The sequence below is a fragment of the Winslowiella iniecta genome (assembly GCF_001267535.1).
Classification (GTDB): Bacteria; Pseudomonadota; Gammaproteobacteria; order Enterobacterales; family Enterobacteriaceae; genus Erwinia; species Erwinia iniecta.
In genome coordinates this window covers 1-57,671 of sequence record NZ_JRXE01000016.1, presented here as the reverse complement: position 1 = coordinate 57,671, position 57,671 = coordinate 1, and the positions used below count along the sequence as shown (strand labels likewise).

Genomic DNA, 57,671 nt, shown 5'->3' with positions numbered 1-57,671 from the left:
AATTTTCGCCTGTGGCAACATCTGATGGCAGGCAATCATTGCTTTGGCCTGCGCCAGCATCATATGGTGATTCTGCTGATATAGCGTTTTTTGCGGATCCGGCGTACCCGGCGGCAGCGTGCCAATGACATCCCCTTTCAGGATCATCATGTTCTGTTCGTTAATCGTCAGCCAGTAATTGACGCGATCGCCATAGAGTTCAAAGGCGGTTTTGGCGAAATGTTCAAACGCATCGATGGTGGCCGGATCGGACCAGCCGCCCTTCTCCTGCAATGCCCACGGCAGATCAAAGTGATACAGGGTGACCAGCGGTTCGATCTCGTGCTTACGCAGCTCATCAATCAGACGCTGGTAGAATGCCGCGCCTTCCGCATTCAACTCTCCGCTGCCTTGCGGGAACAGGCGGCTCCAGGCAATTGAGAAGCGATAGGTTTTCAGCCCCAGTTCGGCAAACAGCGCCACATCCTGCTGAAAACGGTGATAGTGATCGCTGGTGACGGTAAAATCGGTAATGCTGTCGCTAAAGCTGGCCTTGTCGATAACCGATGGCCCTTTGCCGTCTTCATTCCATGCCCCTTCAACCTGATAAGCAGAGGTCGAGGCTCCCCATAAAAATCCTTCAGGAAACGGCGTTAACTGCTGATGTTTCATCCTTTCACTCTCCTGAAATTAGGCGGATTTAAGTGCGGCAATTTCGCGGTGCAGTACGATGATCTCTTCTGCCAGCTCACGACACAGCATGGCGTTCATCAGATGATCCTGCGCATGGACCAGAATTAAATTCACCGGGATCTTGCCGCAGCCTTCATCGGCACCGATCAGCGCGGTCTGGATCTTATGCGCTTCCCGCGCCGCCGCTGAGGCGGCCGTCAGGTGTTGATCGGCGGTGGCCCAGTCGTGTTTACGTGCCGCACGCAGCGCTTCCATCGATAACGAGCGCGCCTCACCGGCATGGATAATCAGCTCCATGACCGTGGTCTCATCAAGTTCCATTAGTGGCTCTCCACAGTTTGCAAATTCTGTTTTTCTTTCTCTTCGGCTTCGGCTTGCGCCAGCAGCTGGCGCTCATACATTTTGAAGAACGGGTAATAAATCAGGGTGGAGACACCAATCAGCACCGCCACCAGAATAATCGCCCGATAATCCCAGCCGGTTGACCAGGCGGCACCAATCGGCCCCGGCGTGGTCCAGGGTGCCAGCGAAATCACATGGTTAACCAAATCGGTACGCGTAGCGGCCCAGGCAATGATGGCGTTAACCAGCGGCGCGGTGACAAACGGAATAAACAGCAGCGGATTCATCACCACCGGCGAACCAAAAATAATCGGCTCATTGATATTAAACATGCTCGGCACCAGCCCCAGCTTACCGATGGAGCGCAGGTGCGGTGCGCGACTGCGCAGATAGAGGAACACCAGCCCCATAGTCGAACCGGAACCGCCGACCACAATAAAGAACTGCCAGAACGGCTCAATAAAAATTTGGGTAATCGGTGCACCGGCATTCAGCGCCTGCTGGTTAATGCCAAGGTTAGTCAGCCAGAACGCCTGCAGAATACCGCCGACAATTACCGCGCCGTGAATGCCGGCAAACCACAGTAAATGACAGAGCAGCACCGCAATCAGAATGGCGGGCAGCGAGTCCGATGCCGAGATAATCGGCGCAAAGATCGCCATAATCGCCTGCGGCAGCAGCATGCCAAACTGATGCTGAATAAACAGACTGAGCGGGAACAGCGTCAGGAAGATCGCCAGGATCGGAATCAGCAGATCAAACGACTGGCGGATCTTGGGTGGCACCTGCTCGGGTAATTTAATCCCGATATGGTGTTTTTGCAGAAAGTGCATTAATTCAGTGCTGTAGAGCGCCACCAGAATGGCGGTAAAAATCCCTTCACCACCGAGCGATCCCACCGGCAGTGCGCCATGACTTTGCGGTGCGGCCACCACCAGAAATGACATCAGCGACAGACAGGCGGCCATAAAACCGTTCATTTTGTAGCTTTGCGCGAGGTTATAGGAGATAGCCGCCGCGATATACACTGCCATAATTCCCATGGTCATATTGTAGGGCATCATGATCTGTTCAGAATAACGGGCCACCATCCCCAGCCACCATTTAGCTATCGCCCACTGGCTGTCGGCGCTAAACGGCGGATGAGCAAACAACAGCATAAAAGAGCCAACAATCAGAAACGGCATTGACGAGATAAATCCGTCCTTAATTGCCGTGACATGTCGCTGATTCGACAGCCGTGCGGCTATCGGGCTGATACGGTTTTCGATAATGCCAAATAATGACTCACTGAATGCGCCCATTATTATTCTCCGCGTGAGGTGATCAACGCCAGTGCATCATTGAGGACTTTTTTACCGTTCATCATACCGTAATCCATGGTATTAATTACCGCCACCGGCTTGTGCTTCTCAGCAGCAATCGCCTGAAATTCGGCTAATTTGTATTTAATTTGCGGCCCGAGAAGACAGCAATCCCAGGCATCAATCTGACTGACGAAGTCATCGAACCCCACCGCCAGCATCTCTACGGCAATCCCTTGTTCTTTCGCTTCTTTTTCCATTCTTTGCACCAGCATACTGGTAGACATCCCGCCGGCACAGCATAGTAATATTTTTTTCATCCCAATCTCCCGCCTGTTGTTTATCCTGATTTAGACAAATCAACCAACAATCTGCAACCGGTTTCATATTACTTTTCACAATTTGTGATTCGGATCGCATCAGGATAAAAAGCCCTATTAAAATGGCAAGAAAAAATTAATTGAATATATTTCAAATCCGCACTATTACTTATTTCATCTATTATTAATTACTAAACTTAACCAGCAGCCAAATTAAGTACGTAAGCTCACTGCAGACGTAAGCTGCTGCACATAAAATCGCAATACGGTAAACTCAACCCGGAGTTTTCATCTTCAGGAATCCAGTATGACGACAATGCTAGACGTGGCCAAAAAGGCCGGTGTCTCCAAAGCCACGGTTTCTCGCGTGCTTGCCGGCAACAGCTATGTCAGCAAAACCACCAAAGATCGGGTATTTCAGGCGATTGAAGAGACGGGGTATCGGCCAAATTTACTGGCGCGTAATCTGGCGACGCGGAAATCGCAAAGTATCGGTCTGGTGGTGACGAATACGCTGTATCACGGCCCCTATTTCAGCGAACTGCTGTTTCAGACTGCCACCCTGACCGAGCAGCATGGTCGTCAGCTGATTCTGGCCGATGGCAAGCACAGCGCGGAAGAAGAACGCCAGGCGATCCAGTTTTTACTCGATCTACGCTGTGACGCGATCATTATCTATCCACGCTTTCTTAACCCGGCGGAACTGGATGAGATTATTGAACAGCATCAGCAGCCGATTATGGTGGTGAATCGCCAGCTCAGCCGCCATCCGGATCATTGCGTCTTCGCCGCGCATCAGCTGGATAGTCAGGAGGCAGTCAGCCACCTGATTGCCCAGGGCCACCGTCAGATCGCCTTTATTCGCGGCGTCGCCGGTTCACCGACCAGTGAAAGCCGCTATGCCGGCTATCAGCAGGCGCTGGCTGCTCATCATATAGAGCTTGACACGGCACGGGTGATTGAGGGCGCGTGGACGCCTGAGAGCGGACGGCTGGCCGCACAACAGTTGCTGGCGCGCGGCGTCGACTTCTCAGCCTTAGTGGCGAGTAATGATGATATGGCGATCGGTGCCGCCCGAGCCTTTCACCAGGCTGGTATTGCGGTGCCGCAGCAGATATCGCTGCTGAGTTTTGACGATACGCCAACCGCCTCGTTCTTTATTCCGACCTTAACCACCGTGCATGTGCCGGTGGCGGAAATGATTAAAGAGACGCTGAACCGGCTGGTCAACTTACTGGACGGCAATCAAAATGCGCCGCAAACGCCGTTCAGAGGCCAGCTAATGATCCGTGAGTCGGTTATTCCGTTTTCCGATCGCGTGCTGGCCAGCAAATAACCAGCAGTCCGCTGACAATTAACACCACGCCGCCGAGTGTGCCCCAGTAAAAGGTTTCGTTCAGCCCAGGAACAAACAGCGCGGCGAGCCACACTAAAATATAACTCAGGCTGAGCAGCGGATAGGCGCGGCTCAGAGTGATATGGTGCAGCGCCATCACCCAGCACAGCATCGAAAAGCCATAGGCGCTTAGTCCGGCAAACAGCGCCAGTGCGCCAGGGGTAAAGGCGAATAAAGCGTGGAAAAAAACCGCCAGATCCTGCGCTGGCGGCAAATTCAGCATCGCCCATTTCATACTGAGCTGTGCTGCGCTGACCAGCAAAATACTGAGTGCTGCCCACAGATAGCCAGTCATGCATAAACTCCCAGCACCACCACCCCGGCGACAATCAGCATAATGCCGAGGCTGTGACGCAGGCTGATGCGCTCCTGCCATAACCATCGTGCGGCAAAGGCGATAATAATAAAGTTCAGACTAAGCATCGGATAGGCAACGCTGACCGGCACCTGCTGTAACACCCACAGCCATACCAGCATCGCGCCAGCCAGCAGCAGCACGCTGAAACTCAGCCATAACAGCATATGCCGTTTACGCCGCTGCGCATCGCCACAGTGAGTAGCCTGTTTCTGGCACAGCTGACCTGCGCAACTCAGCAGGCTGGCAATCACAATCAGCAGAATATTCATGGTAGCTGATTATATTGATACAGAATGAAGCGCCCTTGCTGATAAATAAAGTCAGCAGCCGGCAGCTGATGACTGGTTTCGTCTTCACCACGCGACAACAGCAATATTAGCGAGACTTTCCCCTCGCGGCGATGCGTCTCCAGCCAGTCAGCAAAATCACGTCCATCGAGTAGCCGGTGGCGGGAATCAGCATATTCCAGACCATATTTCAGTTCCCCGGCTTCCTCATAGAAGCCGATATCACTGCGTTTCAGCTCCCAGGCGATGCCCGCCGCCACGCCTGGGCTGTCGGCGAGAATATAGCGGCTGTCGCTGATATCCTGACGTATCGCATTAATAAATGCCTGCGGCAGCTTCGAATCCTCCACCTGTTGCGGGATCACTGCGCCGATAACCAGCGCAATGCCCAGCGGACAAAGCACCGCCGCTGGCCAGCGCCGCGTGGCGTCTTTCAGTGTAAAAGCCCCCACCAGCGCCCAGAACAGAAAGCCACTTGCGGCCAGCAGCACTTTCAGCAGTTCATGGTGAGCATACAGCGGATGCCGCGTGACGCTCCACGGTGCCAGCACCAGAAGTACCACCAGCGCGCAGATCAGGCCAAACAGCATATTGATCCAGCTATTGGCGCGCAGTACCGCACCACCACTGGCAACCAGCTGCACCGCATGCCGCGCCATTAATATCGCCAGTGGCGCAAAACAGGGCAGGATATAAGTCGGTAACTTGCCTTTTGCCACGCTAAAAAACAGCAGCGGCATCACAAACCAGCCCAACAGATAGAGGCTGCCGCTGTCTTGTCCGCGTTGTTGCCAGCCGCGCCGCAGTGCACCAGGCAGCAGCGCCAGCCACGGTAAGGCTCCGCCCAGCAGTACCGGTAAGTAATACCAGAATGGCGCTTTATGCTGCGCATTCTCCTCGGCAAAGCGCTGAATATGTTCCACCCAGAAAAAATAGTGCCAGAAATCGGGCTCGCGCCGGGCAATTGCCAGCGCCCACGGCAGGCTAATCAGCACCGCGCCAAGAATGGCCAGCGGACCAAACAGCAGCAGCTCTTTCCAGCGCTTTTGCTGAATCACCCACGGCAAAACGCCTACAACCGGCACCGCCAGCGCCAGAAAACCTTTGGTCATAAAGCCCATGCCGCAGGCCAGTCCCAGCAACAGCCAGGCCAGCACTTTATTGCGCCGGGTTTTCGCCTCCACCGCCAGCCAGAAACTGCACATGGCCGCAGCCAGCCACAGGGTGATCATCGGATCCAGCACCGCATAGCTGCCAATGGCGTAGACTAAAAAACAGCTGAGGAAAATCACAGCCGCCATCAGCGCGGTTCTACTGTCACGCCACATTTTCCAGCTCAGCCAGTAAACCATTAATGCCGTCAGGGTAATCGACAATACTGAGCCAAAACGCACGCCAAAATTACTGGCGCCAAACAGCCACTGACCAAGGTTATTGATCCAGTAACCCGCGACCGGCTTTTCGAAATAACGCAGGTCAAAAAAGTGCGGCACCACCCAGTCGCCACTGGCTAACATTTCGCGGCTGATTTCCGCATAACGCGTTTCATCAGGCTGCCACAGACTACGAAACTCAAGAGGAATCAGGTAATACAATGAAAAAAGTACCAGCAGAAGCCAGCCATTTTTGAGCATTTTCATGTTGTCTTCACTCTGATAGTTGCTCGCATCCCAGCCACCCTTCCCTGCCATGCAGTGAACCGCGCACCACCTTACCGACCGGTAACGTGGCGATATCCTCCGGTAATAACTCGCTGAGTGGACAAAACTGAACCCCCTGCTGCTCAGCCATCGTCAGCAGATCGGCAAACAGCTGGCGCATCGCGATGCCTTCAACTTCAGCATGGATGGTGTAAACCGGCGTTCCGCGATGCTGCTGAATTTTTTCAAGAATGAAGGCGTTGTAGTGCTCAGCCGTCACCTCACGGCCAATCACTTCATCCCAGGTCGGCAAGGTAACCGGGATCTGCACCGTGCCGAGCGTTCCATCGCGCAAGCGCGGTCGGAAAGGCGCGTTGCCACGGCAGTCGCTGTTATAACGAAAAGCGAAGGCTTGTTTGGCCTGGACGACCCGCTGATCGGCACGCCAGCCCGCCACCGCTGAGCAGCTGACGGCATCGCCGATAATCCGGCTTAACGCGTCATGCCCACGGCGTATCTGCTGGCTAAGTTCTTCCTCTGACCAGACGCCAGCCCAGGTTTGCCAGGCGAAATGATCCCAGGCGTGCAGACCCATTTCATGATGCTGAGCGGCCGCGCGAATCACCTCCGGCAGCCCCTCACCGATATTGCGTCCGGGCCACGCGGTGCCCGCCAGCAAGATATCCCAGCCATACAGCGAGGCCGCATTAGAGCGCAGCATCTTCCAGAAAAACTTCGGTTTCAACAGCCGCCAGAGATGACGTCCCATATTGTCTGGCCCGACACTAAAGAAAAACGTTGCGCTGGTCTGGTGCGCACTAAGCAGTTTCACTAAGGCGGGAACGCCATCGCGCGTGCCACGCCAGGTATCAACATCAATCCGCAAACCGACCTTTTTCATCTGCTCCCTTCCACCGGTTCAACGGTCTTCAGGAAGAAATCCAGCGTGTCATCAATGGTTTTGTCCATCCCCACTTCCGGCGTCCAGTTCAGCAGGCGACGCGCATTACGAATGCTCGGCTTGCGGTGCTCGACATCCTGATAGCCTTTGCCGTAGTAACTGCTGCTTTCCACTTCACGGAAACCGGCGAAAGGCGGGAACTGGTCGCGCAGTGGATGGCGCTCGAAGCTCGCCAACAGCTGTTCTGCCAGCTGTTTGATACTGGCTTCATTGTCCGGGTTACCAATATTGATAATCTGCCCGTCGCAGTTATTGTTTTTATTTTCAATAATACGGAACAGTGCTTCAACGCCGTCGGCGATATCGGTGAAACAGCGCTTCTGCTGACCGCCGTCGATCAGTTTAATCGGCGAGCCTTCTACCAGATTAAGAATCAGCTGAGTAATCGCCCTTGAGCTGCCGATACGCGCCGCATTCAGGTTATCCAGGCGCGGCCCCATCCAGTTAAAAGGCCGGAACAGGGTAAAACGCAGCCCCTCTTTTTCACCGTAGGCCCACAGCACGCGATCCAGCAGCTGTTTCGACACCGAATAGATCCAGCGCTGTTTGTTGATCGGCCCGACGATCAGATTGGAGTGGTCCTCATCGAATACCGGATCGCTGCACATGCCGTACACTTCCGAGGTTGACGGGAAAATGATGCGTTTTTTATATTTCACGCAGTCACGAATAATCTTCAGGTTCTCTTCGAAATCCAGTTCAAATACGCGCAGCGGATTGCGGGTATATTCAATCGGCGTGGCAATGGCCACCAGCGGCAGAATCACATCACATTTTTTGATGTGATATTCAATCCACTCGGAGTGAATGCTGATATCCCCTTCGACAAAATGGAAACGCGGATTGGCGATAAAGCGGCTGATGGCATCCGAGCTGATATCGAGGCCGAATATCTCAAAATTATCATCACGCAGTAAACGCTCGGTCAGATGGTTACCAATAAAGCCATTGACGCCGAGGATTAACACCCGGGTGCGGCGTTTTACTGCGGCATTTGGCAGACTATTCAGTAACGCACCGGGGACCAGACCCAGCGTCTGCGCCAGCTGCGAACCCTGCATATATACGCCGTTTTCACTCTGCCCAGTCAGCACCTCCAGTGCTTCACTGCCACAGGCGATAATCAGCGGCTGCGTCGACAGAACCGTTCCGGCTTTTGCCGCTGGCCTGTCGCTGTGCACGCGGGTTTTCCAGACGGTAAATTTACTGGCACCGACATAGCTGAAGGCTCCCGGCCAGGGATCGGTCACCGCACGCACCAGATTATGAATCACCGCCGCGGGCTGATCCCAGTGAATACGGCCATCTTCCGGCGTTCTGCGACCAAAATAGCGGGCTTTGCTGTGATCCTGCGGCAACTCGGTGAATTCACCGGTTTTAATCTCTGGCAGAATGCCGCTCAGCAGACCGGCAGCGGTCTCGTTAAGTTTGCCATGTAAGCTGCGCGCATTATCTTCCGCAGTAATTGTCACCCGCTGCTGGGCAATAATTGCGCCAGCATCCGCACGTGCAACCATGCGGTGCAGCGTCACACCGGTCTCTGTTTCGCCGTTTACCAGCGCCCAGTTAAGCGGTGCGCGCCCGCGATAGTCAGGTAGCAATGAACCGTGAAGATTAAACGCGCCCTGCTTCGCGCAATGAATAATCTCGTCACACAGCATATTGCGATAATAAAAAGAGAAGATGGCATCAGGCTCGCTGCTTTTAATCCGGTCAATCCACAATGGATGATTAATCTCCTCCGGGGCAAATACCGGAATACCCAGCTCGGCGGCAGTGCGCGCTACCGAGGCAAAGAACTGATTCTCACCCGCCGCATCAGCATGCGTATAGATAGCGGCAATGTCATAACCCGCGTTGACCAGCGCATTGATACCAACGCACCCCATATCGTGATAAGCAAAGACGACGACTTTCATTATTGATTGTCCTGTGCGGAAGAAGATGATGAGTGTTTAACTACGCGCTGGATGAAATAACGCGGGCGGGCGCGGACATCGTTATAAATACGTCCAATATACTCACCTAATAAGCCCATGCCGACGAACTGCGCACCAATAAAAATAAACAGAATAGCGAACAGCATAAAAACCCCTTCCGCCGCCCACTGCGGACCAAAAAACAGCCGCAACAAAATCAACAACAGCGAAATGGCAAAGCCAAACAGCGCAATCACGCTGCCAAATACACTCAGCATGCGCAGTGGCGTGGTGGTCAGACAGGTAATCAGGTCGTACATCAAATTAATCAGCTTCATAAAGCTGTATTTTGAATCGCCAAACTCGCGCTCGGCATGTTTAACCGGTATTTCAATGGCGCGACGGGCAAACGTGTTCGCCAGAATCGGAATAAAGGTGCTGCGCTCGTGGCAATGCAGCATCGCCTCAATAATATGGCGACGGTAGGCGCGCAGCATGCAGCCGTAATCGCCCATGGCTTTACCGGTGGTGCGTTGAATCAGGTGATTAATCAGTCGCGATGCACGTTTTCGAAACCAGCTGTCCTGGCGGTTTTGCCGTACGGTGCCGACCACGTCATACCCTTCTGCCGCCACGCTAACTAAACGCGGGATCTCTTCCGGCGGATTTTGCAGATCGGCATCCAGCGTGATAATCAAATCCCCGCTGACGTGGCTGAAACCGGCCATAATCGCCGAATGCTGACCATAATTACGGTTCAGTAATACCGCGACAATATGACTGCCCGGTTGTTCTGCCGCCGCCGCCATTATCTCCGCCGAATCATCACTACTGCCGTCATCCACCAGCAAAATTTCATAGTCCATTGGCAGTAAGGCGCAGGCAGCACAGGTGCGCCGGATCAATTCAGGCAGGCACTCCTGCTCGTTAAATACCGGGATTACGACCGAGACCTTATTAATCTCTTGCTCATTCATGATGTTATTTTCCGGCAATCTCGTTTAGCGCGCGAATAACGCGCGTGGTGTCTTCATCGGTCATGGCCGGAAACAGGGGGATTGAACAAATACGCTCAGAGTTCCACTCGGTATCCGGTAATGAGAGCTTAGGAAAGCGTTCGCGATAATATTTTTGCGTATGCGCCGCGCGGAAATGGAGCCCGCTGCCAATGCCACGATTTTTTAACTGCTGCATCAGATCGTCGCGACGGATACCGGCTTTCTGCTCATCAACCCGGATAATAAACAGGTGCCAGGCGTGATGATGTTGCCAGTCAGGCAGCGCCAGTGGCGTAAAAGGGCCATCGGACAGCGCCTGTAAATAACGCCCGGCAATCGCCGCGCGGCGCGCATTAAGCTGGGGTAGCTTCTCCAGCTGCACCAGCGCAATCGCGGCGTTAATATCGGCCAGATTGTATTTATAGCCAGGGCTAATCACCTCAGCTTGCGGTGCGCGACCGAGCGTCTGACGGTCATATGCATCAACGCCCAGACCATGAAATTTGAGACTACGAATACGGTTCGCCAGTTGTTCGTCATCAGTCACCACCAGCCCGCCTTCCGCGCAGGTGATATTTTTAATTGCATGGAATGAGAAGATGGCGGTGCCGGATGCCCCCACATGCGCGCCCTTATAACCCGTCCCCACCGCGTGCGCTGCATCCTCAATCACCGGGATGCCATAGCGTTCGCCGAGGACGCGAATCGCATCGATATCCGCCGGAGCACCGGCATAGTGAACCGGCACAATCGCCCGGGTGCGCGGGGTGATAGCGGCTTCAATCAGCTCCGGTGTCACCATCAACGTTTCGCGGTCGACATCAATCATCACCGGCTCAGCGCCCAGCAAAGCGATCATATTCAGCGTCGAAACCCAGGTCAGCGAAGGGGTAATCACTTCATCTCCGGCCTTAATCCCCAGCGCCATCAATGTGACGTGCATCCCGGCAGTTGCCGAACTGAGCGCAATGGCATGCTGATTACCGGTTAACTGACAAAATGCCTGTTCCAGCTGCTGATTCTTGGGGCCAGTGGTGATCCAACCTGATGCAAAAACCTCGCGAACGGCAGCCAATTCGCTTTCACCCATTTCGGGTCGGGAAAAAGGCAGGAACTCAGACATCGTTAAATTTCCTTAAGCCATTAGCAGTTGCAATATTAGCAATTCGTGCTACCAGTCAGCCGCAAATTGACAAATCTGACTGTGATGCACTACGCAAAAATCATAACTGCCGATTATTAAATGAATATTTAACAGTAATTATATTGTTATTATTTCCAGACGATGAGGGTAAATTAAGATTAAAATATATAAAACAATGGGTTATACGATAAGCACCTGGCGCATAATGGCTGATTGAAAATTAGCCAGTTTCAAAAAGTGACTTCAGTCACAAATTTATAAAAATTTTGGAGCGACACTCAGCCAGCAGAGTTCAATACCAGAGATGATTAAAATAACTCATGTTTATAGCGGTGAGTTTCGCGCCAAATGCACGCCGGGACACAGCACAGACTGAGGTTATGGCAGGCCATCTCACGGGTTTCAGGAGAGGTAAGAAACGGCTGGCGACCACTGCGCCAGCTCAGGCAGTGGGAAATTAAAATTCTCTGTCGACGCTTAAAAATACATTCAGCGTGTCATAACGGTAAAAATCAATATTGCTGTCGATTCGTTTATAAATAACATTAATCTTCGGCATCAGATTAAAGAAATAGAGATCCCGATGCCACAATGACAGCGCATAAAGCTGCTCTTTATCCTGACGTTTCTGCTGAAAAATATCATTTTCCGCCTGATAGCGGCGTTGCGCAAAACTGGCCATCGCGCCCATTGATATGCCATACGGCAATGCCGTCTGTAATCCGAAGCGTCCGCCAACGCGCTGGTGAGTTTCTGAGGCTAATTGCGTTTTTTGTTCACCGATATCAATACCGCCAAACAGCGACAGTCGTGAATTAATCGCATGTGCCAGCGTGGTAGAGAGTAGCCGGTTGTCACCCCGCAGGTAACGATAATCCTGGGAATCATAACTAAGCTGTTGATACTCAACCGCCTGACTCAGTTGCCAGTCAGCCGCAATCAGGTAACTGAACTCCCCGCGCACACCAGCACCGTAAGAGTAAGCTGCGGTGCCATACCAGCGTTTTTCATAAAAGGGCAATAACGCCAGCTGCTGGCGTGCATCCTGATAAACATAGCCGAGATAAGCACGCGAAATAATGTCGTCATATGCATGATTATTCCAGTATGACTTTCCGCTCAGTGTGGTTCTGAAGCGAATATTATGATGGTCAGCCTGATTAAAATCGCGCTGCAACGTGCCACCATAATAAATGCCTTCGCCGCGCTTCGGGTACGAATCGGGATCGCGTTCAAACAGCCGGTCACCAATACGGATGGTTTTACCGTCCGAAGCATTATTCACATTACTGTCATTCAGATAACTCAAACTGAGGTTTCCCACCCAGCCGCGGTGGTTCTGAATATAACTCAGGTAGTGATTAATATTTTCCTGCACGGCTGGCGGAGGATTCCCGGCGCGCGCCTGCTGAAAATTCCATGCCGCCGCTTCATACTGGCGATCCTCAAACAGCGTCCGCGCCAGATCGAGACGCACCGGCACCAGATCAGGATGCTGAGAGAGCATTTCGCGATACAGCACCGCCGCTTCCGTCAGTTTTCCTTCATTGCGCGCCAAGCCGGCCTGCGCATACATCACCAGCAGCGGATCGGCCTGCGGACTGGACTGATATACCGGCAGAATGCCTTTTACCACCGGCCACTGCTGTTGCTCCACCGCCTGATTCAGTAGCGCCCCGGCCATCGCCGGCTGGTTTTGCAGCGTCTGGTTAGTGACGGTTTGCCGCTTTTCTTCAGCCGACGTGCTGCCGCGTTGCGACGGTGTCAGCGCATTCAGGTCAGGAGCCGCAGGAATCACCACGGTATCGGGCTGGACAGCTTGCGAAGTCATGGCCGGAAATAAACAACACAACAGCAGAAAACGGCGGGCGGGAAATTCCATGGGTATACAGCTTCATATCATTAACACTAAGCGGGTTTTCCCGGCCCTGCTGAACAGCAGAGCCGGATACAGTTTATTTCTGTGCAGTCGCGCCAAATGCGGCGTCCATCTTCGCGTCAGCAAACTGCGCGATACCACCCAGCTCCTCGGCCTGAGGCCCATTAAAATGACCAACAAAGGTGCCGGTCTGGCTACCCGTCTGCGCGCTGCCTTTAAAGCCTCCGCCTTCAATGTTGCCCTGCATGGCAATCGCTGAGCCGAAGGCGCTGTCGCCGCTCACGTTACCTTTAATTGTTTTCGCGGCAAAATCGACGTTAAAGGTGGCGTCTGCCACACTGCTGCCACGGATCCCGCTACCGGTATAGGTTGCACTGCCCTGAGTTGGCACGGCACTGGCCGCGGTGCCTTCGCCGGTGTAAAACACTGCGGAAGTCTGACCGTCAGCGGCGGACCAGCTGCCGTAGTTGGTGTAGCTCATACGGCCGCAGCAGTAAGTGATCGCTTCACCGCCGATAGTTAACTGCGTCAGACCACCAGCAGAAATACCGCCGTTGCGCAGAACATACTGTTTGCCGTTCGGCGCAACGTAGGTGTAAGCGGTGATCGAACCCGCAGTTGCTTTACTGGCCGGAATGGAAGCGCTGTTTTCGCCCGCGCCGTTGTTATCAGAATTCCCGTTATCCGTGCCGCTACCGCCAGAGGCTGGCGTTTCATTGGTGACTGCCGGGCCGTCGTCACCGCCACCGCCACCGCCAGAACATGCGGTCAATAATATTGCAGAAATAAGGGTAGCAAGCAGCGGGGCAACCTGAGTGTTCTTCATGGTATGACGTCCTGTGTTGTCAGTTTTTCGCTAAGAGGTATTAATAAATTGAAATAGTTGTTAATAAGCGCGATGAGTATATTTTAAGAAATTATTAAAATACAATCGGATAAATCGTTGAATTAATCCGGTGATGTTGAAATTCACTCAAGTAAAATTAATTGATAAGATTTGTGAATGTTAAATTTATTGCGATATTGAGCAGATTTAGCCAGAAAGGCCGGAAGGAATTTTCAGCAGCTTGTGAACAGCAACGACATGAACGCCGGGCGATGTTTCCACCGCCCGGATTTATCACCGATTATCAGTGTTTCAGGTTTTCACGGATCTTTTTCACCTGATCTGCACTGACCGCAGCAGCGTTATTGCTCCATCCCTGACGGATAAAGGTCGCCAGCTGCGCCACTTCATCATCATTCAGACGCCCGGCAAAACCAGGCATCACCAACGTTGAAGGTGCACGCGCAGTAGAGGGCTGCTGTGCGCCCGCAAGAATGGTATGGATCAAACCACCGGGCTCCTGCGCATTCACGATCGTCGCCTGATCCAGCTCCGGGAAAATGCCCGGAGAACCTTTGCCGGTAACAAAGTGGCAGGCACCGCAGTTATCAAGGTAAAGACGTTCGCCAGTGGTCAGGTTTTTCGCCGCCGTCAGTTTGGCTTCGGTGGCCTGTGCCGCTTGCGTATCGCCTTTCACCAGCGGTGGATTGCCGCCGAGGAATTTCAGATAAGCGGCAATCGCCTGCAAATCGTCGTCGGTCATATACGAGGTACTGTGCTCAACCACCGAGGTCATTTCACCGCCCACCGCCGCCTTGTCATTACGTCCGGTCGCCAGATAATCGACAATCTCCTGCTCGCTCCAGCGCGGCATGCCACGCAGGGTCGGTACTTCCCAGCCGTTAAGATTGCCACCGGCAAGGAACTGCGGATCGCTGCTGTCGAGGGCTTTCTCATTCATACCCAGGCCACGCGGAGTATGGCAGCTGCCGCAGTGACCCAGGCTTTCGACCAGATAGGCACCACGGTTTATCTGCGCAGAAGCACCGCCAATTGGCTGGAAAGGCGTATCACTGGTGAACGCCCAGTTCCAGAAACGCATGCCCCAGCGCTGGCTAAACGGGAAGCTGAGATCGGTTTCCGCTGGCTGCTCTGCACTTGCCTTCACGCCCTGCATAAAGTAAGTGTAAAGCGCGTGCATATCCTCATCGTTGATCTTCACATAATCAGGATAAGGCATCGCCGGATACAGGCGAGTGCCATCCGGCAACACGCCCTTGCGCACCGCATCAGCAAACTGCTGCTCGGTATAATTACCGATACCATGCTGCTTATCGGGGGTGATATTGGTCGAATAAATCGTGCCAAGATTCGACTCGATTGCCAGTCCACCAGAAAACTCAGCTTTGCCCGGAATCGAGTGACAGGCACTACAGTCACCCAGCCGCGAAATATACTCGCCTCGCTTAATCAGCTCAGCATCATCAGCGTGCGCGCTGGCACCCCAACCCAGTGCTGCCACCAGTGCATTGGCGATAAAAAAACCTTTAGCATTGATCATTTTCATCTCACTTATGCCTGTACCAGTGGGCCCGGATTTTTCAGATACTGATCTTTGATCGCCTGCGCCGCCATTAAGGTGATGGCACCAATGGTATCGGTCGGGTTGGCCTGGAAGTTTTGCGGGAAAGCATTGCCGCCCGGCACAAACACGTTATGCACATCCCAGCTTTGCAGGTAACGGTTCAGCGCAGACGTTTTCGGTGACTCGCCCATCACTGCGCCACCGACGTTGTGAGTAGAGACGTATTTGGTCAGATCAAAATGCGCATCCATACCGAGGAAGCTTTCGCTGTAACTGTCCGGATTCAGCTCTTTGGTGATATCGCCGACGATGCCGCGCAGATGCTGTTGCAGTTTCAGCTCGTTCTCTTTCCAGTCAAAGGTCATGCGCAGCAACGGATAGCCGTACTCATCTTTGTAGTTCGGGTCGAGATCGAGATAGATATCGCGATAGGACATACAGGTGGTGGTGATGCTGATCTTCATCGAATGGCCGTACCACTCTTCCAGCCCCTCTTTCCAGCCGCTGCCCCAGCCTGGCGTACCTTTTGGTAACGCGGTACTGATTGGCGTGCCGGTTGCCTGAGAACTGTGGATCTTCGCCCCGCCGATAAAGCCCAGCGACGGACCATCAAAGTTGCCTGGCGAAATATCATTAAACATCTGGCCGGTGGCACCCGCCGTGGCGAACGGATTGAAGTTTTTGTCTTTAAAGAACAGCGTCGCGCCGCCGTTGCTCAGGAAGGCATAGTTACGCCCAACCACACCTTCATTGGTGATCGGGTTATAGGGTTGACCAATGCCGGAAAGCAGCATCAGGCGCACGTTAACGAACTGGAAGCCGCTCAGTACCACGATTTTCGCGGGCTGGAAGCACTCGTTACCCTGCTCATCAATGTAAAGCACGCCTTTGGCGGTTTTCTTATCATCATGCAGCACCACTTTCATTACGTTGGCATGCACTTCATAGGAGAAGTTATCCATGCGCTTCAACGCGTCCATAATCGCGGTTTGCGGCGAGGCTTTCGAGTAGTTCAGGCACGGATATTTACTGCAATAACCGCAATAGTTACAAGGCGCGATCTGGTTGCCGTACGGGTTGGTCCATGGACGGGAAACACAGGCGGACGGATTCGGGAACGGATGGTAGCCGAGCTTTTTCGCCGCTTTTGAAAACAGGGTGTTGTTCAGGGTGTCGTCGAGTGGCGGCAGCGGAAACGGATTCGCACGCGGGCCTTCAAACGGATCGCCACCTTCCAGAATCTGACCGCGCAGGTTGCCGGTTTGTCCCGACTGACCACAGATCATCTCAAACTTTTCGTAGTAAGGTTCGATCTCGTCCCAGCTAAACGGGAAATCACCGATTTCCATCTCTTCGGCGAGAATACCCGGTTTATATGCCTGATCGGCATAGGTTTTCAGTTTCAGATCGGTGGGTGTTGGACGGATCAATACCGCCGTCCAGTGCAGGCCAGAACCGCCCACACCGTTACCCGGGCAGAATGCCCCCCATTTGCGCGTTGGTAAGGCGGTCTGACGCATATTATGACGCACGGTTACCGCCGCTTCTGCCGGGGTCGCCATCACTTTATTACGGACCGCGTATGCGTATTCGTCGGCCGGTTTCGGATAGGCAAACGCATCGTATTTACGATCCGGGCCGCGCTCCAGTGCACGGACTTTTAATCCTGCCATTGCCAGCTCGATACTCATCAGCGAGCCAGCCCATCCCAGGCCGACCACGACAACGTCGACTTCTTCTTTATTCAGCTGTGCCATTGTTAACCCTGTCAATCTGCAAAAAACTAAAAAAACTCAAACGGTTCAGGCGCGTGCGCCCTGCACACTCACCGGGCCTAATGGATAAGGCACGTTGTGCTGTTTAACCCACTCCAGGTAGCTGGCGCGTGCACCGGGAAAGCCAATGGCAATCCATGCTTTCATGCCTTTATTGCCACCGTACATCGGATCGGAGAGATAGCCGTGTTTGGTTTCAGAAAGCAGTTCGCTGAAGAATTGTGAAGGTTTCAGGGCGTCTTCACCCATGCTGGCAAAGTCGATCTCATTTTTCTGTAACTGCGTCAGCACCGTCTCTTTATCCTGATCGGATAACTGACGGAAAGGCTGCTGATAGTGCTGCTGGCACCAGCGATTGGTCAGCTCAATACCGATTTTGAAAATTTGCTGCGGGCGGTAAGGAATCTGATAACCCATAGTGGCAGGCGCGTGCGGCTCGAACGGCCCCTGCATATAGATTTCTTCACCCAAATCGCCATGCAACTGCTGATCGATAAAGATCGGCACATTGGTTTCCAGCGCGCCAGGCGCTTTCCCTTTACCACCGGCCGGGATTAAACGGTCGCAGGCAGCCATCACGAACTGCCACTGATCGGCAGTAAAGAAGACAGGTTTATAGTCCAGCAGGTCGGGTGCGGCCATTTCTGCCGCCTCGGCAGCAGTCAGACCTTTGAAAATCATATCGCTGACCGGTAACGCCATCAGCGAGCCGATTAAAAACTTACGGCGGGAAGTCTCTTTTTGAAGCAGCATAGCATTACGACTCTCACATGCTTAAAAGTAATAACAAAGTTAATAAATGTTACGAAATTAGAACCAAATAAATAATAACATGGATGCATGTATTACAAATTGTAAGCTTTATAGCCATTTTGTGTTTTTATTAATTTTAATCACAAATAGCGTTTCTTTACCAGTCGATAACTTTCTGTTCACCTGTCAGTAAATTCGAATAAATCAGTTATTAACACAAATATGGCGATAATTTATGCGACAAGAGGGGAAATATAGTCACCACCCGTGACAGTCAGTTTATTGAATAAATAAACACAATTATTTTTGATAATAATTCTTATTTCTGATAAATCCCCTTCCCGACTTATTCGCATCTCATTAATGAATTTTGCTCATAAGCTCTAATTATTTTCATCCATAGTCTGACGCGTGCGATGCTTTATCATCATCGGTACGAAACATCGCCCCTCTTCGCAAAGGAAAATTTGATGATTGATATTATTAAAAACGGCGCTAAACCGACCGCAGAAGGCCCGGCTGATTACTTTACCGGTTCGGTAGCAATCAATGCGCCGTTCCAGGCCAGCGAACCGGCACGCGTGGGTGGCGCGACGGTCTCCTTCCAGCCGGCAGCACGTACCGCCTGGCACACCCATCCGCTCGGGCAGACTCTGATTGTCACTGAAGGCGAAGGGCTGGTGCAGGAGTGGGGTAAAGAGGCCCAGGTGATCAGCAAAGGCGATATCATCTGGATTCGTCCGGGGGTAAAACACTGGCATGGCGCTTCATCCACTTGTGCGATGACCCATATCGCCATCGCCGAATCCCTCGAGGGTAAAGCGGTCGACTGGCTGGAACATGTCAGCGACGAGCAGTATCCGCAGTAATCTCTGACTTACCGGAGGAATCCTCCTTCGGTTTTTCTGCGTACACATTTAGCCCCTCTTATCACGTGCGATCCGCCACGTACTATCTTAATTCACTTCCTCGCCGATTACGGAACCGCCGATGTTAAAAGATAACTTCAATGATTTACTTTCACTGATCGTGATTGCCAGAGAGAAAAGCTTTACCAAAGCGGCGGCGAAGCTGGGAGTCTCGCAATCAGCATTAAGCCACGCGATTCGGGGTCTGGAAGAACGTCTGGATTTACGGCTGTTAACCCGCACCACCCGCAGCGTTGCGCCGACGGAAGCTGGTGAAAAGTTAATTAATGCTCTCGGGCCGCGCTTTGCAGAAATTGAAAGCGAGCTGATTGCGCTAAGCGAAATGCGTAATAAACCCGCCGGGAATATTCGTATTAATGCCGGTGAACATGCGCTGCGATCTGCGCTCTGGCCAGCACTGGAGAAATTCCTGAAGGCTTATCCCGAAATTAATATCGAAATTGTCAGTGACAATACGCTGACGGATATTGTCAGCGGTCGTTTTGATGCCGGCGTCCGGCTGGGTGAACAGGTCGCCAAAGATATGATAGCTGTGCGGATTGGCCCAGAGATGCGCATGGCCGTTGTCGGTTCTTCCGACTATTTATCACGCTGCGGCAGGCCGCAAACTCCGCAGGATTTGCAGCATCATAACTGTATTAATATGCGCTTACCCACCATGGGCGGGCTGTATGCGTGGGAGTTTGAAAAAGATCAGCACGAACTGCGCGTACGGGTTGAAGGCCAGCTAACGTTTAATAATCTGCAACCGCGTATTGACGCCGCAATAGCCGGTATCGGTCTGGCGATCGTGCCGGAAGACACCATTATCGAGGCCGTCGCCGACGGAAAACTGCAAACGGTGCTGGATGACTGGTGCCCTGCTTTTCCAGGCTATTACCTCTATTACCCCAGCCGTAAACAGCATACCGTGGCATTTGCCTTGCTGATTGACGCGCTACGCTATTCAGCAGAATAAATTCGCCGATATTTCAGAGGGGCGGCTTTTCGCCGCCCGTGCCGAGGGTCGCCCCCGGCATCACATCACAAAGCGTTAACGCCCAACCCTTTTCTGTAGCGCTTCCGGATAGCGCGCGCCCTGTACTTCAATCCCCGCCAGCGCACTGTCAATCAGGCTCAGTTCCTGCGCTGAAAGTGTCAGTTGCGCTGCAGCAATATTCTCTGCCAGCCGATGCAGTTTGGTGGTGCCGGGAATTGGCGCTATCCACGGCTTCTGCGCCAGCAACCAGGCCAGAGCAATCTGCGCCGGCGTGGCGTCTTTCTGCCTGGCGATATTGACCAGCTCATCCACCAGGATCTGGTTGGCTTTACGCGCCCCGGCACTGAAGCGTGGCACTTTATTGCGGAAGTCGGAACTGTCAAAGGCGGTGTTTTCGTTGATCGCTCCGGTCAGGAAACCTTTTCCCAACGGGCTGAATGGCACAAAACCAATGCCCAGTTCTTCCAGCGTCGGGATAATTTCCTGCTCTGGCTCACGCCACCACAGTGAATACTCACTTTGCAATGCCGCGACAGGTTGTACCGCGTGGGCGCGACGAATAGTCTGTACTCCGGCTTCGGACAAACCAAAATGTTTGACCTTACCTTCCGCAATCAGCTGCTTAACCGTACCGGCAACATCTTCGATCGGCACATTCGGATCAACACGGTGCTGATAAAGCAGATCGATAGCTTCAATATTCAGGCGTTTCAGCGAACCTTCCACCGCCTGGCGGATATGTTCCGGGCGACTGTTGAGAATTTGCTGGTTGTCGGGTTGCGGCAGATCAAAGCCAAATTTACTGGCGATAACCACCCGATCACGGAACGGAGCCAGCGCTTCACCCAACAGGGTTTCATTGGTAAAAGGGCCGTAGACCTCGGCGGTATCAAAAAAGGTAACGCCACGCTCAACCGCAGTGCGGATTAGCTTAATCGCCTGTTGCTTATCGGTTGCCGGACCATAGCCGAAGCTCAGTCCCATGCAGCCAAGCCCCAGCGCTGAGACTTCAGGGCCGTGGCTACCCAGTTTACGTTGTTGCATATTCTCCTCCGGCATCAGGTTGGAGTATGGCAATGGCCATCCATCACACCCCATTACCTTAAGAAGCGCAGGCGAAAAAAACTATCTGCATTATCTGCTTGATGCAATGAGCTGAACTCATAAATCAAAAAGAAGCGTTGTTACAGGCTGTTGCGGAAATCAGCAATCGCCGTCGAGACCGCGAGATAGCTCACTGTCATACCGGATTTACAGAAGATACAGACTGCACCATGAGGATTCTTTGGGGAGACGTCATACAGGGAAGAGCGATACTGATGACCGTGGCAACACGGGCATTTGAATTTTAAATTTAAGATAAAAACCTTCATTATTGCTTATTGAGACATCACACTAACACGGCAAAACGGCGCTGTCTGTTTTATTTTAACACCAGGCTAACGCGGGCTGGCATAAAAAATTATGCCAGCCCAACACCTTAATCGCTGGTTATGCAGCTCAGGCCTTGCGTGCTGCCAAGGAAATGATAATCAAGCTGTTTTTCACTGACGCTAATGGCACTAAAGTCAGGCACCGACAGGATGTCACGGTTATTGACATTATTAATGGCGATACAGTGCGCTCCTGCCGTCAGCGCCGAAATAATTCCGTTATCCGAATCCTCAAAGACTAACGTCAGTTCTGGCCGGGTTTTCAGGCGCTCTATCGCCGTGGTATACGGCAGTGGATCAGGCTTGCCGCGCACCACGTCGTGCCGGGAGACAATGCAGCTAAAGATATGCAGGTTATGCTGATCCAGCACGTTATTGATTTTCTCCGGCCAGCTGCTGGTAACAATACCAATATTAACCGGGCACTTTTTTAGCTGAAACAACAGTGTCTTCAGACCATGAATCAACACGCACTCCGCCTCAGCCTCCCGTTGATCGACCTTTTTATGAATCACTTCGCGTAATTCAGGGCTGAAATGCGGAAAGATATTTTCCAGCGTATATTTATGCGATGCACCGATAATATACTTTTCTATCTGTTCGGGGGAAATATCACAACCATATTCTCTGGCAGTGGTTTTCCAGGCGTTAACAATGGCTTCATTGGAGTCGATAATCACCCCATCCAGATCAAACAAAATCGTATTAATCCATTTTGACTCACATGCTTTCATTAATTGTTCCTTGTTACGAGGAATTTATCATTAAATATCACCGCATCCACCGCCCCTTCACGCAAAACGGACAGTGCCTGCTGTGGAGTATTAATTATTGGCTCTTCGTGACGATTAAATGAGGTGTTGACCAGGCAAGGCTGACCAGATAACTGGTACCATTTATTGATTAAGGTATACATAAAAGGGTCGCTCTCTTCGCTGACAATTTGAGGACGAGCGGTATTATCAACATGTACGGTCGCCGGACAGCGCGCGGTCATGACTGGTTTACAGTTATAAGTAATGGTCATAAATTCTGCCGACTTATCCTCGCCAGACCAGTTACAGAAACAGAACTCTGCCAGATTATCCGCCGTTACCGGAGCAAAAGGCATAAACTCAGTGCGCTGCAGTTTTTTATTCAGCCAGATATTCACATCCTTATTATTGGCGTGATAGATGATGCTGCGCTGACAAAGCGCACGGGGGCCAAACTCCATACGACCCCGGAAAAACGCCAGAATGGCGTCTGAACGCAGCAACATTAAAATCTCTTTAGACAGATCCCCTGGCTGCTCAACTTTCAAATCGCTCTGTTGCGATAAAATATCCTCAATCTGACGGTTACTGAATTCGGGGCCGAGCGCCATACTGTTGAGCAAACAGCGATTTGCTGTTTTACGCCACAATGCTGTCACCGCTGCCGCCAGCGGTAATCCTTCATCCCCCATGCAGGGAAGGACAAAAACATTGTCAACACCGGCCAGCTCGCGGACACATTGGTTGAGTCGGACATTGCCAAATAGCCCCCCCGCCAGACAGATATTCTTAGCCTTATAGTTTTTCACATACGGCAGCAGAATTGCCGCGATAATATCCTGGATATGTTTTTGTGCCGCAGCGGCAATATCCTGTGGGGAAAAGCTCCTGATTTCATTGATCAGCTTTTCTGAGTAGCAATGATAAGACGGCAGATAATAATCGCCACAGTTGGCAATCAGCCGACTATCGCGCACCTCTATCATTTTGCGCATCAGCGGCAGCGCCTTGAGCGGGTCGCCATGCGCCGCCAGTCCGGTGATTTTACCTTCATGGCGGTTGGGTTTAAAACCGAGCAAATGGGTGATCCGACCATAAAAATAGCCAAGACTGTCGAGCGTGGTTTCCCGTTGCAGCACCACCTCACTGCCGTTATCAATATAACGCACGGTTAACGAAATAAAGTCGCCTCTGCCATCACAGGTCATTACCAGCGCCTGATCAAAGGGTGAGCACAGCCAGGCTCCCCACGCGTGCGTGTCATGATGGTCGATATACATCACTTTGTTGTGCAGATTATTATCCGCAATAAAACGATCGAACTCGGCTCTTTTTCCGGCATCATTAATCATTTCATCGGCAATTCTTTTCTTTAAAATATTCACATTATTAAAATTATTGATGCATTCATAAATAATCCGCTCGACATATAAATTAAGGCAATACTCCTCATTAAATCCGGCCTTCCAGCCGTAGGCGACGACATCCACGTCCGCTAAGGTTTTTTCTGTAGATTTCAATAAAAAATCAATCGACATTTGTGGCCAGACTTTATGGCCTTTGATCCGGGTAAATCGCTCTTCATGCGCCGCAGCAATGATCTTGTTACCCTCAACCAGACAGGCTCCGGCGGTATCACTATTGGTAATGCCGAGGATTAACATAGCACCACCTCCTTCAGCACATCATCTGCCGCCGTTTCGCTGATTAGCGCGAACTTATCCAAAGCCTCTTTATTATTTCTTGCGATAATATGTAAGCGGGAAATGTTAAATTGCTGTAATAAAACCGAGCGAATAATCTCGCCCGCTTCAGCCTCATCAAGTGACTGGGGAACAACGGTTTTTCCTTTGACGAAAAAGATAAAGTGTTGCATTTCCATAACGTCCTCCTTTACCCGCATTTAGCCAACTGTGATCAAAGTCACGGCACGATGTTTTCCAGATATTAGAAGACAAGAAAAGATGAAAATATAATCAAAATTAATCTGCGATTGATAACGAAACGGAATGGATATTCGACTGTTACAGGCATTCGTGATGCTGGCCGAAACCAAAAACTACCGCGAAGCCGCGCATAAGCTTTTTATCACCCAGCCGACGTTAACGAAAAAAATCCAGATGCTGGAAAATGAACTGGGCGTCAATCTGTTTCTTCGCGGACGCCATGGTGCGCAGCTCACCCATGCAGGTATGCAACTGGTTGATAAGGCGCAGGAAGCTGTCTGCGGCGTGCGCGAGTTTCGCCAACTGGCGCTGAATGTCGCGCGGGGAAAAACCGGCAATCTGGCGATAGGTTTTGGCCTGTCCGGGATTAAAGTGGCACCCGAACTGGTGGCACATTTTCGGCGCAGCTGGCCTGAAATTACTGTCAGCCTCGAAGATATGCCCTCGGCAGTGCAAGTGGATGCCTTACTGTCCGGGCGTTTACAGCTGGCCTTTATGCGTTTGCCGGTCGAGCCGCCGTTGACCGGCATTGCACTGAAAGCAGAATCACTGGTGTTGGCGGTGCCGCAAAAAGAGAAAGACCTGATCAATGCCCAGCTGAATGCCCCCGGGCATTATCAGGCGTTCGCCGGGCTACCGCTATTGCAGTTGTCTGCCGACAGAGGCCCGGGGCTTAATCGCCAAATAGCGAGGTTTATGCGCTTTAATCAGGTCGAGCCGCAGGTAGTGCAGCAGGCCAATGATATTCAGACGCTGATTGCCATGGTAGCCGCCGGCATCGGCAGCGCCATTGTGCCGGAAAGCGCGGTGTATATCGCGCCCTCGGGCATCGAAATGATTCCGCTGTATGGCCCCTATTCAGGCTGGGATGTTGGAATTATCTGGAATAGCGCGCACCAGGATCGCATCCGCGATCTGTTTATTTCTTTGGTGAAAAATGGCGGCGTGGTGCCGTAATACCTGCATCAGCCGCCGCTTACGCATAATTTTCAGCGGTAACGAGTTTAAAATCGACCTTTCCGCTCTGATAAATATCCGGTTCAATCTGGTTTTCTAATTTCTTTAACAGAATATCTAACGCCAGCTGGGCGTGCTGACGGGCATTCTGATCCAGCACCAGATTGAGCTGATCCGCTGCCAATAACCGACGCGTTAAGCTGTACAGTTCGTGAGTGATATAGGTACAGCTGCCCAGCAATCCGCATCCGGCTAACACTTCACTGACCTCGGTATTGCCGGAACCGGTATTATAAATGCCCACCACGCTGGCCGCATTTTCAAGATTTTTACTCAGCAGACGATGAATTTTCTCGCGCTGATCCTGCCCCACCAGCACTTCCCGCAGGGTGATATGCGGAAAACGCTGCTGAATCACCTGGCGAAAACCCTCGATACGCTGGCGATGGGCCGTGTAATCAAAACTGCCACTGACCATAATCACCTCACCCGCGACGCGCGACATGCTGCCCATTAACAGCCCTGCGGTGCGCCCGGCTTGCAGTTGATTAATGCCGACATGACATAAGCGGCTGGCGTGTGGAAGATCGGTGACAATGGTAATCACCGGCATCCCTTGATCGCGACAGTGTTCCAGCGCGTGGTGAACGGCGGGGTTATCCTGAGCAAAGACGATGATGCCGTCACGCTTTTTTGTACAGTTAATCAGATGACGCGCCAGCTTTTCTGGCTCGGATTCAGCCACAAAGGTGCGGCTGAGCTTAACCCGCTGGTAGCCGAGTGAACTGGCAATCTCACTGAAATCTTTGGCAAGTTGCTTAAAGAAGAACGAGCCATTGCCACTGAGAATCACTTCGATATGCCACGGCTGTTTATACTCCTCAGGCAATACCCGCTTCAGGCCAAGTTCACGTGCCGCCTGTAAGACTTTGCGCGCGGTCTCCGGCGAAACGCCTCCGCGCTCGTTAAGCACCCGGTCGACGGTTGCCACACCAACGCCTGCCATCTGCGCCAGCCTATCCAGAGTGAGCTTTTTCATTATTTTTCCATCGTGCCAAATCTGTTGAAAATGTAATACCAGTCAGCAAGTCATCATTTATGTACAATAGTTAATCATTCCGGATCTTTTGCAAAATCGGCGCGAATTTGATTAAGCGGGGTTATTATGCTGCGCTGACTCTTTCCTGCAAGGCGGTAATTGTTGCAAAAAAAGATCGCCTTTTGCGTAACTGTTAATAACCGGCTAAATCACTGACTACATGCCTCTCTCTCCGCCCGGCCACAACAGTAAAAAAGGCCAGATAACTCAATCACTTTAATTATCACCGCCGCTAAATTATTGCTGTTACCGTTGCCAACCCGCACCGCTGCTGGCTTGATGGAAAACCATCAACGTAAAAGTACACATTTTTCCAGGGACAATTTACTATAGCGCCGATGTTACTTTTTTATTAATTTCATTAATTCTATGTAAATAACAACTATCTCATCTCTGGTTTACGGCTTGCAGAATAAGCCCGTATCACCATCTTTTTTTGGTAAAAACTTGCTAAGCCATTGTGCCGGGCTGATTAATTCAGTCTGAGATAACTATTAATTTTTTTCTTGATGGCAACGATTTTTTAGCCGCGGTGCGGTTATTTAGCATCCGAACGTAATGAATTTGATGACAGGGAAATTTAATGAAACGAAGACAATTCCTTCAGTCCTTTGCCGCCATCGGGCTGGCAACGTCTTTGCCAGCCACGAACGCCGCAGAAGTCAGTGGCGGGCAACCCTGGGAGCCGGGAAAAATCTTTACCCCGCCGCCGCCGCCGAAAAAAGGCGGACTACAGTATCTGACGGCGCATGAGTTCGCCACTGTCGGTGCCATTGCCGAGCGCTTTATCCCCGCCGACGAGATGAGCATCAGTGGTAAAGAAGCCGGCTGCGCCACTTTTATCGACCGCCAGTTAGCCGGTGATTACGGCAATGCCGTCACGGTCTATCGCCTCGGTCGCTTTGTGAAAGGGACGCCGGAACAAGGTCCACAGTCTCCCCTCACTCCGGCACAACGTTATCGCCAGGGGCTGGCCGCGCTGGACGTTGCCACGCAGAAACAGTTCGGCAAAAACTTTGTCGACCTCGACGGCGATCAGCAGGATAAGTTGCTGCACGCGATGGAGGCCGATCAACTCGATCTCGGTCCACAAGTCGAGACCAAAGTGCTGTTCGAATTACTGCTGCAAAACGTGCGCGAAGGCTTTCTCTCTGACCCTCTCTATGGTGGCAACAAGGACATGGCAAGCTGGAAAATGATCGGTTTTCCTGGCGCACGCTATGACTTCCGCGATCTGCTGAGCAAGAAAGGGCAGAAGCTAAATATTATCCCTACCAGCCTGATTGATAACAATCTGTAAGCTGGCATTTTAAGTAATTGAGCGATAACGAGTTTTAATAATGAAAAATGTCCGTCCTAAAGCTGATGTCGCCATTGTCGGCCTGGGCTGGTGCGGCTCTCTGATCGCAGAAGAGCTGACGCGTGCAGGTCTGAATGTCGTTGCCATAGAGCGTGGCCCCTGGTTTGAAACCGCCACTGACTTCCCGCCATCGATTGATACTGATGAACTGCGCTGGGATACCCGCCGCAGCATGTTGCTGCCGCCCGCGATTGAAACCACCACTTTCCGTAATAATCGGCTGGAAACTGCGCTGCCCTCCCGCGACTGGAACCTTAACGAACTCGGCTATAACGTCGGCGGTTCCGGTACCCACTGGGCAGGTATGGCCTGGCGCTTTACGCCATTTGACCTGCAACCCTATACCCAGACCGTTGAGCGCTACGGCAAACAGAAAATCGCTAAGGGCCTGATTTTGCAGGACTGGGGCGTCACGTATGATGAACTGGAACCTTTCTACGACCGTTTTGAGAAGATTGCCGGGGTTTCTGGTAAAGCCGGGAAATTAAACGGTGAAGTGATTGAAGACGGTAACCCCTTTGAAGGCAACCGCAGCAGCGAATATCCGTTACCGCCGCTTGAGAGCATGCGTCTGACCGATCTGTTCCGCGATGCGGCGAAATCCCTCGGCCAGCACCCGTTTATGGTGCCAGCGGGCCAGGCATCACGGGCGTATGTTAACCCACTTGGCGTGCGGATGGGGCCGTGTACCTATTGCGGTTATTGCCTGTTCTACGGCTGCGGCAATTTCTCCAAATCCAGCCCGAATGCCTGCGTGGTGCCGGCACTGATGCAGCGTGAGAACTTTACCGTGCTGACCGATTCGGCGGTGGTAAGAGTCAATAAAGCCGCTGATGGCAAAACCGCGACCGGCGTGACCTATATCGACCGCAATAAGCAGGAGTGGGAACAACCTGCGGACATCGTGATTTTATCCGCCTTCCAGATGCAAAACGTCCGCCTGCTGCTGCTGTCGAAAATCGGCAAGCCTTACGATCCGGTGAGCAAAACCGGTGTGGTCGGTCGCGCTTACAGTTTCCAGACGGTTTCCGGTGCCAGCCTGTTCTTTGAAGACGAGAACCTCAATCAGTACATTGGCGCAGGCGCACTTTCCCAGCAGGTCGATGACTTTAACGGCGACAACTTCGACCACAGCGATCTGGACTTTATCGGCGGTGCCGGAATCCTGGTGGTGGCACGCGGTGCACGTCCGATTGGTAACGCGGATGCCCTGCCGCCGGGAACGCCGCGCTGGGGCAAAGAGTGGAAAAAAGCCTACACCCACGCCTTTCAGAACGGCACCTTTATCTTCGGCCAGGGAACCAGCTTCTCGCATGAAGATTACTATCTTGACCTCGACCCGGAATACAAGGATGACAACGGGAATCCGCTGGTGCGCGTCACCTTCGATTACAACGAAAACGATCGTCGCTCAGCGAAATTTATCGAAGAGAAAAGTGTTGAGATTGGCAAAGCCATGGGCGCGAAAATCGTTATCGGCACCAACTCCGCTGCCGGTAAATATTCGCCGTTTAACTTCGCCAGCGATCACACCATTGGCGGTGCGGTAATGGGTACCGATCCGCAGACCAGCGTGCTTAACCGCTATCAACAGAGCTGGGATATGCACAACCTGTTCGTGCTCGGTGCCTCTTCATTCCCGAATAACGCCGGATACAATCCGACCGGAACCATCGGCGCACTGAGCCTCTGGACAGCCAAAGCCATTATCGATCGGTACCTGAAAAACCCTGGCCCACTGGTAAAGGTGTGAGATGAATAAAATAAAATTAGCCGGCGTTGCGGTTGCAGTCGCCGCCGTGGTGGCGGGCGTGCTGCTTTATCAGAATGGTAATACCTCAGCAGATAATGTTGCCGACAATACGATACTGATGAAACAACCGTTAACCACGGCTGACGCCGATGCCGTTAAGCGCGGGAAATATATTGCGATTGCGGGTGACTGCGTTGCCTGCCATACCGCACCGGAGAGCAAAAATGCTTTCGCCGGCGGCTACGCCATCAGCACGCCGTTCGGCGGCATCTATGCCAGCAATATTACCCCGGATGCCGAAACCGGTATTGGTAACTGGACCGAACGCGATTTTTATCGCGCGGTACGCCACGGTAAAGGCAAAGACGGAGAAAACCTCTATCCGGCGATGCCGTACAATGCGTATATCAAGGTCAGCGATCGGGATATGCACGATCTCTGGATGTATATGCGTTCGGTAAAACCGGTGAATTACGCGGTGCCGGAAACCCAACTGCCGTTCCCGTATAATATTCGCCTGGCGATGATGGGCTGGAACCTGCTGTTCTTTAAAAACAGCGGCTTTACCCCGGATGCCAGCCAGTCAGCGCAGTGGAACCGCGGCGCTTATCTGGTTGAGGGTCTGGAGCATTGCGCGGCCTGCCATACGCCGAAAAATATTATCGGTGGTGACACCAGCGCCTATTTGCAGGGCAGTAACCTGAGCGAATGGTACGCGCCGGAAATTACCAGCAATACCTATACCGGTATTGGTAACTGGTCTGAAGATCAGATCGTCGACTACCTGAAGCTTGGCAGCAACCATGTTGCGGTCGCCGCAGGCCCAATGGCAGAAGCCGTCACTCACTCGACGCAGCATCTGACTGATGAAGACTTGCGGGCTATCGCCGTCTATCTGAAATCCCAGCCGGGTTCCGATCGGCAGAAACCAGAACCGCTGAAAATGGACAGCGCGCAGATGAAAATGGGTGAAAATATTTATTCCATCAACTGCACCGCCTGCCATAACAGCGACGGTAAAGGCATTCCGAATCTGGCGGCCAGCCTGGCGGATAACCCGGCGATTATGGGACCGGACGCCTCATCGATTATTACCACCATTCTGCAAGGTGGCAGAGGCGCGGTGACGCAGGGTAATCCAACCAGCGGCGCAATGCCGAGCTTCGCCTGGAAATTTACCGATGAGCAGGTGGCGGCGGCGGCGACCTATATCCGTAACGCATGGGGCAATGCAGCACCTGCCGTCGACGCGAAAGAAGTGGCCGCGAAGCGCAAGTTGCTTAACCTGCCGGAGCAAATGCCACAGGACGTGCCGACCCAACACTGATTGCGGTTGCCACTGTTTACCCGCCATCCCTGCTGTTTGGGGATGGCGATTCTGCCCGAGGCTAACCCCGCTTTATCCGTTCGCTGCCTGCTGCCTGCGCCACCCCCCCGGCGACATCTGGTAGATCTGCCGAAAAACTTTGGCAAACTGCATCTGGTCGCGATAACCAACCGAAAACGCGATCACTTTGATCGGCAATCTGGCGTCGATCAGCAGTGAAGTGGCGACGTTCATACGCAACATAATCAGATAGTGTTTCGGACCGTAGCCAAAGCGCTGTTTAAACAGACGGCTCAGATAGCTGCGATCCACCCGACACCAGGTGGCAATATCACTGACGCTGATATTTTCATGATAATTGCGCTCCATCCAGTGAATGGCTTTTTCCACCGGATGATCATCGTCCTGCCGTGCCGGGCGGCTGTTCGCCGCATTCGCCAGCAGCGCATCAAGAAACAGGCAGGTCAGACCGGCGATACGTAATGACTGCTGCGTTTCCTGTCGGACAATTTGCTGTAAATAGTGCAGCGCTTCGCGCTGTTCACTGCCTGCGGCGGGAGCATAGACCGGATTATCACGATGTAATCCGCAGGACTCAAAAGCGCGGGAAACAATTAAGCCGTCAATCTCAATCCACATATATTCCCACGGTTGCCGTTTATCGGCGCTGTAGGTAGTAATTTCATGAGGGTGGATCAGAAAAGCCTCTCCGGCTTTAATCTGATAGCGTCCCCGCTCGGTAAACAGCTCGCCGGTGCCACGAATAATATAATGCAGTAAATAGTGCTGACGTACCGCCGGACCATAGCTGTGCCCCGGCCGACACACTTCATGACCATACTGAAAAACATTCAGTCCAAAATGCGATATCTCTTCAGGTTTTAAATCTTTCTGCATTGTTACCTCAGATATTACCGCCAGCGTTACATCACATAACCCCATAGATAATCTTGTTTGTAGTGTTCTGATGCTCTGCTTGCAAGCACTAAGCCGTTGCTAAATGGTGATTTGAGAACAACTTCACAGTTTTAGCCTGCGGTTATTTTTCGCCATATTGATGTCACAAAACGACATATACATTAATTCGCTCTCTGCCTAGAGTCTTTTCAGCGCAACATTCACTGGCAAAGGAAAGAACCATGAAAATCACCTTTATTGGTGCAGGCAGCACCGTATTTGCAAAAAATGTTCTCGGCGACATTATGGCGACGCCGGCATTATCCGACGTGCAAATTGCACTGTACGATATTGATGAAAGTCGCTTGCAGGACTCGTGGAATATGCTGAATAACATTAATCAGAATATTAATCAGGGGCGCGCCACCATTGAAAAGTATGTCGGCGTCGGACAACGCCGCGCAGCATTACAAGGGGCGAAATATGTGATTAATGCGATTCAGGTTGGTGGCTATCAGCCGTGCACAGTTACCGATTTTGAGATCCCGAAACAGTTTGGCTTGCGTCAGACCATTGCCGATACGCTGGGGATTGGCGGCCTGTTTCGCGCCCTGCGCACCCTTCCGGTGCTGTTTGATATCGCCCGCGATATGGAACAGGTGTGTCCCGATGCGTGGTTCCTGAACTACACCAACCCGATGGCGTCCCTGACCGGCGCGATGTTGCGCCACACCGGCATCAAAACCGTCGGCCTCTGCCACAGTGTTCAGGTCTGCGCTGAAACGCTGCTGAAGGCGGTGGATATGCCCACCGATGGCGTGACCTGGCAAATTGCCGGTATCAACCATATGGCATGGCTGTTGGATATTAAGCGTCATGGTGAAGATATTTATCCGGAAATTAAACGCCGCGCCGCCGCGCTGCAACATAAGCATGACGATATGGTACGCCATGAAATCATGCGGGTCTTTGGCTACTATGTCACCGAATCGTCTGAGCATAACGCCGAATATATGCCCTACTGGATTAAACGCAACTATCCGCAATTAATCGAGCGCTTTAATATCCCGCTGGATGAATATCCGCGCCGCTGTATTGAGCAAATCAATAACTGGCAATTGCAACGTGAGCAATTAACCCGTGACGAAGCGCTGACTCATCACCGCAGTCATGAATATGCGTCTTATATTATTGAAGCGATGGAAACCGACCTGCCGTATAAAATTGGCGGTAATGTGCTGAACCGTGGGTTGATTACCAACCTGCCGACAGAAGCCTGTGTCGAAGTGCCGTGTCTGGTGGATGCACAAGGGATTACGCCAACCGTGGTTGGCGACCTGCCGCCGCAGCTGGCAGCGCTTAATCGCACCAATATCAACACCCAGTTACTGACGATAGAAGCCGCCGTGACGCTGAAAAAAGAACACATCTATCACGCCGCGCTGCTTGACCCGCACACCTCGGCTGAGCTGTCGATTGATGACACCATTCGCCTGTGCGACGCGTTAATCGAGGCGCACGGCGACTGGTTACCGGCGTACCGCTGATCCCCACCTACCCTACATTTAAGCCGCATCGAAAGGAGACCGACGCTGTTTTTCCGGCTGTCAGCGTCGGTACTCCGGGGACATGCGGAGATTGTCATGAGCGTATCGTTAAAAACTAAAATCAGCTATGGATTCGGTGCCTTTGGTAAGGATTTTGCCATCGGCATTATTTATATGTACCTGATGTACTACTACACCGATGTGGTCGGCGTATCCGTCAGTATGGTGGCTTCGCTGTTTCTGGTGGCGCGTATTCTCGATGCGCTGCTTGATCCGGTGATGGGCTGGATTGTCGAACGCACCCGCACGCGCTGGGGGAAATTTAAACCCTGGATTCTGATTGGTACACTGGTGAATTCCGCAGTGCTTATCAGCGTATTCTGCGCGCACAACTTCTCGGGTGGCGCGCTGATCGCTTACATCTGGGTGACCTATATTCTTTGGGGCTTTACCTACACCATTATGGATGTGCCGTTCTGGTCGCTGGTGCCCTGCATCACCGTGGATAAGCGCGAGCGCGAGGCGCTGATCCCGTGGCCGCGCTTTTTCGCCAGCAGCGCCGGTTATCTCACCGGGGTGATTGGCCTGCCGCTGGTTAACCTGCTGGGCCAGGGGCATCAGGGCGAGGGTTTTATGCGCTTTACCTTTATTCTGGTGTTCTTTTTTATCCTCTCGACCCTCGTCACGCTGATTAACGTCAAAGAGAAATACTCCTCCTCGCACCCTGGCGCTACGCAGGTGCAACATGGTCTGAAAAGCGTACTGATGATGATCGTGCGCAATAAACCGCTGTTTGCACTGCTGATTATGGCGCTGTCGTGGAATATGGCTCATAACGTGATTCAGTCTTTTGCCATCTACTACTTCAAATATGTTGTCGGTCGGGAAGAGCTTTTCCCGTGGTATATGATGTATGCCGGTATCGCCAACCTGGCGACCATTGCGCTGTTCCCGATGCTGGCGAAACGCTTTTCGCGACGGGTGTTATGGATTAGCGCCTCAGTTTTACCGGTATTGAGCTGTCTGCTGCTGCTTTACGTCGGACTCTATGCGCCGCAAAGCGCCGCGCTGATTGCGCTGTCTGGTATTATGGCCAACAGCGGGGGGGCTTTCTTCTGGGTGTTGCTGGTGATTATGGTGGCTGACACCGTCGACTATGGTGACTATGCATTGGGGATGCGCATCGAGAGCATTGCCTTTGCGGTGCAAACCATGGTGGTTAAGGCCGGTGCGGCTTTTGCCGGGCTGGCGATTGGTGTACTGCTGGGGGCTGTCGGATATCAGGCTGGCGTCGCGCAAACCGCCAGTACCGTGATGGGCATGCAGGGCATTATGATTGTGCTGCCGATGCTGTTCTTTGCCCTGACGCTGTGGGTCTATCTGCGCCACTACACGCTGGATGGCGCACTGCTTCAGCAGGTGCAAAATCATCTGAAACGCAAATATGATGAACCGGTGGATGCCGCCGCACGCGCCGCCGCGGTAGCCACTGACTTTAAGCCAGCAGCGGGTGAACCGACTACGGTTAAGTCGTAAAGCGAGATTCAGGGGCCGGTCAGCAGCATCGGCTCCTGAATGAATATCATTTTAATGATTAACACGGCAGGGTTAATAAACATGATGATATAATAACTACACTTGTAATATTATTATTATCTAACTTAATTAAAATCATTTCATTTGAATCTAATTATTTATAACCATCCTGATTGACAGCCCCTCATTTCATAAGTAAATTTCAAGCTTAAGCATTAGAATTAATTTCCAGCTTCAAGACAACCGCATGATTTAATTATTAAGCTTACCGTATTTCGCGTTATCTAGGCTCTGTTATTTATAAGTTTTTATAATATTACAGACACATGGATATGTCCTCGCATCGGTCAGCAATATTAACGGCTTAAAGGAAATGGGCAGGCTTAATTATGAAAATATCTTCCGCAACATTGCCAAAAAGACCCGCTGAAAATCCGTCTCTCCGACTGCTGCCCTGGCGGAGAGAATGATGGAGAAAATTAATCAGCAACCACTACCCATGGTGATTATTGTTAATGCCATATCGACCGGCGCACTGTTAGCAGAAGAGCTTTACCGCGCTTTTCAGCTGATCCATATTGAGTCCAGCGCCTCAGTGAAAGCTAACGATAATCCCTGTTTTCAGCGCGATAAATTTTCACAGTTTTTCACCTGGTATGATGACGATGAGGAAGCCATCATCGACGAACTCAGAGCGATGCGCCCTGTTGCTATTATTCCGGGCAACGGGGCCGCCGTAGAGCTGAGCGACCTGCTTGCCAGCCGTCTGTCACTGCGTGGCAACTCTCCGCGTACCACGCACCTGCGGCAGGATAAATACGCCATGAATCAGGCTGCCAGTCAGCATGGGCTGCTGACTGCTGCTCAGCACATCAGCAACCATCCGTCTGAACTGAAAAGATGGTACTTACATCAGGGATTTATCCGCGCGGTGATAAAGCCACTGAACGGTGCCGGTTCGGGGGATGTTTACCTCTGTGAAACCGCCGGGCAGGTTGAACAGGCAGCACAGCTGATTATTGGAAAATATCACCGCACGCAGGTCAGAAACCATGCTGCGCTGGTGCAAAAATTTATCGAAGGCCCGGAGTATAGGGTGAATACCGTCAGCTTTGAAGGGCAACGCTGGACCACCGATATCTGGAAAGTGCATAAACGCTTCCGGCAAGGGCGCAACCTGTATGACTATGACGAGCTCTGCAATCCACAGCATCCGGATGCCAGCGCGTGCCTCAGTTATACCTTACAGGTGCTGACCGCAATTGACATTGTCACCGGCGCAGGCCATACCAGGCTGATTCTTTCGCCGGAGGGTCCGCAGTTGCTGAAAACTGTCGCACACGCATCCGATGCGGCTAATCCGCAGGCGATTCGCCTGGCGACCGGTGCCGATCAGCTGATGCTGATGCGCTATGCCTACACCGCGCCGGAAAAACTGACGTCGATCCCACCGGTTTATCCGTTTCGCAAACATTTGCGCTGTGTGCACGCCATTGCCTCTGTTATCCGGCCATTCTCCCGGTGTAAATTACAGGCGTTCTTGTTACAGCTGGAGTCGTTTTTCAGCGTGGTAATGAAATCTGCCGAGGGTGCTGTACTGAAACCGACCGTGGATGTCGCGAGCTGTCCGGCGGCCTTTTTTCTTGCCAGTGACCATCCGCAGCAGATTGAGCACGACTATCAGTTATATCGCTTATGGGAAACAGATAATTTGTGAGGAAAGTATGTTACCGTCAGAACTAAATGTCCGGGCGGCGTTGTCGCCGCCCGAGATCATTTCGCGTTAAAAACTATACTGCAAACCTATGCGGAAGCGCGTTTGTCGTTCATCGCTGGTTTTACGAACGCTGATATTCCCCACCTCAGTGTAAGGTGCCCAGTTTTTATCCAGCTTCCACAGTACTTTCACATTATGCTCATAGTCCCACTTCTTATTATCGAAACGAATCTGGTCACTGTGTTTATAAATATAGTTATATTCGAAACGGAAATCCTGATAGCGGTATCCCAGCCAGAATTCGCCACGATTCGTTTTTTCATCTTCTTTGCCATCCTCCGAGACCCGTTTATATTCGTAACGATAACGGCCATTTAAATAAACCCCACTGTCAAAGGTATAGCCAGTGGTTAAAAAAGGCTTGTAGATACTGCTGTTGCTGGATGATTCGAGGGTAAATCCTGGCTGAACAAACCAGGCTGGCGTAATTTTATACTGGTAATTGATACTGCTTTCCGTGCCGTTACTGACGATATCGTGGAAAGCTTTGTTGCTGTTATCGCCATCCGATTTCCATTTTGCTTCCAGTGAGAAGCCAAAGCCGTTATCAAAACGATGGGAAACGGCAAAGCGATCTTTATGGACTTTGCTGTCATCCTGCCACTCATGCCGCACATCCAGCGTTACCGCCGCAGCCTGAAAAGAACACAGCAGTAACCCGCAGATCATTAACGTCTGTTTATTCATTACAAAACCCCATTGGTATTTTTTATTAGTGTTACATCAGGTTTTATTATTTCGCTGTTGGTTTATTATCATCCAGCGTCAGGAAGCGATTATCTTTCAGGCGGCCGGTTACCGCATCGGCATATTCCGCTGGTGAGCTGCGCAAGGAAACATTGCCCTGCAACTGACTCTGTTTATCTGCCTGAGTGTAAGGACCGGGACGGAAAAGATAATTAAAGCGTTTATTATCGATGGCAGTATTATTGCGCACCACTAGGGCACCCGGATTAAAGTTATCGGTAAAGCCATCCATGCCATTTTCTATCGCGACACTGCCCGATACCTGATGCGCCACGGGTAAACCTTCACCGCCGAGTTTAAAACCATTATTACGATTACGCAGTGCAATACTGTTTTCGATAATCACCCGACCGTTCGGGCCATCTTCGATTTTATTAAACAGGTCAAAACCATCATCAACGTTATCATGGGAGAAACAGGCAATCAGTTTATTCCCCTCCCCGACACGCATTTTTACCGCAAAGCCATCAGCATTAATCTGACCGGGATCTTTATTGCCATAAGACTCAGAGTTAGAAATGATATTGTGGCTGGCCCACAATGCGCGCCCTATCCCCGCCGGGGAAGCCACCCAGATACCGGTGTCGTCAGCATGGTGCGCCACTACCCGATCAATATGGTTATAACTGCCGGAAATATTGAAGCTTTTTTCCGTTACCGTAATCCCCTGAATATCCCAGTGGCTGGCTTCCAGATTCAGCCCATAAAACACCACGTGTTTGCCAAGCGGGCGCAGCTTCTTCGCCTGCTCTGGGGTGCCGCTGGCGCTGGCAGGCAGAGTGGTCAGCGGGTAGTTACCTTCAGCCAGCCACAGAGTGCCGCCCGGTGACAGCACGGCGGCAGCGGTGGCAAAATCCAGCGGCTGCTCACGGCTACCGTTATTATCAGCCTTACCTTGCGGCGAAACATACAGATTGACCGCATCGGCGAGTTTGACCGGCTTCACCGTCAGCTTATCACTCAGGGTTTCACCGCTGTTGGTTACCAGACGCCAGCTTATCTCGCTGGAATCCGCGCCGGTATTCACCGACAACGACTGCATCTCACCGGCTTTTAGCGCTTTATCCTGCACCAGTGGCTGGCCATTGCGGCTGACGCTCAGTTTGCCTGGCTGATTACTGCGCAGCTGGAAGCGGTAATCCGGACGCGCGGTCAATGATGAAGAAGCTATCTCGACCCGGGCCGGTTGCGCCGCAGCGACAAATTTCTCGGCAGCAACCGCGTGATGCTCACTCAGTGTCAGGCTGGCCTGATGAACGGTAATCCGCGCATTGCGCGAGGCAAAAAAGCCGACGTAATAACCGCTGTTATCCTGCACCGTCACCCGTTCTGCATCCCCCGTTTTCTGCGTCACCCACTGGTCACTGTCCACTGCGGCCCAGCCGGAGATAAAACCGTCATCCGTTCGCGCCAGCCGCAGACGAAAACGCGGCGTTTGCCGGATATCCAGCCGATGGTGGTATGCCTCGCGAACCATCTCCACACCCGCATTGCCCCAGGGATTTTTGACGCCGTTGCGCGCGATTTGCGTCACCTGTAGCAAATGGTGAGATTTTTTATCTTCGGTAAGCAGCGCATTCATCACCATATTGGCGGCGGCCGGAAACTCTTCGTAACCGGGTTTCAGCTTCTCAGCGCGCGCCTGCCCCAGCACATCTCTGACCAGCAAGCCCGCGCCCTCCTGCCCGGCGGGCAGCGCGCCATTTTCCGGGCCAAATTGCTCAACGCTGATCTCGGCATCCAGCTGCATATTGGCGCTGGCGGGCAAAAAGGTGTAATAAAACGTCAGGCCGTCGTGGCTGTTACCAATTTTGCCGCCACGGCTTTCAATATGAACCGGCGTTATCAGCTTGCTTCCTTGCACCGGTACAGGCTGACCATTTTCCCGCGTCACCTGATTGACGCCGACCTTCTCAGGCAACACATTCGTGGCGAAATTCACATCGGTCGACTGACCGAAGGCAATCGCTCGCCATACCAGCGTATTGCTATCAGGTAACTGACTGGCGGCGCTGCAACTGATGCTCAGCATAAACAGCGAGCAGGAAATGACCTTTATTTCCCTCATTTCTCTTTCCTCAAAACGAGTTAATCCCTTCCTGCCCGACGGGCAGGAATGTAGTGATCGGATATTGCTGTGGTTTTAGCGTTGTGGCAGCTGTTCCGACATCGCGGGCGCAGCCTCTTCGGCAAGCTTCATTTTCCGCGAGATATCGCTGTTACCCCAGCACTGCTCGTAGGGATAACCCACCAGGGTTTCAATGACTTCGCGCACGTCAGGTTTGATGGCACTCAGCTCGCCACCGGCTTTGATACGCGCCACTTCTTCCAGCACAATGCGATGCGTTTTGCGATCGAGGGTCATCTGGCGACTAAAGATAATCGCTACCAGCGCCAGCACAATCACACCACCGAAGAACACCCACGAAATCGCGGTAATCGCGCTTTCCGGCTGCACATGCGATTTCGACTGGAAGCCGTAATAGCTGAGCAGAGCGCCCATTGCAAAGACGATAATCGAACGCACGATTTTACCGGCGAAGGTCATGGCACCGGCATAGATTCCTTCACGGCGACGGCCAGTAAAGACTTCATCCACATCCGCCAGGAAGGTGTAGACCGTCCATGGAATGTAATACACCCCGCCGGTTCCCAGGCCAAAGATAACGGTCACACCAATAATCGCCACCGTGGCAATATGGGCTGGCAGGTGCAGGAAATGCAGTAAGGTATAACAGCACACCGCGAAGATAACGATTAACAGCGCCCAGGTGTAAGGCTTACTAAAGCCGCGCTTAACGCAGATACCAATAAAAATCGCGGTGGAGAACAGTTGCAGAATCGCATTCAGGCTGTTCAGTCCGGCCAGAATAGCCGGGTCGTATTGCAGCACAAAAATCACATAGTAGGTAAAAACGGAAGCAAACAGCCACTCAGCGCCAAAACCAAACAGATACATCCCCAGATGCTTACGGAACACCCGCAGATAAAACGTCGACTGCATATCACGCGCCAGCGCCACCACGGTTTTCCACAGGGTCTTTTTCTGCCGCACTGCTTTTATGCCGGTATCTTTTCGTTCCCAGGAGAAGCCATGTAACAATGCCACCGCGACAAACAGGATCAGGCCATAGGTAATGCCGGTATACAGGAAAGGCTGCGCAGACTCTTTACCGTACAGCAGGATAAATTGTCCGGGAATAAATGCAGCGAGGAAGTTGGCGATTTTGCCAAACATCGCCTTATAACCGGTCAGTTTGCTGCGTACAGCAAAGTCATCGGTCATTTCAGTGGCCAGGGTTTCATACGGCACCATAACCGAGGTATAAATCAGTTCAAAAATGACGTAAGTGGTCAGGTAATACCAGAAGCCAAAGCCTTCCACCCACAGTAGCGGGTAGAACATCATTAACGGTGCGCCAATAAGCAGGAAGAAACGCCGACGGCCAAAACGTTTACCCAGCCAGGTATTACCAAAGTTATCACTCAAGTAACCCATTAATGGGTTACTGATGGCATCGATCACGCTGGCCACCGAAAAAATAAACGAGGCCTCCAGCAATGTCAGCCCGCAGAAGGTAGTATAAAAATAGAGTAACCACGCACCAGCAATGGCCAGGGCGCCACTTCCCAGCAAATTGCCTCCGCCGTAAGCCAGTTGATGCCCCAGCGTGACCTTCCGCCCATCTTCCAAAAGTATCGTTTTTTTAGTCATAACATTCAGGTCTCTTGAAATTAATGAACCGATGTTTCATTTTTAATAAAGCATGGTTTTATATATTTATGAGACCTTAATTGATGTGACAGCCGTCACTCAAAAACATAAGGAGATTTTTTTATTTACTTTTTGCGACACAGATAACAATTTTTGTCTTATGCTGGCGTTAGCATTTAAATACAACTATAAAATCACCTAAAATCAATAAATTAACCATCATTTAAAGTGATAAATGTGATGTTAACGTCATACAAATTTCCACCGAGCTGGCGGCCAGAGTCTGGTAATACGATAACTTTTGATTGATATTCAGGAACGGGAGAGAAGTGGGTTAACCCGCGTGTCGGGGTGGGATATTTGACATGATGGTATGCAGGCCAGATAGCCTCTGGCACGGGCGGCGAGAACGCCGCCCCAACGGCCTTGATCGATGATAACCTCGGCACGGTTGTAGGGAAGCCGTTTTCGGCTCCCGTTCTGAGGATATGCAGGGTGCAAACCTAAGCTGATAGCGAGCCTGACGTTATTGATTGACTGGTGACACTGAGGATCTGCGACGCATTTTATCCAGATACATTACCGCATCCGCTTCGCGTAACGCCATATCCGGAGTAGCACTCGCCGGATTAGCGACTATCACGCCAACACTGGCACCAGGGTAATCGATAAAACAGGATTCGAGCTGGTATTCCCCGGTCAATAATGCCGACAGCCTGGCTCTGAACGCCTCGGCTGCATCGACGGCATGGTCATAGTGTTCCGGGCCAACGAACGCCATAATAAATTCATCCCCTCCCAACCGCCCCAGCACTTTATCGCTGGTCGCCTCCTGCCGCAGGCGTTCGGCGATAGATTTCAGAAAGGCGTCGCCGGTTTCATGTCCGTAACGATCGTTAATTTGTTTAAAACCATCCAGATCGGCAAATGCCACCAGCACATAGCGTGAATCATCACTGGCGCGGGAAAACAGCTTCGGCAGCTGCTCGAAAACCGCCCGGCGATTAGGCAGGCTGGTCAGTTCATCGGTTAAGCTTACCGCCGTCAGTGCGGCATTGGCTTCCTGCAATTGCTGCAACAGCTGCTCTTTACGAATGTATTGACCAATCAGCTCGGCAAAGAGTTGTAACACCTGCTCGGCGCGCTCGGACAGACGGTGACTCTGGCTACTGGCAGCACAAAGCGTGCCGTAAAGATTGCCCTCCGCCAGCATCACCGGAGTGCTGATATAAGTGGTGATACCCAGCTGTTTTGCCGCCTGTGAGTCACCCCAAACGCCGGGCACATCACAGGTGAAAGACCGCCCTTCATCCAGCGCCCGTTTACATAAGGTATCTTCCCAGGGAACGGACAAGCCTTCAGGAATCTGCATCTCTTTGCTGTTACGCGAGAATAAAATCTGCTGCTGAATTCCCTCAGCGTCAATACGCGTCAGGTAGGTCGACTCCATCTCAGTGACCAGCTCAAGCATTTCCAACAACTGACGAACAAAGCCTTCAAGCGTGTTTTCAGATTCCAGCGCAGTGGAGATGCGCTCAATCAAATTTACCGTCATAAATCTGCGTTTCCAGTTCTCAGGTGTTGGTGTCAGTAAAAAGCAAAATGGCGGCGGAGCTTCTCGCCTGTTAAAGATAATTGATTGATTTTATATCTTTTTTATAACACATTCGCGCCAGCGTCATATCAGCGTTCAAAGGCTGCCGGAAATTTTTAAGATTTTTCGCCAGATGAAAAGGCTATCTTAACAGCGCAGACAGGATTGTCTCAATGGGGGGAATCTGAGCAACCCCGGATAACCAGGGCTGCTCCACAGGCGGCAACGATTACTGCGGTTCAACCTTTTCGGCACGACTAAAGCGCTTGCCGTCAGCACTGGCGGAGCGAACCCAGACTTCGCCTGTTAAGCGCGGTCTGTGCCGATCGTCATATGCCAGCCACTGCTGACCGCCATCGACGGAATACTGGATTGCGACACCCGGCAGGGAAATATTGGCTTGCAGAATGGCATCAACCACACGAGCGCCCGGCAACGGCAAGCGGTACTGAATGTCGGCTTTGTCCATTTTTGGCAATTCGCGCTGACCCAGCAGCGTGGCGAAGCGCGCCCAGTCATGCTGCAATCTTTTCTCATTCACAAAGTGCGTTTTGCCCGCAGAAAACTCACGACCCGCTTTATACTCCAGCTCCCAGTCGGCACGATGCCACGCGCGCTCTGCCAGCGGAATTATGCGCGGATAAATGCGGTACTCCATATCGTCATCGGTGCGGACGGTCTCGCTCCACAGTTGACCCGAGATACCGTAAGCCCCCGGCCAGGCTTTGTCACTTTTGGCGACAAAGCTATTGCCGTCACGATCACGCGAAGTTTCCGCATTTTGCGGCAAGTTGTCGGGTGCGAAGCTAAAGATCTTCGCTTCATCGGTATAGCGGGTGCCCCAGTAGTAACCGCGCTCCTGCGGATTAACTTCTGCCGGGAAGTCAAAATAGACGTAATCCGGGTTAGACAGGGTGACTTCATAACCTTTATTGGCCCAGTCGTTGGCCGTATCAAACCCGCCCCAGTAGAGGGTTTCCCAGAAGTTAACGCCAACCCGTTTGGTGGCAAAAGCATTGGCATCTTTGGCATTTTTCAGGCCATCTTCCCATGCCTGCATTTTTTCGATGCCGTGAGCATGAACCAGTTTGCTGACTTCCACCGCAAAGTGGCTGGCAAGATGTTCAACGTCCTCGATTTTTCCGTCACTGACCAGCTTCTGGCAAGCGGGTGACTTCGCCCAGGGCTTATCCTGATTACTCAGGTCTACCCGCCCTTTCCCCGCCTCCGGCTTACCGCTGTAGCCGCCGCCGAGGTAGATATTTTTCGCTTCATCACCGCCAAAATGCCAGGTCGTGAGCGGCTGACCGGCTTCCTGATGCATCCGCGCCATTTCGCCAATCACTTTATCGGCAAAGCGTCGCGACGAGTCGAGGCAGGGGTTAAGATAGCTGTGGCGATCGTAATATTGCACTGACGTGGTATTGGACGTATCCGCGGGATCGAGCAGGCGGAATTCACTGGCCTGCTGCGGCTGACCGGCGGCAGTGAGTTTACGGTAACGCGCTTCCATCGCGATAATCGCAGCCCGGGCGTGAGCGGGCATATCGATCTCCGGAATCACTTCAATCTGTCGTGCCTGAGCGTAACGGACAATTTCAATATAATCGGCACGCGTAAAATAGCCGCTGCCATTATTATTGCTGTCGGGGCCGGAACCCAGTTGCGGCAACAGGCAGGTGGTTTCCGTCAGATCGTGACAGCGCTTGCCGCCGACGTCGGTCAGCTCCGGCAGGCCAGGAATTTCAATACGCCAGCCTTCATCATCACTCAGATGGAAGTGGAACTTATTCAGCTTATAAGCTGACATCTGATCCAGCATCCGCATTATCGCTTGCTTCGAATGGAAGTGACGTCCGACGTCGAGCATCATGCCGCGATAGTCAAAACGTGGCGCATCTTTCGCTTCCAGCTGGGCGATAGTTTTGCTGCCATCAGCCGGAATCAGCGACAGAATAGATTGCAGACCGTAAAACACCCCGGCCTGGTCGTAGCCCGTCACTGTCGCCCCTTGCTGACCGAGACTCAGCGTATAAGCGCCGGATTTCGCCAGCTTACCGCTGAAAGCCGGTTTATTAATCTGGGTGGCAATCGGATATCCCGCCGGGTCGCTGGCAATGCCCAGCGCGGCAAAACGCTGTAAAACCGCCTGCGCGGATGGCTTCACCAGCGCACTGAGATCAAGCGCAACGCCGTTACTGAGATCAACATCCTTAGGGTGGATTTTCACTTCCAGCGGAGTCGGTACAATCTGTCCGCGTAGCGCTGCTGCCGTGAGCGGTTCTAACGCTTTATTTTTTGCAAAACGCGTGGCTGGCGACATCAGAATATTATTGTCCGAGGCGGTACGCTTCCACTGGTCGCCGCGAAAAGGGGTGACAAACTGATGCAGATTTTCACTGTCGGTATTCGCCAGTACCTTCGGCTGCGCATCACCGGAAGTGGCGTACCAGCGCGGCATCAGATCGGTTTCAAACAGCTGCCAGTATTCCCCCACCACCGGAATCGTCACTGACTGGCTGGCAGCAAAGCCATTAAATTTATCCGTTGGCTCCAGTTTATGCAGATCGCCGGTCACTGGCGTGATGGTAAAGCGGTCGTTATCCACCTGCAGAATGCGGCGAATACTGTGGAAATAAATCGCCCAGTCACGGCCTTTAATCTCCTGCCCGCCGTTGGTCAGCGTAATCGTGGCGGTGTAGCAGGAGGCAAAATCAGCGCCCAGTTCACCACACTTCACTCCGCTATCTGCCGCACGGTTATCCTGCACGCGGTAATTTACCTGTAGCTGACTGAGCTGATCGACAAGATTTTGATCCGCCATGCTGCTACCGATACAGCCAAATAATCCCGCTGCAACCATCGCTGTTAATTTAAATGCATTCATCTGCAACCTTATCCTTACTGTGCTGGTTTTGAACATCAGAAGAGAGTGAATGGCGCGATAACGATAAATTTCACGTCTTTCTCATCCTGGAAAATATTGCCGTAACCGCCGCTCCAGCTTGGCAGGTCGGAATGATTGTTGTACTGGGTGTAATGCAGTTTGAACTGCGTATCTTTGGCGCGGCCTTGTTGTACGGTGTAGATCGCATCAAGGCTCCAGGCGCTCTCTTTCAGGCGCTGGCTTTGATCGAACTGAGGGTTGCTGCTCGGCCTCGCATCCCAGGCATAGACCCATGATCCCCCGACGGCAAAGCCCGGCAGATCCCAGTTTTTCAGGTCATACATCACACCGGCATACACCGCTTTTTCACCATTGGCGTTGAAGTCCGAACGGTTATCCCACCAGATATCCAGCCGACCATTGGAAGAGGCGTATCCCGGCGTCATACGTTGCAGGAAATAGCCCTGATTGCCTTCGGCCTTCACCATGGTGCCTTCAAGACGCCAGCTAAACGGGCCGGTGGTATAACCTAACGTCACCGCTTGCAGCCACGCCAGGCCGTCGTACAGACTGTTGGGATCGTTTTTATTACCGATCCTGTCCTGCGCGCCATAAAACTGATAGCTGGTGGTCAGTGGATTCCCTGCCAGCTCGGTTTTCCAGCTGGCTTTGGTAAAGTACTGATCGAGGTAACTGGCCGCCTGGCCGTAAGCCGCTTCCACTACCAGATTGTTTTTGAAGTCGTATTTCGCCCCCAGCGAATGAAGGTAAGCAATGTGGGTCTGGCGATCATTACGGCGGAAATCATCCATTTCAGTGTGCCAGGGGGACTTGTATTTATCCGCCCACAAATACGCCAGGCTCAGCTCACCGCCCGCTCCAAAATCCGCCTGATATCCGGCTTCGGCACCGCGATAAGTCCCGGGCATAAAGCTCCAGTGCGGCGCAAGCAGCGTCTGGCCGGTTGGCTGGATGTAACCGGCATGCCCCCAGAAACCGTCATGGCGAAATTTTGCCGCGGCCTTATACACACTGGCGCCACTTTTATCACCGGAAAAATCCTCGCTATAGGTCCGGTTTTTCGCGGAAAAGGCGATTTCATTGGGATGGCCACTGGCACGGGATTCAGCCAGTTCAACGGCGGTAAATGCCGCCAGGTCGACGCCAAACAGGTCCCAGGCATAGCCGGAAGAGAAATCAAGATTCAGGTTGGCAGTGGCATGTGAGAGGTTGGTGGCGTAACGGTTGTAGTCCGGGTTGTCTACAATCACCGTGCTGCCGTCCGGGCGCTTTTCCTCGCGAGTTTTATTCAGGTCTTTACGATCGCGCTCACGCTGCCAGTAATAGAAGCCGCCGGTCAGGCTGGAGTCTTCAATAAATCCCTCCGCCTGAGCAGAGGCTGAATAACCTGTTCCCCCCGCCAGCAAGGTTCCGGCCAGGGCGAAAGCCACTGGGTTCAGGGTGGCAGAGGGTGATTTCAGGCAAGCCGTGTCCTTGCCCCGGTTAAGGTGCTGATGCATATAAAATCCTTTTTAACTGACAAAAGCGTTAGGGTACCGAGGCCGGATGCGCGCAGTGCGCAGCCGCCAGGAATGAGTAACAGAATATTTTTCGCGACGCGAATTATCAATCCCTGATAAGGCTGAATTTGTGGAATTTTGACCAGGCGCACATTACGCTGAGAACGGGTGCAAGTCGGGTAATTCAGGCAAGAAATTAAGCAAAACGCACTAATTATCATTAAAATCATAACAATAAAGGCAATAAGCTAACTGAGCCGTATCTGGCAGGTCAGCGCATTCTGGTGACGGAATCAGCATCCGGATATGATTAATTTTTAACGTTAAATATGTTCAGGGATGGGATGGCGTGATGGGATAACCCTGCCCGTGCGCAAGCAACGGGCAGGATGGTCAGACAGTTAGTTTACCGTTGAGCGCTGGCCCAGCCAGTATGCATGCAGCACCAGTGCTGCAGCGGGAATCGCCGCGATATCGCGTTCAAAATCTTCATAGGACAGGTTATCGAGTCTGACAAAGTTTTCTTCCAGACCGTGCAGAGCGATCAGATCCAGCGAAGGTTGCAGCTTTTCAGGCAGCGCCGACCAGTTATCCAGTGCCACACCGCGCATATAGCCGAAGCACCACTGTTCAAGGATGGTGAACTCTTTATCATCCACAAGGCTCTCGCCGAACAGCGGTTCAAACTGCTCCGGGTAGTCATTCAGCCGCTCAGCGATATCATTCATATGCTGGAAGCTGAGCGCCATAAAGCGCTGCAATTCCTCTTCTGATTCCCAGACCGGGGCATACTGTTCCCCCCCCCACAACGCTGGCAACCATTGACTCGGCTCGACCAGATTTGGCCCCGAAAGAATCGCGGTCAGCAAACCATCAAGCTCAGAAACATCAAGTATGGAATGTTCATTACTGTATTTCAGAAGAACATCATCCAGCCATTCCAGTTCTTCCAGCTCCAGTGGTCCTTGTTTCATACTGTTGTCTCCTTGGATAATTTTGCGAGTATCGCCGCAGGGCTAGCCTGAATGCGGAAATAATTGCACCATCATAACATCCTTCCCGCTGAGAGTTGATTGCGCCCGAGCTGATAGCTGCTGTCCAGCAGGGTAAAGTTAAACTGCCGCTGTGATGAGCAGATGACCTGCCGCTGTTTTGTAACAAAAACGGCCTCAATTTCCGGCGTTGTCGCCAGACAGGCCAGCCCTTTTTCCACGCCCATGCCATACAGCAACGTGGTAAAGATATCGCCATCAATAGATTGCGGAGAAATGACCGTGACGCTGAGCAGTTCGTTATCCAGCGGAAAACCGGTTTCGGGATTGAGAATATGGTGATAGCGCTGCCCTGCCAGTTCAAAATAGCGCTCGTAAATGCCGGAAGTGACCACCGATTTTCCGCTGATGCCGATCACGCCAATTAAATCATCCGGCCCGGCAAAGGGCTTTTTCAGGCCGATTCCCCAGTTTGCGCTGCCGGGCATACCGCCGAGCGTCTGCACATTACCGCCAAGGTTGATCAGCGCATCAGTAATCTGCTGCTGGCGGAGAAAATCCCGCACCCGATCGGCGATATCGCCTTTAGCAATCGCCCCGAGGTCGATCTCCATGCCTTTTACTGGCAGAAACACCGAGCGCGCCTGGCGGTCAAGAATCACCTGCCGGGGATCGGTCAGCGTCAGCAGCCGCGCGATTTCCGCAGCAGGCGGAACGCGGTTGCCGTGAAAGCCGATTTTCCAGCATTTAACCAGCGGACCTATCGTGAAATTAAAACAACTGCCTTCCAGTAAGCTGATCTCTCTGGCGCGGGCAATCAGTTCAAATACCGGCTGGCTGACCACCACCGGATGCTCGCCCGCTGCATGGTTAATCGCCATCACTTCGGAGTCTGGCCGGTTAACCGTCAGCAGATTTTCCTGCTGTTTAATCAGTCGGAAGACGCCAGCGGCTACCGGCTGATTATGCTCGAGCAGCTTGAGCAGGATCGGCGACCCCATCAATACCGCCGAGTAAGCATAAACGCGATCGTCTGGCGACATTGCTGATCCCTCACCGGTTATCGTCTGTTACTGCAAGGGCCGAAGCGTTTCGGCCCTTGTTTTCCACTTAATGACGCGCCAGTGCCGCCGCGTTACGACCGGCCAGAATGCCGAAAATAATAATATCGGCCACCGCATTTCCGCCGATGCGATTCGCGCCATGGATACCGCCAACCACTTCTCCGGCAGCCCAGGCACCTTTAATTACCTGTTTTTCCGCATCCAGCACCGCAGTATCGGTATTGATGGTCACACCGCCCATGGTGTGATGCACGCCAGGAGCGATGCGGATAGCATAAAACGGCCCCAGATTCAGCGGATGACGCAGCGCAGTTTTGCGGCCAAAATCTTCGTCATTCTGCTGCTCAACAAACTGGTTGTAACGCGCCAGCGTCGCCAGCAAAGCATCCTGATCCATATTCAGTTTCACCGCCAGATCCTGTGGTGAAGCGCCGCTGAGCACAAAACCTTTAGCGATATATTCATCGGCGGCTTTGTTGTTCAGTCGCACCTGTTCATCAAAGATCACCCAGGCGCTTTTCTCCGGCAGGGCAATAATCTCCGCTGACACTTTGTCGCGGGTTTCCATTTCGTTATAAAAACGCTGACCCGCCTGGCTGACCAGAATGGCACCGCCGCCGCGAATCGCCTCGGAAATCAGGTAGGACGTGGTTTGCTCGACAGTGGGGTGAATCTGAATTTCACCCATATCCACGGTTTCCGCGCCAATCTTTTGCAACATGGCAATACCGCTGCCGGTCGCGCCTTTGTGGTTAGTGGTCACAAAGCCATCCAGTTCCGGTCGATACTTCACCACCATCTCACGGTTGGCGCTGAAACCGCCGGTCGCCACAATCACACTTTTGGCGTTCAGAATGCGGCTGTCATTGTATTCATCAACCACTTTCACGCCGGTCACCGCGCCATTTTCCGTCAGAATTTCGGCGACGGAAGTTTCCAGCAGCACTTCGATATTGCGCTTGTTAATGTTTTTCACCAGCCCACTGATCAGAAAGCCGCCCACCGCAGAACGGTCAGCCGGACGGTGGGTACGATCGATGCTCATGCCGCCGGTAATGGTGATATCGTTCAGTTCAATACCGTGCGCCGCCAGCCATTCCACCGCCTCGGGAGCCAGTTCGACAAACTCGCGCAGCAATTGCGGATTGTTTTTAAACTTGCCGCCTTTCAGCGTCTCTTCATAAAACAGCTCTTTACTGTCCTGAATCCCTTTCAGTTGCTGGAAGCGGGTTTCTGCCGCGTTCATCCCGACCGAAGCCTTGATGGTATTACCGCCGATGGTCGGCATCTTTTCGATAATAACCACATGCGCGCCTTCATCGCAGGCCTGAATCGCCGCAGCCAGCCCGGCACCACCGCTGCCCACCACCACCACATCATAGTTTTGTGGCGCCTGAGGATTACCGCCCTCTTCAATCACATGTTCTTTACTGGACGTCGCCAGCGCGCGGGAAACGGCTTTCTTCAGCGCCTCACTCTGGGTGGTGGCACCGGTAATCGCATCGACATGGGGGCTGTTCGCCACCAGGATACGTGAACGGAGACTTTCAAAGGTGGTGGTAAAGTCAACGTCGAGGGTATCGTCCGGCACCAGCATGATATCGGTAATACGGTCGGTATCGAGGGTGACGTTAATTTTCAGCTTCAGCGCTTCGGCTTCCACTTTCTCCTGATATACCCCGGCTTTATATTTACGCCCGGAGACGCTCATATCGCGAATCATGGCGTCGACCAGCGAGAAACGCCACAGCGGTTCCGGAATATTCAGCGCTTCACGCTGCGTGCTGTCGATAAACAGTTCAAGCTGTTCATTATTGATGATGCGGTCAGCCCAGTCCGGATACGCGATGCAGGCTTTACCGACCGCCACCAGGTCAAAGCCGTGTTCCAGCCCGCTTTCGGCTTCGGCCTTATTCACCACGCCACCGACACCGATAACCGGGATTTTCGCCAGCGTTGGCGAGCGCATGGCACGATATTTATCAATCAGCGGCGTAGGATCGCTGGTGTCAACAATCGACGGCCGCAACAGTTGGCCGACCGAGAAATGCACGTAATCCAGCCCGCGTGCAGCGAGCTTTTCCAGCAGATACATCGTGTCGTCAAAGCGGATGCCGGGGACTTCCAGCTCTTCCGGCGAGAAGCGATAACCGATAATAAATGAGGCATCGGCGAAGCGCTCCGCCATTTTATGGGTAATCTCCAGCACTTCCAGCGGGAAACGGGCGCGATTATCGCGACTGCCGCCCCACTTATCGTCACGCTGGTTGGAGTTCGGTGAGTAAAACTGCTGAATCAGATAGGTGTTAGCACCATGAATTTCCACCCCATCAAATCCGGCCTTAATCGCACGGTTTACCGCATCACCAAATTTGGTGATCATCACCTCCACTTCTTCGCCGGTCAGGGCTTGCGGCGTAGTGGCCCCTTCACGCGGCGCAGCAATTGCGCTCGGGGCGACCGGGGTTCGGCCGCCAATCAGTTCCGGCTCCACCATCCTGCCGCCATGGTAGATTTGCAGAATGGCTTTTGAACCTTTGGACTTAATGGCGTCAGCAATTTTCGCCAAACCGGATATTTTATTGTCGCTGTCGATGGCAATCGCCCCGGGGAAGGCTGGCCCTTTCGGATCAATAAAACAGCACTCGACAATCACCGTACCGATGCTACCCGCACGATCGCGATAATACTCCACCAGCTCACTGGTCACGGTGCCATCATAGAAACCGGTACAGGTGGTCATCGGAGCCATCAGCAGGCGGTTTTTAAGTACCGCACCATTCGGCAGTGTAAGGGGATTCAGTAGCGGGGTGAGCGTATTCATTTATAATCGACTCCAGGATTTAAAAGTTTTGATTCTGGTCCGGGCGCGTTATTTCGATTGTGTTATTGGGTCCGGTATTATATGACTAATATACTCAATACGGGCTTTAGCAGGCTATAAATTTAATTATCAACTTTTAAATCAGCGGGAATGTGGTTGTTTTTACAAAAAACAGCGACAAGTGTCTTAATTGTTAACCAAAAACGAATAAAAATCAAACGGGTTACCAATATTAAATTTAATCCAATAAAATCATACAGATACAATCAAACATTGTCTTTTTTGCCAAAGGAATCTACATTCTTAGATGCTGCCGAATATTTGCGTAAAATCAATACTATTTTCAATCAGTAAGGTACTATACAGATTAAGCGCCTTGGGTATTAAACCCGGCCAAAAGGAGTCATAAGACATGTCTTATTCCATTTTCTTTTTGTCAACACAAAAATACCCAGGCCATTACATGCTCACTTTAATTAATAAGCAATCAAGCTGCAGATAAATTACCTGAACTTCGCGGAATGTTGAGTGGTTAACCCGCATTCTTAATAACGTGCAGACAAATACTATCTAACAGGTATCGATGATGAATGACGCTGCGAAGGCTGTTCCTGCCCCACAGGGAACAAAAAAACGCCTGATAATGCTGTTCCTGCCGGTGCTGGTGGCCGTGCTGTTGCTGCTGGTTCCGGTTCCTGGCGGGCTGGAACCCTATGCCTGGCACTTCTTTGCCATTTTTGTCGGTGTGATTATCGGCTTAATCTTTGAACCCCTGCCCGGTGCAGTCATTGGCCTGACCGGCGTGGTGGTGATTGCCCTGTTCAGCCAGTGGCTGTTATTCAGCCCGGCAGAGGTGGCCAATCCCAATTTCAAAATCGCTACCGAGTCTTTTAAATGGGCGGTAAGCGGATTTGGTAATTCCACCGTCTGGCTGATCTTCGGTGCCTTTATGTTCGCCGCCGGCTATGACAAAACCCAGTTCGGTCGCCGGCTGGCGCTGATTCTGGTGAAATATCTTGGACGCCGCAGTCTGACACTTGGCTATGCCATCACTTTTGCCGATCTGTTACTGGCACCGTTTACGCCTTCCAATACTGCCCGTAGCGGCGGCACCATCTACCCAATCATTGCCAACCTGCCGCCGCTGTATGGCTCGAAGCCTAACGATCCCAGCGCGCGCAGGATTGGTTCTTACCTGATGTGGGTGGCGATCACCGCCGCCTGTATCACCAGCTCGATGTTCTTATCGGCGCTGGCACCGAACCTGCTGGCTTTGGCGCTGGTGAAAAGTATTGTCGGCTTTGATATCTCATGGGGAATGTGGTTTCTCGCCTTCCTGCCGCTCGGCGTGCTGCTGATCCTTACAATGCCGTTACTGGCTTACTGGTTCTATCCGCCGGAAGTGAAGGTTAACGACGAGGTGCCGCGCTGGGCCAGCAGTGAGCTGGAAAAGCTGGGCAAGCTGTCACGCAATGAGATCTTGCTGCTGGTGTTTGTTGTCTGTGCTCTGCTGATGTGGATTTTTGCCACCGCATGGATTGAACCGGCGATGGCTGCCCTGCTGGTGGTGGTGCTGATGCTGTGGACCGGGGTGCTGAACTGGAATGATATTATCAGCAATAAACCGGCCTGGAACACCTTTGCCTGGTTTGCCACGCTGGTGGCGCTGGCGGACGGGCTGGCGCGCGTCGGCTTTATCGCCTGGCTGGGTAAAGAAGGCGGCCAGCTCCTCGACGGTATTCCACCGGAAGTGTCGGCGGTGATGCTGCTGATAGCCTTCTTCCTGCTGCACTACCTGTTTGCCAGCACCACGGCGCATACCACCGCATTGTTACCGGCCATGCTGACCATCGCCGCGTCTATTCCGGGCATTAATATGCCGGTGTTCTGTCTGATGATGGTGACTTCACTCGGCCTGATGGGGATTATCACCCCTTACGGCACCGGCCCCAGCCCGATTTACTACGGTAGCGGATACCTGCCGACGAAGGACTACTGGCGCCTGGGAACCATCTTCGGTGCCATCTTCCTATGCTCATTGATGCTGATTGCCTATCCGTGGATGGTGATGATGTTCTGATCGTGTTCTTGTCAGGCTGCCTGCCCGGCAGCCTGATTAACAGAAGTAGCGGTATTTTAATTGCCGATAACGTAGCCCTTCGATTTAAAGCTGTATCTGTTTAAGTTGGATAATACTCGCAAGGGATATTGTACAAATACAAATCGCGTTAATTCATCGATGCCGGATTTGCTGATGGAATGGTAATTGAATCATCTGTAAGGGGGGAAGTCATCACCGGCAAAAGTGGTTTTTACTTCCGATTCGGTGTCGTATTGGCAATAAAATTCATCAGACGACGGTGATCGACATCTACGGCTCCCTTAGGCGCGCGACCCGCACAGGCCAGGCTATACCAGAGATCCATAGCAGCGCGTGCCCTCTCCAGCCACAGTTGCGGATCAGGCTGCCTATCTCTCACCTGATCCATACAATCATGGATAAAATCTTCTGTCGTAAAGGTCATTGCCGCATAACTGAGATCAAAAGTGGTATTCCCTTTCATGATCCGCGTCCTCTGTATGTGAATCATTTTATGGCTGAAATGATGTCTGCACGGTGTGTTATCCGACAATCTGCTGTTAAACCGGTATGCCCGATGGGTTTATCATCCTCTTGTTGGGCCTGATTGCATACAAACTTAACCTGACGGTGAGATCTTTTTAGTTAATCCCGGAACAGCACCTTGCTACAGGAAGAGGAATTACGCTAACCAAAACAACCGCTTTACCTGTTTCGAGTCAAAATCTCACCACGTTAGCGCTAAACGTAACAGTTTGAGTTATATGGCGGTGGTCATTATCCTGAAGAAATAAATTAACAAATCAATTGCAGCCATACCAATTCACTCTGCTTCATCTGTTCATAAGCCCACCCATTCCACTCTTTCAATTTCAACCCTTTAAATTAAATCCATTAAGTTTATAACGTTACAGTTATTGATTGAATATTTTTTGCGCTACTGAATTAACAACAAAAATGGACAGTGACTTAACTCTATTTTTATGAGAGCCTGAATTTGACAGATCCTTAAGGTATCGGATTTTTAAGGAATTTGTCATCAGGAATAGTTTGTGATGCAAACATAGACTCCATAGTAATTATAATAAATAAGATATAATCTTTTATCTCTATAAGCATTTATTTGTATCTCCCAGGGAAAATAAGTAATGTTTATGTCAATAAACATTGTAATGAATCTCTTCATCTTAGTTTATTCCGGAGATGCTATGTTAAAAGTTAATGATTGCTATGGTTATACAATAGTATTACGGCATACCTCGATAGTGTCATTATATTCATATGGTAAAAAAACAAAAGTAATACTAAATCATCATCCATTTGAGTTGGTATTAAACAATAATATAGAAGTGATTTCATGCTTACTGGAAAAATGCCATGACGCAGAGATACAGACATTGAAAAGTTAAAAAATAACGAATAAATTTCAAGATACAGGGTAGAGTGAGGCTATCCTGTATTGTGTACCAAATTCAGGCATATAGTTTTAATTTGCACTTCATTATATTATAACCAATAATGTTAAGTGAGTTGAACTGTTCATCCAATATTCGTATCGCCTCTTCAAAGGAGATACTCCCGGATTTATATTCGCTTAATAGCCTTTAAAATTTGACTGACTAAAAAGTCATAGCGAGTTGTGACTTAATATCAACTCCATTACCTTTAATTAATTCGCCTTAATTAATTCTTTACCATAACCAATAAGTTTGGCTATTTTTGATTCTTCATAGCATTCCATCATTGCGCTCTCGCATACCGGGCATCAAAATGTTAAATCTTTTTTAAGGGCTAGCTTCATCGTAATTAATTCCCTATGGATAATCAGAACTACACTATCGGAATATTGTTCCAGTTTGATTTATTCTCTATTAAAAACAATCCATTAAAGCTATTTTCCCTTAACGAAATTTTGCTCAGGTATTACCACAAACGCTTACTTAAATTAGCACTTCTAATCCATGCTTTTGCACCACAGACAATAGTTTCAAAGACATCCCGCTGGGGCGCTTCATCCCTGTTTCCCATTTCTGAATTGTCGAAACGCTGGTATTCAGATAACGGGCGAAAACCGGCTGGCTCACATTGAGTTTTTCACGTAATTTTTTTATTTCAGATGGTTGTAGTTCTTTCACATCCTCAATACAGGTTGCATCAAAGTTACGCATCGTTTCCTGTGGGATCACTCCAGCTTTAAACATCCCGGCAGCTGCACTATGAATAGCTTCAAATGCGGGGCTTTTGAATTTAGTTTTTGCAGTCATGGCAAATCTCCACCCGTTCTTTAATCTTCATAAGTGCTGCAATGTTCTGATCTGAGAGAGCAGCGTAATGCTTTGCCAATTCACGGAATCCAGTTAGTTCTTAAGAATCAATGTTCGACATATCCTGTTTGGCATACAGAAATGCGTATATCCAGCGAGCCCCACCTTTAGCCAAAATGATTGAGCGGTCACGATTGTGGTTGAGGCGCTTTTTGTATACTCCACCACCGAGGTTATCGCCCTTACCTTCAATAACATCCATTATGGCCTGACATAACTCACTATCTCTGATGGCGTGCATTTTAGCCGCCCTGGTAAACCATTTTGTCTTGAACACACGCATGATGTAGACATCCTGTCAGCTTTTAGTGTAGCACCAAGTACTATATTTCTCTTCTTTTCCTTCAATGAAAAGCATCTTGATGTCGGATTTTTAACCACAAAAACCCACTATCAATGACAGCCAGCCAATGTTTCCAGTATCTGGATGATCCGCGTGACCGGTGAGAAACGTCTTCGGGCGGCCACAAAGAAAGTTGTCGCAGCCTTATAGACAAAGCAGATATGCGGTATACCGGCCTGACCTCCCCAGGCCGGTATCGTTAGTAAAACGCATTTATGGCATGGCAATGAAGGCCCGTTTAATTAGCGAGACTACTGATAAAAAGCGTTTTTCACCGGCCGAATTAGCTGAATAATGCTGCATTTAATCATTTATCCGCTAAATGACGTGCCGCTAACAGAGCAACGGCCTTCTAAGCTGTAGGTCTGCGAAAAGGGTAATGCCACCGCTTACCTCACTTAAGTTCATATCCGTACTTCGTTTACTGCTGTACACAAATTCTGTCTTCCTGAGCACCGCCAGCATTTTGGCGGGTTTAATCTCACAGAGGTGATTTGCGCGGGCATTAAACGTACGCGAAAACTTTGTGCGGGACTATTAATCACTCGCAAACACAAAGCAGAAGCCATATATGGCGTCTGTAGAATTTTCAATGAGTTATATTGACTGTGAGCAAAGCACGAATTCGGGCTTTGATTTTCAACCTCAGCATTACTAACTCGCAGATTCATGAGCTAACTCCCATCGCTGGCGATGATGTAATAAGGCTGACGAAGGCATCAATACGGCGGGCCACTTCACGCACAGCATCAGCCGGGCTCATGCCACTACGCACCGCTTCATCAATTACTATCTGTTCAATCTTCTGTATCACTACCAGCAAGCCCAACTGCTGCTCATCGGCAGTGCTGCGCTCACCATTAAAAAGACCCGCAACACGATTTTCAGCACGAGCCAAATTAATGTAATGGTGACGCTGCGCACCCAAGGCTTTTAGTCCGTCTCGGCTTTCATGATAGCCGGGAAGATATTCGCGGCGGATTGGTTCGACAGCACGGCGTTTAGAGAATGCTTTGGTAACATCCAGCCTGAACTGATTCATATGGACTGACCCCACGCCAGTAGACAAATTCTGTCCTCACGACGAGGCCTGTTCAAAGGCCTGCGGACTGACGCCGCCGAGATGA

Annotated in this window: 46 protein-coding genes and 1 pseudogene (1 of these 47 running past the window's edge); 11 read left to right on the top strand and 36 right to left on the bottom strand. The window is 51.6% G+C overall.

All coding sequences use genetic code 11. The features are described from left to right. The 4 genes in view from NG42_RS12585 to NG42_RS12570 are tightly spaced (at most 18 nt apart) and all read right to left on the bottom strand, a layout consistent with a single transcriptional unit that may run on beyond the window. Positions 1 to 651, bottom strand: partial view of a glycoside hydrolase family 1 protein gene (locus tag NG42_RS12585; protein ID WP_052899786.1) — the beginning only. The gene continues 786 nt to the left of window position 1, outside the view; the window shows 651 of its 1,437 coding nt (coding positions 1-651); its start codon is at positions 649 to 651; its stop codon lies off the left edge, out of view. A gap of 18 nt (positions 652 to 669) precedes the next feature. Beyond that, positions 670 to 993, bottom strand: a complete 324-nt coding sequence (locus NG42_RS12580) for a PTS lactose/cellobiose transporter subunit IIA (RefSeq protein WP_052899785.1) — start codon at positions 991 to 993, stop codon at positions 670 to 672. Further along, the gene (locus tag NG42_RS12575) at positions 993 to 2,318 is read right to left on the bottom strand and encodes a PTS sugar transporter subunit IIC (protein WP_052899784.1); all 1,326 of its coding nucleotides are present in this window, start codon (positions 2,316 to 2,318) and stop codon (positions 993 to 995) included. Before NG42_RS12575 ends, NG42_RS12580 begins: the two co-directional genes overlap by 1 nt. 2 nt (positions 2,319 to 2,320) lie before the next feature. Beyond that, positions 2,321 to 2,638 carry a PTS sugar transporter subunit IIB gene (locus tag NG42_RS12570; RefSeq protein WP_052899783.1) on the bottom strand — a complete coding sequence of 106 codons (318 nt, stop codon included), beginning with the start codon at positions 2,636 to 2,638 and terminating at the stop codon, positions 2,321 to 2,323. Between the two features lie 307 nt (positions 2,639 to 2,945). Between NG42_RS12570 and NG42_RS12565 the strand changes: the two genes are divergently transcribed. Continuing rightward, the gene (locus NG42_RS12565) at positions 2,946 to 3,974 is read left to right on the top strand and encodes a LacI family DNA-binding transcriptional regulator (protein ID WP_052899782.1); all 1,029 of its coding nucleotides are present in this window, start codon (positions 2,946 to 2,948) and stop codon (positions 3,972 to 3,974) included. Here the strand turns inward: NG42_RS12565 and arnF are convergent. The 12 genes from arnF to NG42_RS12505 form a co-directional block, all read right to left on the bottom strand. Further along, complete coding sequence (gene arnF / locus NG42_RS12560; protein ID WP_052899781.1) at positions 3,937 to 4,329, bottom strand: 4-amino-4-deoxy-L-arabinose-phosphoundecaprenol flippase subunit ArnF; 393 nt, start codon at positions 4,327 to 4,329, stop codon at positions 3,937 to 3,939. The two genes, NG42_RS12565 and arnF, sit on opposite strands and share 38 nt — an antisense overlap. Then, positions 4,326 to 4,661 carry a 4-amino-4-deoxy-L-arabinose-phosphoundecaprenol flippase subunit ArnE gene (gene arnE, locus NG42_RS12555; protein ID WP_052899780.1) on the bottom strand — a complete coding sequence of 112 codons (336 nt, stop codon included), beginning with the start codon at positions 4,659 to 4,661 and terminating at the stop codon, positions 4,326 to 4,328. Before arnE ends, arnF begins: the two co-directional genes overlap by 4 nt. Further along, positions 4,658 to 6,319, bottom strand: a complete 1,662-nt coding sequence (gene arnT / locus NG42_RS12550) for a lipid IV(A) 4-amino-4-deoxy-L-arabinosyltransferase (protein ID WP_052899779.1) — start codon at positions 6,317 to 6,319, stop codon at positions 4,658 to 4,660. The genes arnE and arnT overlap by 4 nt, the downstream gene beginning before the upstream one ends. A gap of 7 nt (positions 6,320 to 6,326) precedes the next feature. Beyond that, positions 6,327 to 7,220, bottom strand: coding sequence for a 4-deoxy-4-formamido-L-arabinose-phosphoundecaprenol deformylase (arnD, locus tag NG42_RS12545; protein ID WP_052899778.1), 894 nt, complete (start codon positions 7,218 to 7,220; stop codon positions 6,327 to 6,329). After that, positions 7,217 to 9,199 (bottom strand): bifunctional UDP-4-amino-4-deoxy-L-arabinose formyltransferase/UDP-glucuronic acid oxidase ArnA, encoded by a 1,983-nt coding sequence (gene arnA / locus NG42_RS12540; RefSeq protein ID WP_052899777.1) that lies wholly within the window; start codon positions 9,197 to 9,199, stop codon positions 7,217 to 7,219. The genes arnD and arnA overlap by 4 nt, the downstream gene beginning before the upstream one ends. Beyond that, on the bottom strand, positions 9,199 to 10,176 hold the full coding sequence (gene arnC, locus NG42_RS12535; RefSeq protein WP_052899776.1) for an undecaprenyl-phosphate 4-deoxy-4-formamido-L-arabinose transferase: 978 nt from the start codon (positions 10,174 to 10,176) through the stop codon (positions 9,199 to 9,201). Before arnC ends, arnA begins: the two co-directional genes overlap by 1 nt. Before the next feature lie 4 nt (positions 10,177 to 10,180). Further along, positions 10,181 to 11,320 carry a UDP-4-amino-4-deoxy-L-arabinose aminotransferase gene (gene arnB / locus NG42_RS12530; protein ID WP_052899775.1) on the bottom strand — a complete coding sequence of 380 codons (1,140 nt, stop codon included), beginning with the start codon at positions 11,318 to 11,320 and terminating at the stop codon, positions 10,181 to 10,183. Between the two features lie 478 nt (positions 11,321 to 11,798). After that, positions 11,799 to 13,223, bottom strand: a complete 1,425-nt coding sequence (locus NG42_RS12525; RefSeq protein ID WP_052899774.1) for a porin family protein — start codon at positions 13,221 to 13,223, stop codon at positions 11,799 to 11,801. Positions 13,224 to 13,296: 73 nt separating this feature from the next. Then, entirely contained in the window at positions 13,297 to 14,046 is a 750-nt protein-coding gene (locus tag NG42_RS12520; protein WP_053116366.1) for a Slam-dependent surface lipoprotein, read from the bottom strand. 304 nt (positions 14,047 to 14,350) lie between these two features. Then, positions 14,351 to 15,613: a c-type cytochrome gene (locus NG42_RS12515; RefSeq protein WP_052899773.1), complete on the bottom strand. Its 1,263-nt coding sequence runs from the start codon at positions 15,611 to 15,613 to the stop codon at positions 14,351 to 14,353. Positions 15,614 to 15,618: 5 nt separating this feature from the next. Further along, on the bottom strand, positions 15,619 to 17,388 hold the full coding sequence (locus NG42_RS12510; RefSeq protein WP_052899772.1) for a GMC family oxidoreductase: 1,770 nt from the start codon (positions 17,386 to 17,388) through the stop codon (positions 15,619 to 15,621). A gap of 45 nt (positions 17,389 to 17,433) precedes the next feature. Continuing rightward, positions 17,434 to 18,159: a gluconate 2-dehydrogenase subunit 3 family protein gene (locus tag NG42_RS12505; RefSeq protein WP_052899771.1), complete on the bottom strand. Its 726-nt coding sequence runs from the start codon at positions 18,157 to 18,159 to the stop codon at positions 17,434 to 17,436. Between the two features lie 473 nt (positions 18,160 to 18,632). Between NG42_RS12505 and NG42_RS12500 the strand changes: the two genes are divergently transcribed. Beyond that, positions 18,633 to 19,028 carry a (R)-mandelonitrile lyase gene (locus tag NG42_RS12500; protein ID WP_052899848.1) on the top strand — a complete coding sequence of 132 codons (396 nt, stop codon included), beginning with the start codon at positions 18,633 to 18,635 and terminating at the stop codon, positions 19,026 to 19,028. A gap of 121 nt (positions 19,029 to 19,149) precedes the next feature. Continuing rightward, on the top strand, positions 19,150 to 20,046 hold the full coding sequence (locus NG42_RS12495; RefSeq protein WP_052899770.1) for a LysR family transcriptional regulator: 897 nt from the start codon (positions 19,150 to 19,152) through the stop codon (positions 20,044 to 20,046). A gap of 75 nt (positions 20,047 to 20,121) precedes the next feature. On the opposite strand, the gene NG42_RS12490 is transcribed toward NG42_RS12495, so the two are convergent. The 5 genes from NG42_RS12490 to NG42_RS12475 form a co-directional block, all read right to left on the bottom strand. Beyond that, a complete protein-coding gene (locus NG42_RS12490) occupies positions 20,122 to 21,111 on the bottom strand; it encodes an aldo/keto reductase (RefSeq protein WP_052899769.1) in 990 nt (329 codons plus the stop codon). A gap of 140 nt (positions 21,112 to 21,251) precedes the next feature. Continuing rightward, on the bottom strand, positions 21,252 to 21,440 hold the full coding sequence (gene ymcF, locus NG42_RS23540; protein ID WP_072133227.1) for a cold shock small protein YmcF: 189 nt from the start codon (positions 21,438 to 21,440) through the stop codon (positions 21,252 to 21,254). 107 nt (positions 21,441 to 21,547) lie between these two features. Continuing rightward, on the bottom strand, positions 21,548 to 22,234 hold the full coding sequence (locus NG42_RS12485; RefSeq protein WP_053115813.1) for an HAD family hydrolase: 687 nt from the start codon (positions 22,232 to 22,234) through the stop codon (positions 21,548 to 21,550). Next, a complete protein-coding gene (locus tag NG42_RS12480) occupies positions 22,234 to 23,919 on the bottom strand; it encodes a carbamoyltransferase C-terminal domain-containing protein (RefSeq protein WP_052899768.1) in 1,686 nt (561 codons plus the stop codon). The genes NG42_RS12485 and NG42_RS12480 overlap by 1 nt, the downstream gene beginning before the upstream one ends. Then, on the bottom strand, positions 23,913 to 24,137 hold the full coding sequence (locus NG42_RS12475) for a hypothetical protein (RefSeq protein ID WP_052899767.1): 225 nt from the start codon (positions 24,135 to 24,137) through the stop codon (positions 23,913 to 23,915). The genes NG42_RS12480 and NG42_RS12475 overlap by 7 nt, the downstream gene beginning before the upstream one ends. A gap of 127 nt (positions 24,138 to 24,264) precedes the next feature. Between NG42_RS12475 and NG42_RS12470 the strand changes: the two genes are divergently transcribed. Beyond that, a complete protein-coding gene (locus tag NG42_RS12470) occupies positions 24,265 to 25,158 on the top strand; it encodes a LysR family transcriptional regulator (protein ID WP_052899766.1) in 894 nt (297 codons plus the stop codon). A 19-nt stretch (positions 25,159 to 25,177) separates the two neighbouring features. Here the strand turns inward: NG42_RS12470 and NG42_RS12465 are convergent, their stop codons facing one another. Next, positions 25,178 to 26,197 (bottom strand): LacI family DNA-binding transcriptional regulator, encoded by a 1,020-nt coding sequence (locus tag NG42_RS12465; protein WP_052899765.1) that lies wholly within the window; start codon positions 26,195 to 26,197, stop codon positions 25,178 to 25,180. Between the two features lie 643 nt (positions 26,198 to 26,840). Here NG42_RS12465 and NG42_RS12460 point away from each other — a divergent pair. From NG42_RS12460 to NG42_RS12450, 3 genes are read left to right on the top strand one after another with little or no spacing between them, the layout of a single operon-like run. Further along, a complete protein-coding gene (locus NG42_RS12460; protein WP_052899764.1) occupies positions 26,841 to 27,557 on the top strand; it encodes a gluconate 2-dehydrogenase subunit 3 family protein in 717 nt (238 codons plus the stop codon). A 40-nt stretch (positions 27,558 to 27,597) separates the two neighbouring features. Continuing rightward, positions 27,598 to 29,370, top strand: a complete 1,773-nt coding sequence (locus NG42_RS12455) for a GMC family oxidoreductase (protein ID WP_052899763.1) — start codon at positions 27,598 to 27,600, stop codon at positions 29,368 to 29,370. Between the two features lies 1 nt (position 29,371). Further along, positions 29,372 to 30,697, top strand: coding sequence for a c-type cytochrome (locus NG42_RS12450; protein WP_052899762.1), 1,326 nt, complete (start codon positions 29,372 to 29,374; stop codon positions 30,695 to 30,697). Between the two features lie 72 nt (positions 30,698 to 30,769). On the opposite strand, the gene NG42_RS12445 is transcribed toward NG42_RS12450, so the two are convergent. After that, on the bottom strand, positions 30,770 to 31,594 hold the full coding sequence (locus NG42_RS12445; RefSeq protein WP_053115812.1) for an AraC family transcriptional regulator: 825 nt from the start codon (positions 31,592 to 31,594) through the stop codon (positions 30,770 to 30,772). 242 nt (positions 31,595 to 31,836) lie between these two features. Between NG42_RS12445 and melA the strand changes: the two genes are divergently transcribed. The 3 genes from melA (at position 31,837) to NG42_RS12430 (ending at position 36,394) form a co-directional block, all read left to right on the top strand. After that, positions 31,837 to 33,141 carry an alpha-glucosidase/alpha-galactosidase gene (gene melA / locus NG42_RS12440; protein ID WP_052899761.1) on the top strand — a complete coding sequence of 435 codons (1,305 nt, stop codon included), beginning with the start codon at positions 31,837 to 31,839 and terminating at the stop codon, positions 33,139 to 33,141. A gap of 96 nt (positions 33,142 to 33,237) precedes the next feature. Beyond that, positions 33,238 to 34,677, top strand: a complete 1,440-nt coding sequence (gene melB / locus NG42_RS12435) for a melibiose:sodium transporter MelB (RefSeq protein ID WP_052899760.1) — start codon at positions 33,238 to 33,240, stop codon at positions 34,675 to 34,677. Between the two features lie 466 nt (positions 34,678 to 35,143). Further along, a complete protein-coding gene (locus tag NG42_RS12430; RefSeq protein ID WP_052899759.1) occupies positions 35,144 to 36,394 on the top strand; it encodes a hypothetical protein in 1,251 nt (416 codons plus the stop codon). A gap of 66 nt (positions 36,395 to 36,460) precedes the next feature. On the opposite strand, the gene NG42_RS12425 is transcribed toward NG42_RS12430, so the two are convergent. From NG42_RS12425 to NG42_RS12385, 9 genes are all read right to left on the bottom strand, one after another. After that, entirely contained in the window at positions 36,461 to 37,141 is a 681-nt protein-coding gene (locus tag NG42_RS12425) for an oligogalacturonate-specific porin KdgM family protein (RefSeq protein ID WP_052899758.1), read from the bottom strand. A 46-nt stretch (positions 37,142 to 37,187) separates the two neighbouring features. Beyond that, a complete protein-coding gene (locus NG42_RS12420; protein WP_052899757.1) occupies positions 37,188 to 39,269 on the bottom strand; it encodes a right-handed parallel beta-helix repeat-containing protein in 2,082 nt (693 codons plus the stop codon). Positions 39,270 to 39,344: 75 nt separating this feature from the next. Next, positions 39,345 to 40,916 carry an MFS transporter gene (locus NG42_RS12415; protein WP_052899756.1) on the bottom strand — a complete coding sequence of 524 codons (1,572 nt, stop codon included), beginning with the start codon at positions 40,914 to 40,916 and terminating at the stop codon, positions 39,345 to 39,347. A gap of 526 nt (positions 40,917 to 41,442) precedes the next feature. Then, on the bottom strand, positions 41,443 to 42,471 hold the full coding sequence (locus tag NG42_RS12410) for a sensor domain-containing diguanylate cyclase (protein ID WP_052899755.1): 1,029 nt from the start codon (positions 42,469 to 42,471) through the stop codon (positions 41,443 to 41,445). A gap of 268 nt (positions 42,472 to 42,739) precedes the next feature. Then, positions 42,740 to 45,397, bottom strand: a complete 2,658-nt coding sequence (locus NG42_RS12405; RefSeq protein ID WP_052899754.1) for a beta-N-acetylhexosaminidase — start codon at positions 45,395 to 45,397, stop codon at positions 42,740 to 42,742. Between the two features lie 35 nt (positions 45,398 to 45,432). Continuing rightward, a complete protein-coding gene (gene chiP, locus NG42_RS12400; protein WP_052899843.1) occupies positions 45,433 to 46,878 on the bottom strand; it encodes a chitoporin ChiP in 1,446 nt (481 codons plus the stop codon). A gap of 440 nt (positions 46,879 to 47,318) precedes the next feature. Next, positions 47,319 to 47,891, bottom strand: a complete 573-nt coding sequence (locus tag NG42_RS12395; RefSeq protein ID WP_053115811.1) for a UPF0149 family protein — start codon at positions 47,889 to 47,891, stop codon at positions 47,319 to 47,321. Positions 47,892 to 47,962: 71 nt separating this feature from the next. Further along, positions 47,963 to 48,952 (bottom strand): FAD:protein FMN transferase, encoded by a 990-nt coding sequence (locus tag NG42_RS12390; RefSeq protein ID WP_052899753.1) that lies wholly within the window; start codon positions 48,950 to 48,952, stop codon positions 47,963 to 47,965. Between the two features lie 67 nt (positions 48,953 to 49,019). Then, positions 49,020 to 51,797, bottom strand: a complete 2,778-nt coding sequence (locus NG42_RS12385; RefSeq protein WP_052899752.1) for a flavocytochrome c — start codon at positions 51,795 to 51,797, stop codon at positions 49,020 to 49,022. A gap of 583 nt (positions 51,798 to 52,380) precedes the next feature. Between NG42_RS12385 and NG42_RS12380 the strand changes: the two genes are divergently transcribed. Continuing rightward, a complete protein-coding gene (locus tag NG42_RS12380) occupies positions 52,381 to 53,877 on the top strand; it encodes an anion permease (RefSeq protein WP_052899751.1) in 1,497 nt (498 codons plus the stop codon). Positions 53,878 to 54,109: 232 nt separating this feature from the next. On the opposite strand, the gene NG42_RS12375 is transcribed toward NG42_RS12380, so the two are convergent. From NG42_RS12375 to NG42_RS12360, 4 genes and pseudogenes are all read right to left on the bottom strand, one after another. Next, the gene (locus tag NG42_RS12375; RefSeq protein ID WP_072133229.1) at positions 54,110 to 54,361 is read right to left on the bottom strand and encodes a hypothetical protein; all 252 of its coding nucleotides are present in this window, start codon (positions 54,359 to 54,361) and stop codon (positions 54,110 to 54,112) included. A 1,456-nt stretch (positions 54,362 to 55,817) separates the two neighbouring features. Next, positions 55,818 to 56,141 (bottom strand): helix-turn-helix domain-containing protein, encoded by a 324-nt coding sequence (locus NG42_RS12370; protein ID WP_052899750.1) that lies wholly within the window; start codon positions 56,139 to 56,141, stop codon positions 55,818 to 55,820. Then, positions 56,125 to 56,484: pseudogene (locus NG42_RS12365) on the bottom strand (type II toxin-antitoxin system RelE/ParE family toxin). The gene NG42_RS12370 and the pseudogene NG42_RS12365 overlap by 17 nt, the downstream one beginning before the upstream one ends. A 727-nt stretch (positions 56,485 to 57,211) precedes the next feature. Beyond that, positions 57,212 to 57,586 (bottom strand): hypothetical protein, encoded by a 375-nt coding sequence (locus tag NG42_RS12360; RefSeq protein ID WP_241488351.1) that lies wholly within the window; start codon positions 57,584 to 57,586, stop codon positions 57,212 to 57,214. Between the last annotated feature and the right edge of the window lie 85 nt (positions 57,587 to 57,671).

Excerpts from the sequence above, each read along its gene's own strand:
- NG42_RS12580 (WP_052899785.1), bottom strand. The coding sequence starts at position 993 with ATGGAACTTGATGAGACCACGGTCATGGAGCTGATTATCCATGCCGGT.
- NG42_RS12575 (WP_052899784.1), bottom strand. The coding sequence starts at position 2,318 with ATGGGCGCATTCAGTGAGTCATTATTTGGCATTATCGAAAACCGTATC.
- NG42_RS12570 (WP_052899783.1), bottom strand. The coding sequence starts at position 2,638 with ATGAAAAAAATATTACTATGCTGTGCCGGCGGGATGTCTACCAGTATG.
- NG42_RS12565 (WP_052899782.1), top strand. The coding sequence starts at position 2,946 with ATGACGACAATGCTAGACGTGGCCAAAAAGGCCGGTGTCTCCAAAGCC.
- arnF (WP_052899781.1), bottom strand. The coding sequence starts at position 4,329 with ATGACTGGCTATCTGTGGGCAGCACTCAGTATTTTGCTGGTCAGCGCA.
- arnE (WP_052899780.1), bottom strand. The coding sequence starts at position 4,661 with ATGAATATTCTGCTGATTGTGATTGCCAGCCTGCTGAGTTGCGCAGGT.
- arnT (WP_052899779.1), bottom strand. The coding sequence starts at position 6,319 with ATGAAAATGCTCAAAAATGGCTGGCTTCTGCTGGTACTTTTTTCATTG.
- arnD (WP_052899778.1), bottom strand. The coding sequence starts at position 7,220 with ATGAAAAAGGTCGGTTTGCGGATTGATGTTGATACCTGGCGTGGCACG.
- arnA (WP_052899777.1), bottom strand. The coding sequence starts at position 9,199 with ATGAAAGTCGTCGTCTTTGCTTATCACGATATGGGGTGCGTTGGTATC.
- arnC (WP_052899776.1), bottom strand. The coding sequence starts at position 10,176 with ATGAATGAGCAAGAGATTAATAAGGTCTCGGTCGTAATCCCGGTATTT.
- arnB (WP_052899775.1), bottom strand. The coding sequence starts at position 11,320 with ATGTCTGAGTTCCTGCCTTTTTCCCGACCCGAAATGGGTGAAAGCGAA.
- NG42_RS12525 (WP_052899774.1), bottom strand. The coding sequence starts at position 13,223 with ATGGAATTTCCCGCCCGCCGTTTTCTGCTGTTGTGTTGTTTATTTCCG.
- NG42_RS12520 (WP_053116366.1), bottom strand. The coding sequence starts at position 14,046 with ATGAAGAACACTCAGGTTGCCCCGCTGCTTGCTACCCTTATTTCTGCA.
- NG42_RS12515 (WP_052899773.1), bottom strand. The coding sequence starts at position 15,613 with ATGAAAATGATCAATGCTAAAGGTTTTTTTATCGCCAATGCACTGGTG.
- NG42_RS12510 (WP_052899772.1), bottom strand. The coding sequence starts at position 17,388 with ATGGCACAGCTGAATAAAGAAGAAGTCGACGTTGTCGTGGTCGGCCTG.
- NG42_RS12505 (WP_052899771.1), bottom strand. The coding sequence starts at position 18,159 with ATGCTGCTTCAAAAAGAGACTTCCCGCCGTAAGTTTTTAATCGGCTCG.
- NG42_RS12495 (WP_052899770.1), top strand. The coding sequence starts at position 19,150 with ATGTTAAAAGATAACTTCAATGATTTACTTTCACTGATCGTGATTGCC.
- NG42_RS12490 (WP_052899769.1), bottom strand. The coding sequence starts at position 21,111 with ATGCAACAACGTAAACTGGGTAGCCACGGCCCTGAAGTCTCAGCGCTG.
- ymcF (WP_072133227.1), bottom strand. The coding sequence starts at position 21,440 with ATGAAGGTTTTTATCTTAAATTTAAAATTCAAATGCCCGTGTTGCCAC.
- NG42_RS12485 (WP_053115813.1), bottom strand. The coding sequence starts at position 22,234 with ATGAAAGCATGTGAGTCAAAATGGATTAATACGATTTTGTTTGATCTG.
- NG42_RS12480 (WP_052899768.1), bottom strand. The coding sequence starts at position 23,919 with ATGTTAATCCTCGGCATTACCAATAGTGATACCGCCGGAGCCTGTCTG.
- NG42_RS12475 (WP_052899767.1), bottom strand. The coding sequence starts at position 24,137 with ATGGAAATGCAACACTTTATCTTTTTCGTCAAAGGAAAAACCGTTGTT.
- NG42_RS12470 (WP_052899766.1), top strand. The coding sequence starts at position 24,265 with ATGGATATTCGACTGTTACAGGCATTCGTGATGCTGGCCGAAACCAAA.
- NG42_RS12465 (WP_052899765.1), bottom strand. The coding sequence starts at position 26,197 with ATGAAAAAGCTCACTCTGGATAGGCTGGCGCAGATGGCAGGCGTTGGT.
- NG42_RS12460 (WP_052899764.1), top strand. The coding sequence starts at position 26,841 with ATGAAACGAAGACAATTCCTTCAGTCCTTTGCCGCCATCGGGCTGGCA.
- NG42_RS12455 (WP_052899763.1), top strand. The coding sequence starts at position 27,598 with ATGAAAAATGTCCGTCCTAAAGCTGATGTCGCCATTGTCGGCCTGGGC.
- NG42_RS12450 (WP_052899762.1), top strand. The coding sequence starts at position 29,372 with ATGAATAAAATAAAATTAGCCGGCGTTGCGGTTGCAGTCGCCGCCGTG.
- NG42_RS12445 (WP_053115812.1), bottom strand. The coding sequence starts at position 31,594 with ATGCAGAAAGATTTAAAACCTGAAGAGATATCGCATTTTGGACTGAAT.
- melA (WP_052899761.1), top strand. The coding sequence starts at position 31,837 with ATGAAAATCACCTTTATTGGTGCAGGCAGCACCGTATTTGCAAAAAAT.
- melB (WP_052899760.1), top strand. The coding sequence starts at position 33,238 with ATGAGCGTATCGTTAAAAACTAAAATCAGCTATGGATTCGGTGCCTTT.
- NG42_RS12430 (WP_052899759.1), top strand. The coding sequence starts at position 35,144 with ATGATGGAGAAAATTAATCAGCAACCACTACCCATGGTGATTATTGTT.
- NG42_RS12425 (WP_052899758.1), bottom strand. The coding sequence starts at position 37,141 with ATGAATAAACAGACGTTAATGATCTGCGGGTTACTGCTGTGTTCTTTT.
- NG42_RS12420 (WP_052899757.1), bottom strand. The coding sequence starts at position 39,269 with ATGAGGGAAATAAAGGTCATTTCCTGCTCGCTGTTTATGCTGAGCATC.
- NG42_RS12415 (WP_052899756.1), bottom strand. The coding sequence starts at position 40,916 with ATGACTAAAAAAACGATACTTTTGGAAGATGGGCGGAAGGTCACGCTG.
- NG42_RS12410 (WP_052899755.1), bottom strand. The coding sequence starts at position 42,471 with ATGACGGTAAATTTGATTGAGCGCATCTCCACTGCGCTGGAATCTGAA.
- NG42_RS12405 (WP_052899754.1), bottom strand. The coding sequence starts at position 45,397 with ATGAATGCATTTAAATTAACAGCGATGGTTGCAGCGGGATTATTTGGC.
- NG42_RS12395 (WP_053115811.1), bottom strand. The coding sequence starts at position 47,891 with ATGAAACAAGGACCACTGGAGCTGGAAGAACTGGAATGGCTGGATGAT.
- NG42_RS12390 (WP_052899753.1), bottom strand. The coding sequence starts at position 48,952 with ATGTCGCCAGACGATCGCGTTTATGCTTACTCGGCGGTATTGATGGGG.
- NG42_RS12385 (WP_052899752.1), bottom strand. The coding sequence starts at position 51,797 with ATGAATACGCTCACCCCGCTACTGAATCCCCTTACACTGCCGAATGGT.
- NG42_RS12380 (WP_052899751.1), top strand. The coding sequence starts at position 52,381 with ATGATGAATGACGCTGCGAAGGCTGTTCCTGCCCCACAGGGAACAAAA.
- NG42_RS12375 (WP_072133229.1), bottom strand. The coding sequence starts at position 54,361 with ATGAAAGGGAATACCACTTTTGATCTCAGTTATGCGGCAATGACCTTT.
- NG42_RS12370 (WP_052899750.1), bottom strand. The coding sequence starts at position 56,141 with ATGACTGCAAAAACTAAATTCAAAAGCCCCGCATTTGAAGCTATTCAT.
- NG42_RS12360 (WP_241488351.1), bottom strand. The coding sequence starts at position 57,586 with ATGAATCAGTTCAGGCTGGATGTTACCAAAGCATTCTCTAAACGCCGT.